This is a genomic window from Pauljensenia sp. UMB3104 (assembly GCF_030217285.1).
In the GTDB taxonomy this organism is placed as follows: Bacteria; Actinomycetota; Actinomycetes; order Actinomycetales; family Actinomycetaceae; genus Pauljensenia.
Genome location: NZ_JASONN010000006.1, coordinates 57672 through 115342, shown reverse-complemented (window position 1 = coordinate 115342; position 57671 = coordinate 57672). Strand labels below are relative to the sequence as shown.

Here is a 57671-nt window from a genome sequence, read left to right as displayed (position 1 = left end):
CGAAGGACGAGTCCGACAACGCGCGCCTCACTGTGGGGCCCTTGGATGTGTCGGCGGCGATCGGTGGGAACGGCATCGGCGAGCGGCCCGCGATCCTCACGTCGGCAACGCTTGCGCTCGGCGGGAATTTCGACTTCATGGCCGCACAGTCCGGCATGGCCGTCTCCGGCGTGCCCTGGCACGGCATCGACGTGGGATCCCCCTTCGACCACGCACGCCAGGGCATCCGCTACGTGGCGACCCACCTGCCGCTACCCGGGCGCGACGGGCCCTCCGAGGAACTGCTCGACGAGCTCGTCGAACTTGCGCAGGCCTCGGGTGGCGGGATGCTCGCCCTCTTCGCGTCGCGCCGCGGGGCGATGGCTGGAGCACAAGCCCTTCGTGAACAAACGGACTTAACCGTCTACCTGCAGGGCGAGGAAACCCTGGCGCAGCTGATCCAGCGTTTCCGCGAGGAACGCGACTCCTGCCTCGTGGGCACGATGTCCCTGTGGCAGGGGGTCGACGTCGCAGGGGAAGCCTGCCGTCTCGTCGTCATCGACAAGATTCCGTTTCCGCGCCCTGGCGATCCGGTGTCGCGCGCCCGATCCATGGATGTGGAACGCCGTGGCGGCAATGGCTTCGTCTCCGTCTCTCTCACGCACGCGGCGCTCATGATGGCCCAGGGCGTGGGGCGCCTTCTGCGCTCGACCGACGACCGGGGTGTCGTCGCGATCCTCGATCCACGCGTGGTGACGAAGCGCTATGGCAGTTTCATCATGCGCTCCCTGCCTGCCATGTGGCCGACGACGGATCCGCAGGTCGTCCGCGGAGCGTTGCGACGCCTCGCCAAGGTGAGTGACCAGTAGGGGCGAGGGGCCTCTGAGCGTGTAAAACGTCGCACAGTTAACGGGCGCGGTGAGGCTCTCATCTGAGAGAATGGACATGCCCGCAGACTCTAGGAGACACTCGTGGAAAATAAAGCCCAGACCCTGTACCCGTCAAAGTCCTCCGGACGTCCCTCTAAGATCGCCATTATCGGCGCCGGCGCGGTTGGTACCGCTGTCGCGTACGCCTGTGCGATGCGCGGCGACGCCCGCTCGATCGTCCTTCAGGACATCAACAAGGCAAAGGTGGAGGCCGAGGCCCTTGACATGGCCCACGGCATTCAGTTCACCCCCGCCGGTTCGATTGAGGGCTCCGACGACGTTGAGATCGTTCGTGGTGCTGACCTGATTATCGTGACGGCTGGTGCCAAGCAGCAGCCCGGCCAGTCGCGCTTGGAGCTCGCCGGTTCGACCGTCAACCTCATGAAGAAGATCGTTCCGAACCTGCAGAACGTGGCCCCTGATGCCCGCTTCATGTTCGTGACGAACCCCGTTGACGTCGTCACCTACGTGGCGCTCAAGCTTACGGGTCTTCCCCGCAATCAGGTCTTCGGCTCGGGCACGGTGCTCGACACGTCTCGCCTGCGCTACCTCGTGTCGCGTGAGACGGGTGTGGCCACCCAGAACATCCACGCGTACGTCGCCGGTGAGCACGGCGACTCTGAGGTCGCCCTGTGGTCCAGCGCTGAGATCGGCAACGTCCCGCTGTCGCAGTGGGGCCCGACCCTGTCCGGCGGTGTCTTCGACTCGGCTCTGCGCAACTCGATCGCGCAGGAGGTCGTCCAGAGCGCCTACAAGATCATCGAGGGTAAGGGCGCGACGAACTACGCGATTGGCCTGTCCGCCGCGAATATCGCGGGTGCTGTCCTGCGTGACGAGCAGCGAGTCCTGACCATCTCGACCCTGCTTGAGGACTGGGAAGGCATCTCGGACGTCGTCATGGCTGCCCCGACCATCGTGGGCCGCGACGGCGCCGGACGAGTCCTCAACCCGCCACTCACGCTGAACGAGCGTGACGGTCTGACCGCCTCGGCCCAGCGTCTGCGTCAGGTCGCCCGCGACCTCGGCTTCTGATCCTCATCGGCAGATAAAGAGTGGCGCCACCCTCTTGGGTGGAGCCACTCTTTCTTGTAGTGCGTCAGAGCGAACGAATGACGGTCACGACCTTGCCGAGGATGGTGGCCTCGTCGCCGGGGATGGGGGAGTAGTCCTGGTTGTGTGGGAGCAGCCAGACGTGGCCGCCCGTGATGGACAGTTCCTTGACCGTGGCCTCGCCGTCGATCATGGCAGCGACAAATTCACCGTTGCGAGCGTCGTTCTGAGAACGGATGACAACGTAGTCACCGTCGAAGATGCCAGCGTCGACCATTGACTCGCCGCTGACCTCGAGCATGAAGAGATCACCGTGCCCGGTCATGGACGTTGGCAGGTGGAACACGTCCTCTACGTGCTGCTCAGCCGTGATGGGCGCACCAGCGGCGATGCGTCCGACCAACGGAATAGCCGTTCCCTCTTCCTCCACGTGGGAGACGGGGACTTCGATGCGAACGACCTTCTCCGAGGGTTGCGATGAGGGGGCGATTCCCAGCTCGGTGCGCGCACGATCAGTGAGATCGAGCGCGCGAGGGAGCCCTGGCTCGCGAACGAGGAATCCGTCGGCCTCAAGCGCGTCGAGATGATGCTTCACCGTCGAAGGCGACGCCAATCCAACTGCGGATGCGATCTCGCGCACAGACGGGGGGAAGCCGCTCGATGCCAACTTTTCGTTGATAACACGCAGGATTGCGCGGTGGCGATCGCTGATCGGTCGCTCGGTCATGGCCTCTCCCTCTCCTGTGGGTGGACGCAAATGTGCACGGGTGGTCGTCCACTGGATGTGTCAAGGATAGGACGATCGCAGACAAAATGAAACATATGTTCGAGCGGGTCTCGACATTGTGTGGATTGCATGCTATCGTACAGGTGTTCGACGAACAGATGTTCGATTAAGGTTTCTGGAGGTTCTCATGAGTGTTCCCGTTGTGAGGAAGGGTGCCGTCTCGTTCCCTGCGCGCCGCTCCCCGCTTCGTGTCGTGGAGGAAGCGCCGCTCGCGACTGTTCGTGACATCTCTACGGCCCCCTCTGCGCGTCGTCGTGTTGAGGCTCAGCGCATTGATGATCCCTCGTATCTGCGTGCGCCTGCTGCTCCTCGTCGTCGGACTGGGTCCTCGCGTCGCGGTCTGTTCGCCGGCGTGCTCGCCACGCTTGTCCTTTCGGTTGGTGCCGGTGCCCTTGGTCTAGCGATTCAGCCGGACGCGTACGACGGTCCGACCGTCACAAAGGCGGTCGTCAGTGGTGACTCTGTCTGGTCCCTCGCTCAGAGTGTGAAGACGGATCGCCCGCTCGAGCAGGTCGTCGCCGACATTGAGCGTATGAATGATGTGCGCGGCGCCTTGCAGCCCGGCCAGAGGGTTGTTGTCCCCGTCCGCTGACGGTGGCACGTGGGACTCCTGTGACAGATGGGGGTCCGAGCGTGTACCGTTGAAGGGTGCACTGCCCTTTCTGTCATAACCCGGATTCGCGCGTCGTCGATACGCGCATCGCGGACGACGGCGCCTCGATTCGGCGTCGTCGCGAGTGCACCCACTGTAAGAAGCGTTTCACGACGCTTGAAACCTCGTCATTCCAGGTCGTCAAGCGCTCCGGGGTGGTCGAGTCCTTCTCCCGTAACAAGGTTGTATCGGGTGTGAAGAAGGCCTGCCAGGGTCGGCCTGTGTCGGATGACCAGCTCGCGATTCTTGCCCAGCAGGTGGAGGAGCAGCTGCGCTCGACGGGTGTCTCCAACGTGTCCACAGACGAGGTCGGAAAGGCGATCCTTCCGTTCCTACGCGATCTGGATGTCGTCGCATACCTGCGCTTCGCATCCGTCTATCGCCAGTTCGATAACCTCGACGATTTCGAACAGGCCATTCACGCGCTGCGGGAGCGCTCGCGCAGCACCGCTTCCGGTGCCGACGCTCCAGAGACAGCGGACGATGCCGCCCAGAGCGCGCCGACCCCTGCGAAGAAGCCTCGTAAGGCACGTTCTGCCCGCAAACGCTCCGTCGCGGCGGCGCCCACGCTGCTCGGAGATGACTGATTCTGATGTGCGAGTAGTGCCCGGCCCTCAACGAGGACCGGGCACTACTCGTCAGCATGGCGATGCCTGGTGATTAGCTCTCGGTTGTCTCCTGGTGGTCAGCCGTCGGTGCATAGTCTCCGGTAGTGGGGGTAGATCCCTGAGTACCCGCGGACAATCCACGGACCCCAGCCACGGCCTCGGACACTGACTCGCGCGCACCTGCCACCGCCTCGGCGACGGAATCGCGCGCCCCGGCCATGGCCTCGGAGGCGGTTTCACGCGCCTCTGCGACCCTTTCGGACATGGTTTCACGTGCCTCAGCCATGGCCTCGGACATTGCGCCGCGCGCTCCGGCGACGGCCACGCGAGCCTCGGAGACGGCCTCGGAAGCGGCGCCGCGTGCCTCTGCGACCTTTTCGCTCATCGCTTCGCGTGCGCCTGCGACGGCGTCGCGCGCGCCCGCAACAGCATCCGTGGCGGCCGCCTGAGCGCCCAGGATTTGCTCGCGCACCTTCTTGCGCATGACCTTGCCCAGCTGCGAGCGAGGAAGCTCGGTCATGACGACAATCTGACGAGGGAGCGCGTAGTGGGCGAGTGATTTTTCCGCCCACTTGCGCAGGTCACCCAGCGTCACGGAGGCGCCGGCTTCGAGCACGACCGCTGCGACGACGTCCTCGCCGGACTCTCCGGCAGGTACGCCAATGGCTGCGACGTCGAGGATGCCAGGCATTGATCGCACGGCTTCTTCGACCTGGGAGGGATAGACGTTAAAGCCGGAGGAGTTGATCATCTCCTTGCGTCGGTCGGCCATGTAGATAAAGCCGTTGCGCACCTGCACGAGGTCGCCCGTGCGTAGCCAGCCATCCTCGGTGAAGACTTCCGCGGTTTCCTCGTCCTGGTTCCAGTAGCCGGAAAAGACCTGTGGGCCGCGCGCGATGAGTTCTCCGACCTCGCCATCGGCCACCTCGCGGGAGGGGTTTTCCGGATCGACGATGCGGACCTGGGTGGAAGGGTAGGGGATGCCAAGGGCTCCGCGTGCGCGCGATGAGGCGAGAGGAGAACCAAGGATGATCGGGGAAGCCTCGGTCATGCCGTAGCCTTCGATCATGAGGCCGCCGGTGGCTTGTTCCCACTGATCGGCAAGTGCAGCCGAGAGAGGCATGGCGCCGGACAGCGAGAAGCGGATCGACGAGAGGTCAGCATTTGTCCCCTCGGCTGCCTTGAGGAGGCGCTCGTACATGGGTGGAACGCCCAGGAAGAACGTGCACGGCAGGCGGCGTTGGGCCGCCAGGACCAGCGCGGTGTCGAACTTGGGGAACATCGCGATTGTCGCGCCCAAGCGCAGGCCCGCCAGGAAGCCAATCGTGAAGCCGAAGGCGTGGAAAAGCGGGAGGATGCAGTAGAAGACTTCGGCCCCTTCGTGAAGGACCGGCACCCACGCGATTGATTCCTCGACGTTGGCCATGAGGTTGGCGTGCGTGAGTGCGGCGGCCTTCGGAACGCCCGTCGTTCCGCCCGTGTGGATGAGGAGAGCCACGTCATCCATGGCAGATGGGCAGCTGCCATGCCAGGGGGTGGCCGAGCGCATCGCGCGCGTCCAGGAGCGGGCCCAGTTCGGGCGCGGGCTCGCGAGCTGATCGCGCTTCTCGCGCGCTGCCTTCACAGGCAGCTTGAGCGCTAGGCGCGAGGCCGTGGGCAGGGCCGTCGTCAGGTCCATCGAGAAGGTGGTGTGGCCGCGTCCGAGGAAGGTAAGCTTCTCGAGGGTCTTGGACCATGCGATCGTCACGCGTGCGCCGTGTCGCGCGTACTCGCCTTCCAACTCGCCTGCGGGTGCCAGGGGGTTGTGCTCAACGACGACCGCGCCGAGCAGCATCGTGCCGAGAACGGCAACGGCGTGCTGCGGGCAATTCGGCATGACGAGAGCGACCCGGTCGCCAGGGCGCACACCCGCCTGGTGGAGGGCACCGGCGCATCGGCGCATCTCACGGGCAAGCTCTGCATACGTGAGCTGGCGCGCGAAAAAGTCGATGGCTGTGCGCTTCGGGTAGCGCGAGGCAACCTCCAGGACCATCTCGGGGATGGGCTGCGCGGGGGCCGCGATCTCGTAGGCAACGCCGGGCGCGTACAGAGCGCGCAGCTGCGACGTGAGGTCCATCTGTCCTCCTTTGGGAACGGTATACCTACGATACCGTAACCACGCTGCCCATTAACCAGGTGGAAACGCGATGAACGCGACAGTTTTAGAGCGGCGTCGCGATCAAGCGGATGGTCTCGGGTAGGTGGCTCAGCTCCTCAAGTGCCTCGCGTCCCAGGCCTGCCGAGATGTCGGTGAGCACGTAGCCGACCTCGTCGAGGGTGGCCAGGATCTGTGCGTCGACGTTAGCCTCGGAGGACGCGAAAATCTGGTTGACGCGCGCCATGACGCCGGGAACGTTGCGGTGGATGAGGCGCACGCGGTAGCGCGAGCGCTTGCCGACATTCATCGTCAGGTTCGGCAGGTTCACGCTCATGTCGGTTGAGCCGCTGACCTGGTATTCGCCGATTTTGGCGGCGACGAAACGACCGATGTCGTACTGGGCTTCCTCCGTCGACCCGCCGATGTGGGGGGTGAGGATGACGTTGTCGAGCGTCGCCAGGGGAGAGGTGAATGGGTCGCCGTTGGCTCGAGGCTCCTCCGGGAACACATCGATGGCGGCGCCGCCCAGGTGCCCGGAGACGAGCGCGGCATGCAGTGCGTCGACGTCGACGACGTGGCCGCGTGACAGGTTGATGAACAGGGCGCCGGGCTTCATGAGTTCGAACTCGACACGTCCGATGAGGTTCGTGTTGGACTCCTGGCCATCCACGTGCACCGAAATAATGTCGGCTTCGCGTAGGACGGCTTCCATGGTGGGCATCTGCGTCGCGTTGCCCAGGGCGAGGCGCTCGGCGGCGTCGTAGAAGATGACGTTGAGGCCCATGGCCTCAGCGAGAACGGAGAGCTGGGTGCCGATATTCCCGTAGCCGATGATGCCGAGCGTGTGGCCGCGCACCTCGTGGGCCCCGTCCGCGCTCTTGTCCCACACGCCGCGGTGCAGACGCGAGTTTTTCACGGTCACGCGGCGTGAAAGGTCAATGATCTCGCCGATGGCGAGTTCGACGACGGAGCGGGTGTTGGAATAGGGGGCATTGAAGACGGCGATGCCCATCTCGGTCGCCGTGGCCAGGTCGATTTGGTTCGTGCCGATGCAAAAGGCGCCGATGGCCTTGAGTTCGGGGCGTGCACGCAGCACGCGCTCCGTGACCTCGGTCTTGGAACGCAAACCCAGGTAGTCCACGCCCTCGAGAGCCTCGATCAGGTCATCTTCGGACAGGGCGCCCTTGACGCGCCTTACCTCAACGCCGAACTTGGCGAAAATATCGTCGGCGACGTCGTGCGGGTTTTCCAGGAGCAGTGCGCGTGTCATGCCCCCATCATGGCAGACGGGGACGCGAAACGGTACGCGGTGTCAGGGTGTGGTTGCTCCTACCATTCCTCCATGCCGGCGGGCAGAGCTGCGCTGTGGACGACGTGGACGTCGTGGGTGGCGCGCGTGAGCGCCACGAAGAGGTCTCCGACGCCGTCGCTGATGATCTCGGCGGGTTCGACGAGGACGACCGAGTCGAATTCGAGGCCCTTGGAGGCAACGGCAGACAGGAGGGAGACACGCTCGGAGAGCGCAGTCTCGCCGGCCACGTCGGCTCCCCACGCTCGGGCGCGCTCGTTGCCGACAATGATGGCGATGCGGCCACGGGAGGTACCCGCCTCGCGGTCGAGGCGTTCCTCGGCCTCGCGCTGGGCCCGGGCGACGGCCTGCCACAGGGAGCTGTCTTCCTTCGGCGAGGCCGGGACCTCCTCGGGCGCGTCCACGTGGGTGACGCGGTAGCAGCCCTCGACGTCGCGTACGGCGGTCATCGGGTACAGGACGGGAACGTCGGCGCGGGCGACGACACCTTCAGCGAGCGTCGTCAGGGTCGCAGGCGTGCGGTAGGAGACCGTGAGGGCGTACTCGGCTGTGAAGGCGCGGGCTGCTGGGCCGAGAGCTTTCTCCCACGTGGGCGGACGCTTGTTGCCACGGCGCTGGTCGAGGTCTCCGACGACCGTGAACGAACGGGAGGGACAGCGGCGCAGCAAGGCACGCCATGCCATCGGAGAGAGTTCCTGGGCTTCGTCGACCACGATATGGCCGTATGCCCACGTGCGGTCTTTCGCGGCACGCTCGGACAGGGGCGTCCACGAATCCTGTCCGGTGACCTGGTCCGCGAGCATTTGAGCTGTCACGATGCCGCCACCCAGGTTTTGGGCTTCGATCGCTTCGCGGGCGCGCTCAACCGCACCCTCATCCGTCTCCCGCGATGACGCGGAGGAGGTGGGCATGGGACCCAGAAGTTCTTCGCACTCATCCAAGATCGGCACGTCTGAGACCGTCCACGGCGCCGAGCGCGGCCGCACGAGAGCGGCGAGCTCATCGGGACGCAGGGGAGAACCAGCCTTGCGGTTCGCCGCCGCCAATACCTCGGGGCGCGCGTAGAGCCGACGCAGCAGCGTCCCCGCGCTCGTCGGCATCCACGCCGTGTTGATTGCGCGCCTGCAATCCACCGAATCGCGGATTTCGATGAGCCACGAGCGTTTCACCTCCGGATCCACGCCGCCCTCGGAATCGGCATCCCCGGCCTCGCGCGCAAGACGCAGGGCGAGGACGTCCATGAGCTCGCGCGCGAACGACTCGCGCGCCACGTTGTGCGCACGACCAGAGCGCTTCGCTCGGCGCCTGGCCGTCTCCACGTCGGAGCGCGAGAGCGTCACCTCGCGGTTCCACACGCGTAGCACCTGGTCGCCCTCGGGCAGCTTCGCGAGCGAGCGCACCGCCTCCTTGACGATTTTCGCCCACGCGGGCAGCCCCTTGATCCGAGCCACGGCCTCGTCGTCTTCGGCGCGAGCATGCACGCCCGGCACCAGGTCACCGACAGTCACAGACACGACGCCCGTCTCACCCAGGGAGGGGAGCACCTGCTCGATATAACGCAGGAACAGCCTCGACGGGCCCACGAGGAGGACCCCCGAGCGCTCGAGGCGCTCGCGGTGGGCGTACAGAAGGTAGGCGATACGGTGCAGCGCGACCGCTGTCTTGCCTGTACCCGGGCCACCCTGGACGACCATGAGGCCCTTGTCGGATGCGCGGATGATGCGGTCCTGCTCGGACTGAATGGTGGCGACGATGTCGCCCATACGACCGTCGCGAGCTTCGCTCAGCGCGTGCATGAGCGCGCCCTCGCCCTGGAGCTCCAGCCCCGATGCGTGGGACGCGTCCAACAGCTCATCCTCCAGGCCGGTTACTCGACGATCACGCGTCGAAATATGACGACGCCGAACGACGCCGTCCGGCTCAGCCGACGTGGCCTGATAGAAGGGGCGCGCAGCGGGAGCACGCCAGTCCACGAGGAGGGGAGTGCCGTCCTCGTGAGACAGAGACAGACGACCCACGTGGCGCACAGAACGATCCACCATGTCGAGGCGACCAAAGACGAGGCGTTCTTCCACACCTTCGAGGCGGGCGGCCATCTCTCCCAGGTGCGCGGACAGGGCCTCGCGCTCAGTCCATCCCTGTGCGTTACCGACGCCGTGCGTGGAGTGGACGCGCCCCTGGCGCTCGCGGTAGGAGGCCCGCAGTGCATCCAGGCGCTCGTAGGCGCGGTCGACGAAATCCTGTTCGGGCAACGGAAGGTCGGTCGACGACTCATCATGAGTGTTCGTGGCCATGGCTCCTCCTCGATTCTGTGGCCCTCTATTGTCCCCTACTTTTGCTTTCGGCGCTTCCAGTGCGTCGGGCGTGTGCGGACTTCGCCCCAAGCTCAAAAATGGTTCCCGCGTGACGAGGCGGGGGCGACGCGGGTACGTTAGACACGAGGCAGAAGCATGAGCATGAGGAGGAGACGTGAGTATGAAGGCCACCGACCTGTATGCCGACGGTCCCGCCGCGGGTGCGAAGGCGAAGATTCTCCTCATCCACTTCGATGGGGCGATTGACGCCGGTGCGGCTGGACGCATGGCGATTGGCCAGCTGCTGCGTTCCTTGCACAACGAGCGGGTCGCCACGTTCGATGCCGATACCCTCATGGACTATCGCTCCCACCGGCCCATCGTGACCGTCGACAACTGGGTGTCCTCCCCGGACATGGTGATGCCCGAAACCGTCCTCGACCTCGTCGAAGACGACATGGGGAATCCGATTCTGGTCCTGCACGGGGCTGAGCCCGACGCCCACTGGGAGTCGTTTACTGCTGCGATCCGCGAGATCTGCGAACGCGCAGGCGTGGAAATTACCTTTTCATTGCACGGCGTCCCCTCGGGGGTTCCGCACACGCGTCCCACGCCCGTCCACGTGCAGGCGACCGACGAGTCGCTGCTGCCCCCGGGGTCCGGCGCGATCTCGAATCACATGCAGTTCCCCTCGCCGCTGTCCACGTTCATGCAGATTCGCATGGGACAGCAGGGGATTGGTGGGCTCGCGCTGCTCGGAGCTGTTCCGTACTACATGGCGGACACCGGCTACCCAGCCGCGTCCTCTGCCCTGTTGACCTCATTCGCTAAGTTCGCGGACCTCTCGTTGCCGGTCGGTGACCTCGAACAGGGAGCTGCGCAGGATCAGGAGAGCATCGAGAAGCTCGTCGAAGGCAATCCGGAGATCTCGCACACTGTGTCCGCTCTTGAGGAGCACTTTGATGCGTGGACCGGTGGAACGGGCGCGATTCCGCTGCCTGGCATGGGACAGCCTCCGATGACCAGCGGCGACGAGAAAGCACCGAAGGACATTGGCGACGTGATCGAGGCCTACCTCGCGCAGGTCTCCCGTGCCCAGGACGAGGAAATCGAGTCCGTTCAGCGGGCGCCGCGTACTGAAGAAGCCGAGGACGTAGCCAAGCCCGACACCGTTGAGGATGTTCTCGCCCGCGTTGAGGCACGCCGCAGGGGGCAGGGACCCGGCCCCTCGTCGCCGCGCCACCGCGCCTGACGGATCCGTGCGTGAGGCGGCGCCGAGCCCAACTCCTGGGCGCGGTGCTCCTGCCCGCGCGCCACGGCCTCGTTAACGCGCCACGGCCTCGTTAATCGGTCTGAGGATATCCGACCTGCGCATCCCTGAGAGCGGGCGTTCCCGCCACCCATCGCTCCAGGTCCCGCGGCCGCGTAATGCGGGCGGGTAGTGCCAGCGTGCGCAGGGCGCGATCGATCTCATCGACGTCAACGACGCCATCCGCGCAGGCCAGGGCGACGACGTTACCGCGCCTCCCGCCTCGTCCCACCTTCGGATCCTGAATAGACGCCACGAAAGGGAAAACTTCGCGCAGGGCGGCCACGTCCTGACGAGCGTTTGCTGCCCCGCCGTGGGCGCAGTTCACGAGGTAGACGCCTCGGGCCGTCAGCGTCGCGCGTGCCCGTTGCGCGCACTCCACCGTACGCAGGTGATCCGGAGTGACCCCGGAGGCGAACGCGTCGCGCACGATCACGTCGAAACTCCCCCCACGCGCCGCGTCGAGGACCGCACGTCCATCGCCCACGCGGATCTTGACCTGCGGGGCCTTCGGGATCGGGAAGTGCTCACGCACCTGCTCGGCCAACAGACGGTCAACCTCAACGGCGACGTGGCGGGACTGTGGGTGCGACGCCGACCAGGCGCACGCGAGCGCGCACGCCGCACCGCCCACATGAAGCGCGCGAAAACGATCCTGAGCGCCCCACAGCGAGGACACGACAGCGTCCATGTGCTGCATGTACTCGAACTCCAAGTAGGTGGGGTCCGACGTGTCAACTGCGGACGATTCGACCTCACCGAGGAAGAGCGTCGCACGCGGCCCATCCCACCGGATATGCGCTGGGCCGAAATCCGTGTCGAAAGAGATGTCGCGTGACGAAGATGAGCGTGCCATGGTGGACACTGTAACCACGAAGACCGTCGATGGGTGCAGGAGGTGACATGTCAAACGCTCCCAGGGACGCGCGAGCGAAACGCGACTGGGGATCGGATGACTCGGGCACTCCGATCCTCCACGTCGACATGGACTCATTCTTCGCCCAGGTCGAAATGCGCGAGGACCCGAGCCTCATCGGGCGTCCCATCATCGTTGGAGGGACCTCGGGGCGCGGCGTCGTCACGTCCGCCACCTACGAGGCCCGAGCCCTCGGCGTGCGCGCCGGCATGCCGACATCGCGTGCCCGAGCGCTGTGTCCGCACGCGGCCTTCGTTCCTGGCAGTCACGGCCTGTATCGCCGCTACTCCCAGGAGGTCATGAGGATCCTCGCGACGATCACGCCCGCGCTCGAACAGGTCTCCATCGATGAAGCGTTCCTGGACGTGTCCGGGGCTCGCCGCCGCCTCGGATCACCCCTGACGATTGCGACTCTCATCCGCTCGAGAATCCGCGAGAGCGTCGGCCTGCCCGCATCCGTTGGCATCGCATCCACGAAATCGGTCGCGAAAATCGCTTCCTCGCACGCCAAACCCGATGGGCTTCTCCTCATCCCTCACCAGGCCACGGTCGACTTCCTCCACGGGCTGCCGGTGGGGGCCCTGTGGGGTGTGGGCGGTCGAACCGCAGCCGTCCTCGATCGCGAAGGTATCGACACAATCGGCGACCTCGCCCACGCGCCCATCGCCCGCCTGACGAAACTCCTCGGAGTCGCCGCGGCCCATCACCTGCACGACCTTGCGTGGGGCATCGATCCGCGGACTGTGAGCCCGGCGCGCGCCGAAAAATCGGTCGGCATGGAACGCACCTTCGAGGAGGATGTGCGCTCGCGGGTCCAGATTGAGGAATTCATCCTGGCGGCCTCTCACGATTGCGCGCGTCGACTGCGGGCGGGCGGGGTTGTCGGGTGGACTGTCGGGATTAAGATGCGCGGCGCCGATTTTCATACGATCACGCGCAGCGTGAGCCTCGTGGCGCCCACGGACACGGGGCGAGACATTGCCAGGGCCGCGCGTGAGCTTTTTTCGCGCGAGGACATGCCGATCGGCGGGGTGCGTCTCTTCGGCGTGCGCGTGGAGGGCCTGCAGTCGCGTTCCGGTGGAGTCGCCGTGACGTTGGATCGGGACGAGCGACCGGCCGCCTCGGAGCGCGCGATGGATCAGATCCGCACGAAGTTTGGTGCCGGTGCGCTCGCTCCGGCCACGCTGCTCGGTAAGAAGACGCCTGACCGGCGTTCCTTCGGGGCGGATACGGGTGAGGCTGCTCCCGCTCAGGCTCCGTCCGATCAACGAGGCCGGGGTGAGCAAGGGCTGGATGGTGGCGGCAGCGAGGCGCGCCAGGGGACCCTCCTGTAAGGCCAGTTCGTCTCTGACATACCGGACGCGCTAAGCTGTTCGTACTACCCATGTGAAAGGGGCACCCAATGGCTCTCACCGAGTATGAGAAGAAGATCCTCGAGCAGATGGAAGCATCTTTGCGCGAGGAAGACCCGGCGTTGGCCTCACAGATGTCCGCTCCCGTCTCCGAAGAGCCTGAGTCGAAGGCGGCGGAAGGTCCTCGCGCTCCTCGCCGTATTGCCCTTGGCCTGACGGGTGCTGTCCTGGGCATGATTGTGCTGGTTGCTGCTGTGTCCCTGGGGTACTCCGTCGTGTCGATCCTCCTGGGGGTCGTCGGTTTCGCCGTGACGGTCGCCGGAGTGCTCTACGCACTTTCGCGGCCCGGGGGCAAGGTGCGCAGTGCGGATGAGCCCCGCTCGGAGAAGAAGAGCAAGGGTGGCGGCTGGGATTCCTTCATTCAGGATCAGGAGCGACGCTGGGATAACCGCAAGGATGACGACTGACGTCGTCGATCCAAGACTGTTGGGAGCGGGGCGCACCGGGAAACCGGAGCGCCCCGCTTTGCTGTCCATCATGTATCGCATGCTTGGCGTGCCGTGAACGCGGGGGAGGGTGAGGCCTTCGCCCCTCGGTGGTTTAGTGGCCTTGTTTTTCTTCCCAGGTGTCGGTGTTTGAGACGATGAGGTGGTTGAGGGGGAAGGGGCCTGTTGTTTCCGTGGTGGTGACCAGGCCGTTGATGGTTTGTGTTTCGCCGGTGAAGGGGTTGGTGGCGGTGCCACTCCACGTGGTGGTCAGGGTGATGGTGCGGGTGGCGTCGGGGTAGGGGCCGTCGAAGCGTGAGCGCCACCCGTTGGGCGGGGTGTAGTAGTGGCGGATCAGCCGGGGGTCCTTGTTGGGGTCCATGCCCTTCTCGAAGACCGTCCCTTGGTAGGCGGTGATGGTGTGTGGGGTGCCGTCGCCCCAGTCCCATTCGTAATTGGTGGCCGTCAAGGTGATGGTGATGTCGTGTCCCAGCAGGTTAATCGTGTGGGTTTGGGTCGGATGGGTGGCCGCCACGAGTGTGGGGACGTACTTGTTCGTGTACGACGTCCTGGCGGGGCGCTTATGAAGGCCCGCGCCGTCGGCGTGGATTGTTGTGGCTGCATAGTACAGAATCTCGCGCGTGGTTGGTGTCCATCCTGAATCGCCAGTTTTAGGGAACATAGAGCGACATGCATATAGTGCGGTACTTCCGTCTGACTGAATGCCCTCGTGTCCTTTTCCGTCACAATTTCTATCTGCCATGGCGGTCACTGCATCAGGACTCGCAATGGCAGAATTTGATTGCCGAATTGTGTCATCAGTTGGTGACTCGTTACTAGGCTGAGTACTTCCGCTATATTGTTTGATGCCTTGCTTCAGGAGAAAATCAATGGCGTCATCGTGCGCATCTGTGTCATAGAAGGGAGGGGGAGTAACTTCCTCCGCGTATGCTGTGTGCGCAACGGCCACAGACAATAGCAGTGCGATAGTTGTCGATATGACAAATCGAAGGAATTTCTCACTCATTTGTCTTTTCCATTCCCGCTTGGGTTACAACCCATTGGTCATTATTCCATGTCATTACTAGCGCAAATATGGATTGGTATTGCTGATCGTGAACATAAATATTCTTGTTCTGGCAAATCGTTCCATCTGACGAGTTGATAGCTAGTACTACTGTCACGGCGTCAGATGTATTCTCTGCACCCGCTAATTCCGCAGGTTCAAGCTTGAGAACGTGCTCCACGGCGGAACTATTGTTAAATACCCATCCATTACCGTAGAGATCGCTGATCCTCTGCGTCACCTCATGCGCGAACTTTGAGTCACTATCGGACATATCTGCTAGTGGTTGGGTGTCTCCGGTGTTCCAGGCGTAGACGAGTAGTGCGAGGTAGTGTTCTGCGGCTGCTTCTGCTCCTCGTTCGGTGTTTTCCTTGGCCTCTTCGGGGAGTTCGGGTTTGGTGTAGGTGTCTGCGGCGTATTGGGTGGGGCGTACGAGGACGCCGTCGGGGCCGATCTGGTAGCCGCCCGACATCGCGGCCTCGCTCGACACTGTTGGTGCGGGCGTGGGCTGCGTGGCGGGGGCCGTGGCCGCGACGCTGGGTTTTTCGCCCCAGGCGTGCCACCAGCCTTCAGCGACTCCGTTGATGTAGACGGCGAAGACGGCTCCTGCGGCGAGGCACACGTAGACCACGCGCATCGTCCAATAGAAAGGCTCGACGTGCAGCCACGCCTGGGCGTGGGCCCGCATACCCGAGGGACGCGAGCGGGTGTCCCAGTGCTCAGCATCGGCCTCGCGCCCTGCCTCCCGTGACGCGGTGTCGCGCGGCAGCTGATCCTCATCCTCGCTATCGAAGTGATCGAACAATGGTGGAACCGTCATGGCGTCGTACTCCTCCACGGTGAGGTGCCCTGCGGCGTGCCCCCGTCGTTGGGAGCGCGCCCTACTGTTTCAGGGTACGCGCAGAACCAGCATGAAATACTAAGAATGCTGCGCAACTATCACGCACATCCTCCCACCAGTACCCCGGTAGTCGCACAAATGTGCGCGCGATGTTGGGCGTGTGTGTCCCTGTGCGTGGTTGATCTGTGTGAGGGGAGCGCTGCGCTGCGATCCACGCTGAACTGGGTGGCGCTTGGGTAGAGCATTCTCCGGGATCCTTGGACAGCTCCCCGCTGTCCTCCCCGGCGTCCTCCACGCTCCTCCCCACTGTCCTCCCCGGCGTCCTCCACGCTCCTCCCCACTGTCCTCCCCGGCGTCCTCCACGCTCCTCCCCACCGTGCTCCCCGGCATTCCCCACTGTCCTCCCCACGCTGCTCCACCGGGCTCGGATTGCTGACCGTTTCCTGGTCTTTGGCGTTCGGTTAGCGTTGGTACTTCAATGATTGCTGACGAGGAGGAAGGGGTGAGTGCGTGGCGTGGGCGGTGAGTGGGAGGTGTGTTTCCTCGAATGTGTGCAAGATTTCCCCCACTTTTCTCCACTCGATTTTTTCATTGAAACGAAGCCGTTTGACACCTCTGTTTTTTACGCCACGCCGGAAGTTCCTCTGTAAATATGGGGTGTGGTGGGTTAAAGTGGGGGAAAGTTCCGAACAGGGGAGGGCGGTGACATGTTCCTCGGTACGTATGAGCCCAAGCTCGACGACAAGGGCCGCATGTTTCTGCCCGCGCGCTTTCGCGAGGACATGGAGGGCGGGATCGTCCTCACTCGCGGCCAAGAGCACTGCATCTATGCATTCCCTGCCGCGGAATTCGAGAACATGACCGCGGAACTGCGTCGCGCGCCCCTGTCGTCCAAGCAGGCGCGTGACTGGATCCGCGTGATGCTCTCGGGAGCCTACAAGGAGATCCCGGATAAGCAGGGTCGCATTAGCGTTCCTGCGGACCTGCGTGCGTACGCCGGTCTGGGTCGCGAACTCGCCGTCATTGGCGCGGGGTCGCGAGCCGAGATCTGGGATGCCTCGGCTTGGCGCGAGTACCTCGCCGTCCAGGAAGAGGTCTTCTCGAATACTGCAGAAGAGATCATCCCGGGGATGTTCTGACCCGTGCTCTCAGGTCTCCGCCCGCTGTTCCGACATCACTTCCCCGGTGGCGGAGCACGGTGGGGGACCTGGAAGCACGGATCGGACACCCAGTACACGACAGTCGGCACACGAAAGGAGGCGCGACATGGTGGAAACATCGCAGGCGGTGCACGATTCGTCGCGCCCCGCGAGCGAGCGGCACGTGCCTGTGCTCCTCGCCGAGTGCCTCGACATGCTTGCCCCCGCGATTCAGCGCCCCGGCGCGGTTCTCGTGGACGGCACGCTGGGCATGGGTGGTCACACGGAGGGGGCGCTCGAGCGCTTCGAGGACCTGACGGTTATTGGTATTGACCGCGACCCTCAGGCGATCGCTCTCGCCTCCGAGCGTCTTGAGCGTTTCGGGACACGCTTCCGAGCTGTTCACACCACCTACGACCACATCGATGAGGCGGTCGCAGACCAACTTGGACAGGGGGCGCGCGTGGATGGCGTCCTCATGGACCTGGGCGTGTCCTCCCTGCAGCTGGACGAGGCTGAACGCGGATTCGCCTACTCCAAAGATTCGCCCCTCGACATGAGGATGGATTCGACCACCGGGCAGAGCGCGGCTGATCTGCTTGCCACTGCCTCGGAAGGTGAACTGATCCGAATCCTGCGCACGTACGGCGAAGAGAAATTCGCGCCGCGTATCGCCAGGCTCATCATCCGACGTCGCGACACTGCGCCGATCACGCGCACCGGGGAACTCGTCGACATCATTCGCGAGGCCATCCCGGCCCCCGCGAGACGCACCGGCGGTAACCCGGCAAAGCGGACGTTCCAGGCGTTGCGCGTGGCTGTCAATGACGAGCTCACCATCTTGGAACGCGCTCTGCCGAGGGCCCTCGCAAGTCTGAGGGTAGGCGGGCGCCTGGTCGTGGAGTCCTACCAGAGTCTCGAGGATCGGATAGTCAAAGACGTGCTGCGTCGCGGCTCGACCAGCAGCGCTCCTCCCGGACTGCCGATCATCCCTGAGGAGATGGCTCCCAGCCTGCGCCTGCTGACAAAGGGCGCGAACAGGGCCGATCAGGCCGAACAAGACCACAACCCCCGATCTGCTTCCGTGCGACTGCGCGGAGCGGAGCTCATCCGCGAATGGAAGGACCTCTCATGAGTGCAGCAACCGCGAAGGCACGTCCCGCAGCGCGCCCCGAGCTGCGCCGCGAGGAGGCCCATGAGCTGCGTATCGTTGAGGGCACTCGTCCTCGGCGCTCGGTCGCGGCGATCCTTATGCTTTTCGTCGCCGTCGCTCTGGCCTCCGTCGTCACATCGATGGTTCTCAATACGCGCATGGCTCAGACGTCGTTCGAGATCCGTGAGCAGCAGCTGGTTCTTAATGAGCTGGAGGCGCAGTCGTGGACGATGCGTGCGGAGCTGGATCGGAAGGCCTCGCCGACGGAGCTTGAGAAGGCTGCGAAGGCGAACGGCATGGTGCCCGCCGGAAAGTCGGGCTTCATCACCCTTGAAACCGGCAGCGTCGAGGCTGGGACTCCCGCGAAGTAACTCGGAAGGCGAGTACCGATGGATACCGTCATCACGCGTTCGCGATGGATCGTGGGCATCCTTGTTGGTGCCCTGTGTATCTGTGGTGTGCGTCTGGTTCAGCTGCAGATCATCGAAGGGCCGTCGCTGGCGGCGCAGGGGCAGCGTGTGCGTACCTCCTCGACGGAGGTTGCCGCTGCGCGTGGCACGATCACCGATGCCACGGGTGTCGTTCTGGCGAACTCGATCCAGACGTACGACATTGCGGTGAACCAGGTGAATATCCGATCCTTCGTGCACCGTGACGATGACGGGAACGAGGTCGGCCGTGGCCCTGCGGAGGCCGCGCGCCTCCTGGCCCCCATCCTCGGCATGAATGAGGCGGAGCTCGGCGGCATGATGCTGGGCGACTCGACCTACGTGTACATCAAGCGCAACGTGGATGCCGTGTCATACCGTGAGATCCGTAAGCTCGACATCTACGGGATCGAGTGGGAGTCCGTCTTTGAGCGTGAGTACCCCAATGGCAATGTTGCTGCGCCCGTCATCGGGACGGTCAACGCCGAAGGGCAGGGGTCTTCGGGCATGGAGGCGCAGTTCGACACGCTGCTGACGGGTACGCCCGGCGCACAGGCCTTCGAGATCGCGCCCAATGGTGCGGTGATGCCGGGCGGTAAGAAGACCACTGTTGAGCCGAAGAACGGCGGCAATGTGGAGCTGACGCTGCATGCCGACCTGCAACACCAGGTTCAGGAACTGCTCGACGCGCGAGTGACGAAACACCAGGCCGACTGGGGGGCGGTCGTCATTGAGGACGTGGCAACAGGTCATGTGCTGGTGATGGCGGACTCGAACTCCAAGGAGCCCGACAATGCGAGCCCTCAGAAGGTACATGCGGTTCAGGACGCATTCGAGCCCGGCTCCGTGGGCAAGCTCGTGACCGTGGGGGCGGCTCTCAATCAGGGGACGATCACGCCGACGAGTGTCTTCCAGGTGCCTTACGCGCTGGATCTTCCCGACGCGGGTGGTCCTATCACCGACTTCCACGAGCATGGCGGCGAAACCCTGACGGCGACAGGCATTCTGGCGGAGTCGTCAAACACTGGTACTGTCCTGATCGGCCAGACGATGAGCGACGACCAGCGATACGCGATGATGCGCGCTCTCGGGTTTGGCGAGGAGACGGGCGTCGAGCTGCCCGGCGAGTCCGCCGGTCTGCTGCGCAGTGCGGATCAGTGGCAGGGCCGTGACCGCTACGTGACGATGTTCGGTCAGGCCTACGCGATTACCGCGATGCAGGAGGCCTCGGCGCTCGCCACGATCGCGAACGGGGGAGTGCGCATCGCGCCTCACATTGTGAAGTCGTGGACGAACGCGGATGGAACAGTTGAGGTGCCACAGGGTAGTCAGCCTGTCCAGGCCATGGATGCGACGGCTGCCTCGCAGCTGGTCACGATGATGGAATCCGTCGTCGAGGACGATCTGGGTACCGCTGGTGCCGCGAAGGTGCCCGGCTACCGCGTGGGTGTGAAGACCGGTACCGCTGAGACGATCATCGATGGCGCGTCCGGCCTCGTCTCCACGACTGCCGGCATTATTCCCGCGGATGCGCCGCGCCTCGCGATCGCCGTCGTGCTGTACAACCCGAGGGTGGCGTCGGTCTCATCTGATTCCTCGGCTCCGCTGTTTGGCGACATTGCGCGTACCGCTGTCGGCAACCTGGGTATCCCCGCCTCCACGTCGTCCGCTAACCTGTATCCGACGACGCCGTGAGTCTGAAGGAGTAGAACATGCAGACGTCAGCACAATGGATTGCTGAGGCAGTGTCGGGTCGCCTGGTTGGCCCCGATGTGCTCGTGACAGGCCCGGTGGTCACCGACTCGCGCGAAGCAGCCGAGGGATCGCTCTACATTGCGCGCCGCGGCGAGGCCGCCGACGGGCACACGTTCGTTGCAGGGGCGGTGGCGCGCGGTGCCGTCGCTGTGATCGTCGAACACGAGGTCGACGAGGCCGTGGCTCAGATTGTCGTCAAGGATTCGACCGAGGCACTCGGTGCCCTGGCTCACGCGCACGTCGAGAAGCTGCGCAGCGGGGGAGGCCTCGATGTCATCGCGATGACGGGATCTGTGGGTAAGACGACGACGAAGGATCTGCTGCTGCAGATCATGAGCGAGGACGGGCCGACGGTGGCCCCCAAGCTCTCGTTCAACAATGAGGTCGGCCTGCCGTTGACGGTGCTCCTGGCCGATGAATCGACGCGCCACCTCGTCCTCGAGATGGGTGCATCGGGTCCCGGCCACATCACCTACCTGACGAATATCGTGTCCCCGGACGTTGCCATCGAGCTGTGCGTGGGGCACGCCCACGTGGGTGGCTTCGGCGGTTTCGAAGGCGTTGCCGCCGCGAAGGCTGAACTCATCAAGGGGATGCGTCCGGGTGGCCCCGTCATTCTCAACACTGATGACCCGAATGTTGAGGCCATGGCGCCTCTGGCGACGGGGCAGATTATCCGCTTCTCCGCCTCGGGTAATCCCCGCGCCGATGTGCGGGCAGTCGACGTGCGCCTCGACCGCGCCGACCGCGCTTCCTTCACGCTCGTGGCGCCTCAGGGCGAGGCGCGCATTGACCTGAAGATTGTGGGTCGCCACCACGTGGCGAACGCCTTAGCTGCCGCAGCCGGTGCCCTGACGCTCGGGGTTAACCTGGAAACAGTGGCTAGTGTCTTGTCGAATGCGCGTGCGTTGAGCCCTCATCGCATGGACGTTCATGAGCTCACGGTTCAGGGCTGTGCACTCACCCTCATCGACGATTCGTACAACGCCAACCTGGATTCGATGCGTGCCGGAATCGCAGCCCTGGCCTCGATCGGCTCGGACGCGCATACCATTGCGGTGCTCGGCGAAATGCTGGAGCTGGGCGATGACTCGCAGTCGTTGCACGAGCAGGTGGGAGCCATGATCGAGGATGCGGGCGTGGACACGCTCATTGGCCTGGGGACGGATGCCCACTACTATTTAGAGGGGGCCCCGGGTGTGGCCCATCGTGAGGTCGCGTCGGATCCCGAGCAGGCCGCGCGCCTGGCGATCGAACACGCCGAGGATGGCGCCGTCATCCTGGTCAAAGGCTCCTACGGGTCACATTCGTGGCAGGTCGCAGACATCCTGCGAGAGAAGGGAACGAACCGGTGATTGGACTTATCGCGGCGTTCATTATCGCCATGGCGCTGTCAGTGACGTGCACGCCGCTGCTCATCCGCTTCCTGGTGTTGCACCAGTACGGTCAGTTCATCCGCCAGGATGGGCCCACCCAGCACTTGACCAAGCGTGGCACGCCGACAATGGGCGGCGTTGTCATCATTCTGGCGACCGTGGTTGCCTGGCTGATTGGTTCGCTGGTCGCCGGTGCCGGACCGTCGTGGTCCGGCCTGCTCCTCGTGTTCCTGTTTGTGGGCTTGGGCGTCATCGGACTGCTTGATGACGGCATCAAGATTATGCGCCAGCGTTCTCTCGGTTTGCACCCGTCGGGCAAAATTATCGGCCAGGTTGCCGTCGCATCACTCTTTGCGCTGGGAACCCTCATCATGCCGAACGAGTTCGGCGAATATGCCGGAACACTCGAGATTTCCTTCGCGCGGCCCACGGCCTTGACGTTGGGCTTTGCGGGGCTCGGTGTGGGTGTCGTCCTGTATCTGATCTGGACGAATCTCATTGTGACGGCGTGGTCGAATGCGACGAACCTGACCGATGGCCTGGACGGTCTGGCGGCGGGTGTCTCCATCTTCGTGTTCGGCGCGTATACCTTCATCACGTACTTCCAGCGCATTCAGGCGTGCACGCAGCTCGGGGCGAATCAATCGAACTGCTACTCGACGCGTGACCCCCTTGACCTTGCGATTTTCTGTGCCGCTCTCATTGGCGCGCTGGCGGGCTTCCTGTGGTGGAACGCGTCGCCCGCTCAGATCTTCATGGGCGACACGGGTGCTCTCGCGCTTGGTGGCGCTGTCGCCGGCCTGTCGATGCTCACGCAGACCGAGCTGCTCGCCGTCATCGTGGGAGGCCTGTTCGTCGCGGTTGTTCTCTCGGATGTCATCCAGATCGGCGTCTTTAAAGCCACCGGTAAACGTGTCTTCCGGATGGCACCGCTCCACCATCACTTCGAGCTACTCGGCTGGAAGGAAGTCACGATCGTGATCCGTTTCTGGCTGATTGCCGCGATTGTTGCGGTTGCCGGTGCGGGTATCTTCTATGCGGAGTGGGTGTCGCGTCGATGAGTCGTCTCGCTGCTGTCGTCGGCTGGGGTAAGTCCGGTCAGGGTGCGGCGGGCGCGCTGCTCGCCCGCGACTGGCAGGTGCGCGCGTTTGACGCGCGCGGCGGACAGTCGCTGTTCTTCGATGATGTCGCTGACGTTGAGGTCTGTGTTCAGGAGGATCCGAACGCCCTCGTCGACGCGATCGTCGAGGCGGGCCCCGACCTCGTCGTCGTGTCTCCGGGCGTGCCCGCGCACCACCCGGTGTTCCGCGCCTGTGAGGATGCCGGTATCGACCTGTGGGGAGAGGTGGAACTCGCCTGGCGTCTCCAGGAGGAGGGGCCGCACGCGGGTCGCCCGTGGTTGACGGTGACCGGCACGAACGGCAAGACCACCACCGTGGGGATGCTCGGAGCGATTCTGCGCTGTGCGGGTGTGAAGGTGGAAGAGGTCGGTAATATCGGTACTCCGATCACGCGCGCGATCGACTCCGATGCCGAGGTGTTTGCTGTCGAGCTGTCCAGCTTCCAGCTGCACACGGCGCGGACAGTCTCGCCTCTGGCGTCGATGTGTCTGAATGTGGACGCGGATCACCTGGACTGGCATGGCAGCGTTGAGGCCTACGCGGCGGATAAGGCTCGCGTGTACGAGAACACGGTGAAGGCGTGCGTGTACCCGGCATCCGATCGTACCGTCGAGGCCATGGTGGAGAACGCCGACGTCGTCGAGGGTGCGCGTGCCATCGGCGTGACGCTCGGTGCCCCGTCGGTGTCGCAGTTCGGCATTGTTGAGGGACTCCTCGTCGACCGCGCTTTCGTCGAGAACCGCGCTCGGCAGGCGGTCGCCCTCGCACACGTGTCGGATCTGTCGGGCGCCTACGGGCCTCACCCGTCGGCTGCTGCTTTGAGTGATGCGCTTGCCGCTGCCGCTCTCGCACGTGCGTACGGCGTCGAGCCCGAGGCCGTGGAAGCGGGGCTTCGCTCTTTCCGTCCCGCCGGGCATCGCCGAGCGGTCATCGCCCATGTGGCGGATCTGACCTGGGTGGACGACTCGAAGGCGACGAACGCGCATGCGGCGCGGGCCTCGCTCGCCGGACTACCTCCGCGCAGCGCGATCTGGATCGTCGGTGGCGACGCAAAGGGGCAGGATTTCACGGAGCTCATCAAGCAGGTCGAGCCGACCCTGCGGGGCGTCGTTGTGATCGGCGAGGACCGTCATGCCCTGGTCGCCGCGCTGTCGGACGGGGCTCCGAAGGTGCCTTTCGTCGAGGTCGATGGACACGAGGATTGGATGTTTTCGGTCGTGAATGAGGCCGTGGCGCTCTCCATGCCGGGCGACACTGTTGTGCTCGCACCCGCGTGTGCGTCCTGGGATCAGTTCGACAATTACGGTCAGCGTGGCGACGCGTTCGCGGACGCAGTCTCGCGTCTGGCCGCCCAGTGGGGGAGCGCCGGTGGCGACGAATAAGCGCGGGTGGCATATCCCGACGGTGACGCTGCCTCGGATCCGTTTCGGGTCTGGCCAGGAGCGTCACGAGGACCCGGTGATGACGTACTATCTCGTCGTCCTTCCGGCCATCGTGCTGTCGGTTTTCGGCCTCGTCATGGGCTTTTCCGCGCAGACGGTCACGTCGATCGCGCAGGGGGAGAACCCGTACACGGCGTATGCCCGTCCACTTCTCATTATCGTTGTCTCGCTGCTGATCGCGATGGTCGTTCAGCTGGTGCCGCAGCGCTGGTTCGTCTTCATTGCGCCGGTGATGTTCGTGGGCGCCCTCGGCTTCCAGACACTGGTGCTCAGCCCGCTCGGCCGGTCCGAGGGCGGCAACGCGAACTGGGTGAAGCTCGGGCCGATCATGGCCCAGCCGTCGGAGTTTCTGAAACTCGCGCTTATTGTGTTCCTGGCGCTGATGGTCTCGAAGTCAGCGTCGAAGCGCTCTGACCTGCGCACGATGGCTGTTGCTGTTGGCCTGCCGATTCTTATTGCGCTGGGTGCGGTGATGCTCGGTCGAGACATGGGTACCGCGATGGTCGTCGCGGTGGGTGCTCTGGGAGCCATGTGGGTCGCGGGCTTGCCCAAGCGCTGGTTCGGTGGTCTCGTCATGGTCGCGGTCCCCACGTTGGTGCTCTTGGTTCTGTCGAACCCGACCCGTATTCGTCGTATTCTTGCGATCCTGCCGGGCACGTCGAAGGGCCCGGACGAGTCTGCTCCCGAGCAGATTGACCATTCGCTGTGGGCGCTGGGGTCGGGAGGCCTGACTGGCCTCGGCCCCGGGGCGTCGCGTGAGAAGTGGAATTACCTGCAGGCGGCGCACACGGACTTTATTTTCGCGATCGTCGGTGAGGAATTCGGCCTGTTCGGTACGCTCGCTGTCCTCGTGTGTCTGGGTCTGCTGGTGTGGGGCATGATCCGAGTGGCGCGGGGGACCTCGGACCTGTTCGTCGTCGCCGTGTCCTCGGGTGTTGCCTCCTGGATTGGGGTGCAGACGATCATTAACGTTCTATCGGTGACGGGCCTTGGCCCGGTCATTGGTGTTCCACTGCCGCTCGTGTCCTACGGCGGATCGTCCTTCCTGTTTACTATCACCGCGGTTGCGGTCGTGGCGTCGTTCGCGCGCGCCCGCGCCGGTATGCGGATGATCGGTCGACCGGACGAGGCATCGGCGGGGCGCGACCCCCGCGTGGCGCCCCGCAGGCGCGCGGCTCGCTAAACTGGGGCTACGCACGCGTAAAGGAGACGCTTATGGTCAAGGTTGTGATGGCTGGCGGCGGGACCGCCGGTCACGTGAATCCTCTGCTGGCGACGGCGGCACAGCTGCGTGAGAGCGGCGCCGAGGTCGTGGTTCTGGGGACAGCGGCTGGTTTGGAATCGGATTTGGTTCCGCCTGCCGGTTTCCCGCTGGTGGAGATTCCCCGCGTGCCGTTGCCGCGTCGTCCTTCTCTCGCGTTCTTCACGCTGCCGTCGCGCTTTGTCGATGCAGTGAAGCGGTGTGCGCAGGCCTTGGAGGGCGCTGATGTCCTCGTGGGCTTTGGTGGCTACGTGTCGACGCCCGCGTACATTGCGGCTCAGCGCGCGGGTGTTCCGATCGTTATTCACGAGCAGAATGCGCGCCCTGGCCTCGCGAATAAGGTGGGTGCACGCAATGCTGCAGTTGTGGCCCTGACGTTCCCGTCGACGCCTCTGAGCGCGCGGCGCGGCAGCACTGTCGTGACGGGTCTTCCCCTGCGTGCGGCGATCGCGTCGTTGGCGAGCAGTCGAAAGGATGCGGCTGGTGCCGCGCAGGCACGCCGTGAGGCCGCTGAGCGCCTGGGTGTGAACCCCGAAGCTCCGACGCTCCTCGTCACGGGTGGCTCGCTGGGTGCGCTGCACGTGAACGAGTCGATGACCGGTGCCGCGGATGCTCTGCCCGAGGGGGCGCAGGTCGTGCACCTGACGGGCCGTGGGAAGGATGAGCCTGTACGCGCCGCTGTTGAGGCTGCCGGGTGCTCCGATCGCTGGCATGTGATCGATTACCTGACGACGATGGAGGACGCGCTGGCCGTCGCGGACCTCGTCGTGTGTCGGTCGGGTGCGGGAACCGTGGCTGAGATGGAGGCCCTGGGCCTTCCCTGCATCTACGTGCCGCTGCCGATCGGAAATGGCGAGCAGCGCCTCAATGCCGCAGACCACGTCGCTGCGGGTGGCGCGCAGCTGATCGACGATAAGGACTTCACGGCTGACTTCGTGCGTTCCAACGTGTTCCCCCTGCTGGGTTCGGCCCGCTTGGCGGACATGGCGGCTGCTTCGCAGTCTCTGGGGCGTGCGGGTGCTGCTCGTGCACTGGCCGATCTGGCCCTGGAACAGGTGAAGGAGAGCGGCCATGAGTGAGCCGACGCTGCAGGATCGTTTTCATCTGCTTGGCATCGGAGGCGCCGGCATGAGCGTCGTCGCCGAGCTGCTCGCGTCGCGTGGTGCGACCGTGGTGGGCTCGGACCGCGAGGATTCGGCGGTTCTTGACCACTTGCGCTCGGTGGGGGTCCGTGTCTTCGTTGGGCATGAGGCTTCGCACGTGGACCCGAATGCGGTGGTCGTCGTGTCGACTGCGATCCGGGAGGAGAACCCGGAGCTTGCGGTTGCTCGCGAGCGCGGTCAGCTGGTGATTCACCGGTCGCAGGCTCTCGCGCTGGCGGCTTCGGGTATGCGTTTCATCGGCGTCGCCGGTGCGCACGGAAAGACGACGACGTCCGGCATGCTGGCGATCGGGCTGTCGGCGTGCGGGCTGGATCCGTCGGTGGCCGTGGGTGGCGTTTTGCCCCAGCTGGGTACCGGTGCGCACCTGGGCGGCGGGGATGTGTTCGTCGCCGAGGCCGACGAGTCGGATGGTTCGTTCCTGAACTACACCCCTGCGATCGAGATCGTGACGAACGTTGAGCCTGATCACCTGGATCGGTACCACTCGCGTCAGGAGTTCGAGGAGATTTTCGTTGAGTTTGCGCGGAGACTGGTCCCCGACGGCCTGCTGGTGACCTGCGCGGAGGACGAGGGGGCGGTTCGTCTCGCGGACGCCGCCCGCGCCGAGGGGCTGCGCGTCGTGACGTACGGGCGTGCGGATCGGTCGCTGCGTGATCCCGATGTCGTGATCTCCGACGTGCACGTGGAAGCTCACGGGGCTGGCGCGACGCTGACGTGGGGAGAGCGTCGCGCGTCGCTGGCGCTGAGTGTGCCTGGCGAGCATAACGTCCTGAATGCGGCCGCTGCGTGGGTAGCCGGCATCGAGTGTGGGCTGGAGCCTCAGGCCATCGCTGACGGCCTGGGTGAGTTCACGGGCGCGGCCCGTCGCTTTGAGGCCCGCGGTCAGGTCGGTACGCGCCGTCTGTTCGACGACTACGCTCATCACCCGACCGAGGTGGAGGCTGCGATTCGTGAGGCGCACGTCGTCGCTGGCGACGGCGAGGTGACCGTGGTCTTCCAGCCGCACCTGTACTCGCGCACGCGCATTTTCGCTGAGCGCTTCGCGCAGGCACTGTCGGGCGCGGATCATGTCGTCCTGGCGGGCATCTATGGGGCCCGTGAGGATCCCGAGCCCGGTGTTGACTCCTCGTTGATCTCTTCGCGCATTGAGGGCGCGTCCTACGTCGAGGACATGCACGAGGCTGCCCGCCTGGCTGCCTCACTGACCCCCGAGGGTGGCGTGTGCGTCACGATGGGCGCCGGTTCAATCACTCGCTGCGCGTCCGACGTGCTGGATGAGTGGAAGCGAATGGAGGCATGAGGCCGCCTTCGCCGAGACGTCCGGGAGGGCATCGACCTCGTGAGGAGCGCCCGCCGCGCGCGGAGGGGGGTGCCTCGTCGACCGCCCGCTCTTTCGATGAGATTATCGCTGCGGTGCCCGAGGACGAGGTGACAAGCGACACCGAGGAATCGAAGCGACGTCCCGTGTCGCTGGTGGAGCGCCGTCGCGCTCGCTCGGCGGTTGATCGGCCACAGCCCGTCGCCGATGCCGCGTCCCTGCTCGGAGGCGAGGAAACCACGGATCTGGGAGACCGGCTCCGCGAGCGTCACCGCGCGCGTCGCATGCTCCTCGTGCGTCGTATTGCGCTGGTGGTTGTGACGCTTGCCGTGGCTGGCGGTGCCGCCTGGGTAGCGTTCTTCTCCCCGGTGTTTGCGTTCTCTTCGTCCTCGGTCGTGGTCTCGGGTGAAGACGGAACACTCGTGACGGCTGACTCTGTGCGCTCATCGATTGCGTCTTTTGAAGGAGTGCCACTGACGCGCCTGAGCACGTCCGCGGTCGCACGGGCCGTCGAATCAAACGTGGCAGTACGTTCGGCGACCGTCTCGAGGCGTTGGCCGACGAGCCTGCGCATCTCGGTGACCATGCGTACCCCGATGGCCGCGGAGGCTGTTCCCGGCGGCTACCAGCTGGTGGATGACCAGGGCGTGGCGTTCCAACAGGTCGCGAGCGCGGGCTCCTACCCGTTGGTGACTTTGCCGGAAGACCGCAGCGTGGGAGCGGCCGACGTCGCGTCGGCGCTTGGTGCTTTGGACGACGAGACACGCTCTCAGGTAGCCACTGTCACGTCGACGGGTGCACAGGTGAGTTTCACGCTGAGCGGCGGGCAGAGTGTCAAGTGGGGAACGAATGCTGATGCCCCTCAGAAGGCGCGTGTGCTCGCGACATTACTGGCGAATGTCAAGGCGACGACCTACGACGTGTCATCGCCGAATCACCCTGTGACCAGTTAAGCCTTCTTTGTTGTCCGCGTGTTGGCTTGAAGGATTGCTCGCGGACCCCTAATTTCTTTCCGACACGAAGCACATTAAACATCAACCTTCAACTAAAGGTTGAGGGTCTGATGCAAGGGAGACATCCATGGCGACACCGCAAAACCACCTGGCAGTGATCAAGGTCGTCGGCGTCGGCGGCGGCGGAGTCAACGCCGTGAACCGAATGATCGAGGTCGGCCTCAAGGGCGTTGAGTTCATCGCGGTCAACACTGACGCGCAGGCTCTGCTCATGTCTGACGCTGAGACGAAGCTCGACATTGGCCGCGAACTGACGCACGGCCTTGGCGCCGGAGCGGACCCCGCGGTCGGCCGTAAGGCTGCCGAGGATCATATCGAGGAGATCACTGCTGCGCTTGAGGGTGCGGACATGGTCTTCGTGACCGCCGGTGAGGGTGGTGGCACCGGTACGGGTGCGGCCCCTGTTGTCGCCAAGATCGCTCGCGATGCGGGTGCGCTCACCGTCGGCGTTGTGACTCGCCCCTTCTCCTTCGAGGGTAACCGCCGTGCCGCTCAGGCCGAGGGTGGCGTGACGACCCTGCGCGAAGAGGTCGACACTCTGATCGTCATCCCGAACGACCGTCTTCTGGAAATCTCTGACGCGAACATCTCTGTGCTCGACGCCTTCCGCGCGGCCGACCAGGTCCTCCTGTCGGGCGTCCAGGGCATCACCGAACTGATCACGACCCCGGGTCTGATCAACGTGGACTTCAACGACGTCAAGTCGGTCATGAAGGATGCGGGCTCGGCGCTCATGGGTATCGGCGCTGCGACCGGCGAAGATCGTGCCCTGCGCGCTGTTGAGAGCGCGATTTCCTCGCCGCTGCTTGAGGCGTCGATCGACGGTGCGCACGGCGTCCTTATGTTCTTCCAGGGTGGCTCGGACCTCAGCCTGCAGGAGGTCTTCGCCTCCTCGCAGCTTGTGCGTGAAGCCGCCCACCCCGAGGCGAACATCATCTTCGGTAATGTCATCGATGATGCTCTCGGTGATGAGATTCGTGTCACGGTTATCGCCGCTGGCTTCGACGATGTGGCCGACACCCAGATGTCGCGTCCTTCTGCTGCGCGCGTTGCAGCTCCCGTCGCTCAGCAGCGTCCCGCTGCCCCCGAGGCAAAGGCTCCCGCCGCTGAGACGACCCGCATTAGCCAGGTGTCGACCCGTCGCCCTCAGCATCGTGCGGACGTCGCCGCTCCGGTGCGCGAGGTTGCCCCGGCTCCCGTCGAGGCGCCTGCCGCAGTGGAGTACGAGGAGTCCGAGTCCGAGCACTCCTTCGAGGTGCCTCGCGTCTACCCTGAGGCCCCCGAGAAGGAAGAGCTGGACATTCCGCCCTTCCTGCGCTGATGGCTGACAAAATCTGGGCCGGTGCCCGGGTTCACCTCACCGAGGTGGACCCGGGCACCGGTGCGCTATGCGGCAATGTTGGATTGCATGTGGGTGATGATCCCTCCCTCGTGCGCGAACGTCGGCGCGCGCTTGCGGCCGCGTTGGGGCGCGATGTTGTCTGGATGGATCAAACGCACTCGACTCGTGTCGAGCTCCTGCAGGTACGCGGCGGTGTGCCCTGGAGCGTGGATAGCGAGCATGCGCTTGATCGGCCAGCTGCGGGGGAGTGGGGTCCCGTCGACGCGGACGGCATTGTCATCGATGCCCGCGGCTGCTCGGATGCGCCTGCTCTCGCCGTGCAGACCGCTGACTGTCTGCCCGTTGTCTTCTCTGCCGCGTCCGGGCAGGTCGTCGCCGCTGTTCACGCGGGCAGGCGTGGGCTCCTCGGAGGGATACTCGCGCGCGCCGCTCAGCGCATACGTGCCCTCGTTGATGGTCCTCTTGACGCGCTCATTGGTCCGGCTATCTGTGGGCGCTGCTACGAGGTCCCCGCAGACATGGCCGCGGCGAGTGAGGGACTGATGCCTGGGATTCGTGGGCGCACGTCGTGGGGAACCCCGGCCCTCGATCTTCCGCACGCTGCCGCCACATCTCTGACGGACTTGGGTGTTCGGGTCGATATCGATGAACGGTGCACGCTCGAAGACTCTGGCCTGTTCTCCTATCGCGCCGACCCCTCATGCGGTCGTCAGGCGCTCGTTATCATTCCCGCGTGACGTTCACGCATGCCTCGTCGGGGTGTCATCGCCGTGCCGTGGCGAGCTCCGGCCTCGTCGGTAGATGGCTCGTGATGAGTCTCGCCGGCTGCCTCCTCGCGACGCGCCGAGCTGGGTGCGGGTTGATGCCCTCGGGGAACTGTAGCTTGTGGCTATGCATCGGCTGAAGGAGGAACAATGAGCGAGTCGTTCGGTGCACGCGCACGTAAGTTCATGGGCTGGTACTCACCCGAGGAGCCCATCGATGAATTCGAAGTATTCGATGAGGTGGAAGAGGTGGCACCCGTGGCCGACATTACTCCTGTGTCCCGTCCGACCCTGACGAGCATTCGTCGCGAAGAGCCCGTCGAGGATCTCACGCGTATCGTGACGATCCACCCGACTGCTTACTCTGATGCCGTCACGATCGGCGAGGCGTTTCGCGATGGCACGCCCGTCATCATCAACCTCACCGACATGGGTGAGGAAGAGGCCCGTCGTCTCGTCGACTTTGCTGCCGGTCTGACCTTCGGCCTGCATGGTGTGATCGAGCGCGTGACGAACCGTGTCTTCCTCCTGTCCCCGGCCTCGGTCGAGGTGCAGGGCGATAACACGTCGGGACGCCGCGGTTCCCTCTACAACCAGGGCTGAGAATCTTCGTGATCGTCCTCGGCTGGTTTGGGTGGGGACTGAGTGTCCTCATCAACCTGTACATGATGGTGCTGTTTGCGCGCGTCATTCTGGACTGGGTTCAGTTTTTCGCGCGCGGATGGCGTCCCAGCGGAATTTTGCTTGTCGCTGCGAATGCGCTGTACGCGTTGACCGACCCTCCGATCCGTTGGATTGGCCGCTTTATTCCACCCCTGCGCATCGGCGGCGGGATGGCGATTGATGTCGGTTTCATGGTGTTATTCCTGGTCCTTATCGTTGCGCAGCGCTTGGCGAATGTTCTCTACTTCATGAGCCTGTAGCCATCAAATCTCGAGATGAGAGGCCCCACAAAATTGGACCTCTTCTCGTGATGGATGTTGCTAGTGTGACAATTTCAGTTATTATTTTCGTGACGTGATAGCGGGCGGCCTTCCCGGTCGTCCAGGCGTGCGGGTTCCGCGCGTCCAATCGAAACGACCGAGAGGCGAAGAAATGGCCCTGCTCACTACCGAGGATGTCCTCAACAAGAAGTTCCAGTACGTCAAGTTCCGCGAGGGTTACGACCAGGACGAGGTTGATGAGTTCCTCGATGAGGTTGTCTCCACCATCTACTCCCTGCAGATGGAGAACCAGGATCTGAAGGAGAAGCTCGAGGCTGCGGAGCGTCGCGTTGCCGAGCTGTCCAACTCCGACTTCACCCCCGCCGAGACCCCCGCCCCCGTTGCGGCTCCGGCCGTCGAGACCCCGGCTCCTGCCGCTGCCCTCACCGGCCCGCAGGATGCGGAGTCTGCCACCTCGATGCTGGCTCTCGCTCAGCGCGTCCACGACGAGTACGTGCGCGACGGCGAAGAGCAGAGCGCGAAGATCATCGCCGAGGCCAACGCCGAGCGCGAGAAGATCATCGCCGACGCTCAGAAGCAGAAGGACTCGCTGCTCTCCCAGCTCGACCAGGAGCGCGAGCTGCTCGAGAACAAGATCAACGGTCTGCGTACCTTCGAGGCCGAATACCGCACGAACCTGCGCAGCCACCTCGAGACCCTCCTCAACGAGGTCGGCAACGGCGAGAACTGATCGCAATCGCTTTTCGGCGGCGGTGCACTTCGTGGTGCGCCGCCGCCGCTCGTTTAAGATAGGGAACCATGGCTGACTCCTCCCACCCGATCCGCACTCGTTCGACGTGGATCTACGCGGGCCTCGTGTTCGCGGCCGCGATTATCACTGACCAGGCGTCGAAGCTGTGGGCGCGCACCGCCCTTGACGGCTCGGATACGATTCCCGTGATCGGGCAGTGGCTTTCGCTCAGGCTCGTTCATAACTCGGGTGCCGCGTTCTCGTTCGCGGCTGGGAAGACCTGGATTCTCACGATTTTCACCGTCGTCATCATCGGTGTGCTCGCGGTGCTCGCTCGCCGTGTGCACCGCGCTTCGACGCTGCTGGCGATCGCGCTGCTGGCGGGTGGAGCCGTCGGAAACCTCATTGACAGGCTGACGGCTGAGCCCGGCTTCGGCATCGGCCACGTCACCGACTTCATCGCCTACGGCACCTGGTTCGTCGGCAACGTCGCCGATATCTGGATCGTCCTGGGAGCGCCGCTGCTCGCGCTCGCGCTCTCGCGAGAACCCTCGAAGGAGGAGTCGCAGTGAGCTCACGCATGCTGCCCGTGCCCGATGCGCTGGTGGGTGAGCGGGTCGACGCCGCGCTGGCCCGCATGCTCGGGCTGTCGCGCTCGCGCTGCGCGGAGTTGGCGGGGGAGGGGCACGTTCTCATTAATGGCGTTGCTGCGGGGAAATCGGATCGCCTCGGAGCCCTCGACATCATCGAGGTGACGATCCCGGAACCCGAGAATAAGCCGACCCCGGTCACCGACATGACGATTCTGTACGACGACGAGGACATCGTCGTCGTCGATAAGCCGGTCGGTGTCGCCGCGCATACCGGACCGGGGTGGGAAGGCCCCACGGTCCTGGGCAACCTGGAGGCCGCGGGATACCGCATCACGAGCTACGGCCCTCCCGAGCGCCAGGGGATCGTTCACCGCCTCGACGTGGGCACGTCGGGTGCGATGATGGTCGCCAAGTCCGAGCTCGCTTACACGGTCATGAAGCGGGCCTTCAAGGAACGCACGATCGAGAAGGTGTACCACGCGGTCGTGGCCGGGCATCTTGACCCAGCCTCGGGCACGATCGATGCCCCGATTGGGCGTCATCCGTCGCGCGAATGGCGCATGGCTGTGATCGACGGCGGTAAGCGCGCGGTCACTCACTACGACACGCTTGAGCTCATGGCGGGCGCGCAGCTCACCGAGGTGCACCTCGAGACGGGACGTACCCACCAGATCCGCGTGCACATGGCGGCTGTCGGGCATCCGTGCGTGGGTGACACGTTCTACGGTGCCGACCCCACGCAGGCAGAGCGCTTGGGACTCACCCGTCAGTGGTTGCACGCGGTGCGCCTTGGTTTCGCGCACCCGCGCACCGGGATGCCGATGAGCGTGTCCAGCCCGTACCCGGCCGATCTCGAGGCCGCGCTTGAGGAACTGCGGCACCCCCACGACTGACCCGTCGGGGCTGGGGGAGTGCTCGGCAGCCCGGCCCCGTCGCGGCCGAGTCACGCCGTGAGATGAACGACCGCGTGACGCGGGGCGTCCGTCGGCCTCGCGCGCGCCTCGGACAGTAGAATCGACGCATGGCTGATTCCTTCGTGCACCTTCACAATCACTCCGAGTACTCGATGCTCGACGGAGCTGCGAAGACGAAAGCGATGGCGGAGGAGGCCGCGCGCCTCGGGCAGCCGGCGATCGGCCTGACGGATCACGGTTACCTGTTCGGTGCCTTCGATTTCTACACGAACTGCAAGAACGCTGGCGTGAAGCCGATCATCGGCCTGGAGGCCTACGTGACGCCGGGAACCTCGCGTTTCGATCGTCAGAAGGTGCTGTGGGGCGAGCCGTGGCAGCGCGCCGACGACGTGAGCGCGGGCGGCTCTTACAATCACCTGACCCTCGTTGCCTACAACACGACGGGCATGCATAACCTGTTCCGTCTGGGTTCCTACGCCTCGACGGACGGCCAGTTCGGTAAGTGGCCGCGCGCGGATAAGGAGCTGCTCAATCAGTTCCACGAGGGCCTCATCGTGTTCACGGGCTGCCCCTCGGGTGCCGTGCAGACGCGCCTGCGCCTGGGGCAGTGGGACGAGGCCGTGGCTGAGGCGGCGGAGCTGCGCGATATTTTCGGGGCGGAGAACTTCTATGTCGAGGTCATGGACCACGGCATCGATATCGAGCGACGAACCCACCAGCAGGTCCTCGAGATCGCCAAGCTTATGAACGCGCCCCTGGTGGCCACCAACGACGCGCACTACGTCAAGCGCGATGATCGCAAGATCCAGGACGCGCTCCTGTGCATCAACTCCGGCTCGCGCATCAATGACCCTGATCGCTTCAAGTTCGATGGCGACGGCTACTACATCCGTTCTTCGGATGAGATGCGTTCCCTGTGGAGTGAGCTGCCCGGTGCCTGCGACTCCACCCTCGAGATCGCCGAGCGCTGCGACGTGCATTTCACGACCACGAAGGAGGGTGCGAACTACATGCCCGACTTCCCGGTCCCCGAGGGGGAGGATAAGACCTCGTGGTTCATCAAGGAGGTCGAACGAGGCCTGCGTGATCGCTTCCCGAACGGCATTCCTGACGCCGTGCGCAAGCAGGCCCAGTACGAGGAAGACGTCATCATTTCGATGGGTTTCCCCGGATACTTCCTGACCGTCGCCGACTACATCAACTGGGCGAAGTCGCAGGGTATCCGCGTGGGGCCGGGGCGTGGTTCGGGTGCTGGATCGATGGTCGCCTACGCCATGAAGATCACCGAGCTGAACCCGCTCGATCACGGCCTGATTTTCGAGCGATTCCTCAACCCTGAGCGAATCTCGATGCCTGACTTCGACGTCGACTTCGACGAACGTAGACGCGATGAGGTCATCGCCTACGTCAAGCGCAAGTACGGCGAGGACCGCATCAGCCAGGTCGTCACCTACGGCACGATTAAGACTAAGCAGGCCCTGAAGGACTCCGCGCGCATTCTGGGCAAGGACTTCAAAGTCGGCGAGCAGCTCACCAAGGCGCTGCCCCCGGCGATCATGGGCAAGGACATCACGGTCCACGGCATCTTCGATGAGAAGGACAAGCGCTACGCGGAGGCCTCGGAGTTCCGTAAGTTCTACGAGGAGAACCCCGATACGCACGAGGTCGTCCAGTACGCGCTCGGCCTGGAGGGGCTGACGCGACAGTGGGGCGTGCACGCGTGTGCGGTCATCATGAGCTCCCACACGCTCACCGACATCATCCCGATCATGAAGCGCCCGCAGGACGGTGCGATCATCACGCAGTTCGACTACCCGACGTGCGAGACGCTGGGCCTGCTCAAGATGGACTTCCTGGGCCTGCGTAACCTCACGGTTGTGTCGGATGCGCTGGAGAACATCGCGCTCAACGGCAAGCCGGACCCGGACCTCGATCACCTGGCCTTCGACGACAAGAAGACGTATGAGCTTCTGGGACGAGGCGAGACCCTCGGCGTCTTCCAGCTTGATGGTGGTGGCATGCGCGACCTCCTCAAGCTCATGAAGCCCGACAACTTCGAAGACATCTCCGCCGTCGGCGCCCTGTATCGCCCCGGCCCGATGGGCGCGAACTCGCACACGAACTACGCGCTGCGTAAGAACGGGCGTCAGGAGATTACTCCTATCCACCCGGAGCTGGAAGAACCGCTCAAGGACATCCTGGGCACGACCTTCGGTCTGATCGTGTACCAGGAGCAGGTCATGCAGATCGCCCAGAAGCTGGCAGGGTACTCGCTGGGCCAGGCAGACATTCTGCGTAAGGCGATGGGTAAGAAGAAGAAGGAGGTCCTGGACCAGCAGTTCAAGGGCTTCCGCCAGGGCATGATCGATAACGGCTACTCCGAGGAGTCGATTAAGGCCCTGTGGGACGTTGTCGTTCCCTTCTCCGCGTACGCCTTCAACAAGGCGCACTCGGCGGCCTATGGCCTCGTCTCCTACTGGACGGCGTTCCTGAAGGCGAACTACCCGACGGAGTACATGGCGGCCCTGTTGACCTCGACGAAGGACAACAAGGATCGTCGTGCGCTCTACCTGGCGGAGTGCCGCCACATGGATATCACGGTTCTGCCCCCCGACGTGAATGCGTCGATGGGTAACTTCGCGCCTGACGGTGAGGCGATCCGCTTCGGCCTGAATGCCATCCAGAATGTTGGTGGCCCGGTCGTCGATGCGATTGTGGAGACCCGCGCCGAGAAGGGGCGTTTCTCCTCGTTCCAGGATTTCCTGGACAAGGTGCCCCAGGTGGTGTGCAACAAGCGCACGATCCAGTCCCTCATCCGCGCCGGCGCGTTCGACTCGATGGGTCACACGCGTCGGGCTCTCCTCGCGCGCTGTGACGAGGCCGTGGACGCGATCATCGACGTGAAGCGCAACGAGGCGATCGGACAGTTCGACCTGTTCGGTGCGCTCGGGGAGGACGAAGACTCAGGCTCGGGCCTGACGATCGACATTCCGGACCTGCCCGAGTTCGACCGGAAGACGAAGCTGGCGGCCGAGCGCGAGATGCTGGGCCTGTACGTCTCGGACCACCCGCTGCGCGGCGTGGAGGCGGCGCTGGCTCGCCACCAGGACTACGAGATCGCGCAGGTCGTCGGCTCCGATGGGGCGATGGCGGATCGTATCGTGAAGATCGCGGGCCTCGTGTCGGGTGTGACGACGAAGGTGACGAAGCAGGGCAACGCGTGGGCGATTGCGACGATCGAGGACCTGTCGGGTTCGGTGGACGTGCTCTTCTTCCCGCGTTCCTACGAGTCGATCCAGACCTACCTCGCGCAGGACATCATCGTCCAGATCGAGGGCAAGGTGAACGTGCGTGAGGAGGGCATGACCATCTATGGCCAGTCGATGACCCTTCTGGATCTGTCGGGTGGGGCTGACCTGCCGCTCGATCTGCGTCTGCCGGCCGCGCGGTGTACGCCCGAGCTCCTCACCGACCTGCGTGGCGTCCTCGAGTCCTACCCGGGTGGTTCCCCGGTGCGCCTGCACCTGACGGAACCGGGACGCACGACGATTGTCGAGCTGGATCCGAAGCTGCGCGTCGAGCAGACGAGTGCCTTCTTCAGCCATATCAAGGCTGTCGTCGGTGCGGGTGGGGTCGTGACCTCGTCTTGAGATGATGCGAGCCGGGCCCCGGTGGGACTCGGCTCGCGTTGCTCGCTGTGGCTGTTAGGAGGCGGAACCGACGATTGCGGCGGCCCGGCCCCAGGGGGCGTCGACCTCGACGAGGTCACCGACGCTGAGGTGGTGGCCGCGGCGAGTCTCCACCTCGCCGTTGACGGTCACGTCGCCGGCTTGGATGAGTTCGCGGGCCTGGGCGCCGTCCTCGGCGAGGGAAGCGAGCTTGACGAATTGGCCGAGTTTGATCTCCCCGCGAACGGGGATCGTCGGGGTACTCATGGCGGGGTCCTTTCGCTGAGGGGAGAGCGCATCACGCGCGCGCTCGTGGATCAACAGTATCCTTGGAGAGAGACACACAGTATAAGGAGGAGCGGTGAGCGCTCACAACGACGATATCGATGCGGAGTTCCAGTCGCTGGTTGCATCGCTGGGTGCATCGCCCACCGCTGGCGATTCCCTGCCGCCCCTCGACCCGGACGATACGCCCGTCGACGAGTCCTTGCACTTGAATGGCGGCCGCCTGTCGGTTGCCCTCGTGCTCGCCCCGATTTCCTATCCGGAGGCGCTGCATTCGCTGCTCGCGTTGTCGGGTGTGCGCGAGCCGATCGTCCGTCTCAAGCCCTGGACTGCCGTCTGGCTGCGTGTTGAGACGACTCCGACCGACGAGGAAGAGCTCGATGCTCTGCTCACCGGCCAGCGCCCGATGCCCGACGCCGTGGACCGAGTCGCCCGCGCGGTGTCGAACCTGTCGAAGTACGGGGCCGTGGCCCTCATGAGTTGGCTCGTGGAGGGTGACGGCGTGGAACCGGGCGTCTCGGGTCGCATTTCCGCTCAGCGTTACGTCAGTGGCGAGCCCGAGGAAACGATTCCCGCTGGCCTTCTGCTCGGTGCGATGCCCGCGGCGACGGAGGACCTGCTGCTGGGTCGTACGACGCCGGCTGACTACAAGGATTCCGTGGCCGCCGACGGCAGCTGTCAGGGTGGCGGCCCCTTCGGCTGGTTCCGACGCAAGCAATCATGACGGTTCTTCAGCTGCTGCCCGCGATCGACGTGACGGGCGGGCAGGCCGTGCGTCTGTCCTCGGGGTCAGTCGATGCAGGGTCCTGGGGGAGTCCGCTCGATGTTGCCCGCTCGTTTCACGAGGCCGGGGCCCGTTGGGTGCATCTCGTGGACCTCGATCTGGCGTTTGGTCGCGGTGAGAACTCTGAGCTCCTCGCGCGAGTCATCCATGAGGTTCCTGTGCGCGTCGAACTGTCGGGAGGCATCACGAACCGCGGTGCCATCGAGGCTGGATTAGCGATGGGACCCGAGCGCGTCAATATCGCGACGCAGGCTCTTGGCGACATCGATACCGTGTGCGAAGCGATTGATACCTACGGCGAGCGCGTCGCTGTCTGCCTGGACGTGCGCGGCGATCGCCTGGCCGCGCGCGGAGGTAGCGGCGAGGGCGGAAACGTCTGGGAGGCACTGCACACCTTGAACGAGGCGGGGGTAGCCCGACTGGTCGTCACCGACGTGACGCGAGATGGCCAGATGAATGGCTCGAACAGGGACCTGCTGGCCCGGGTCGCGGACCGCACTCCCGCCCGCATCATCGCCTCCGGTGGCGTGAACTCCCTGGACGATATCGAGGCGCTGCGCGTTCTTGGCATCGAGGGTGCGATTGTCGGAAAGGCCCTGTACCAGGGCGCATTTACTCTGGCCGACGCGTTGGATGTTGCCGGATACGAGGAGCAGTCATGACCCCCACGCAGCCTTCCCTCACGGAGGAACAGAAGAATCGACTGGCGCAGCGCCTGTCGATGATGAGCCACGACCGCACGGACGTCGGTCAGGGGCTTCCTCGTACCACCCGCGCGCTCGCGCTGGGGCTGGGGAGCGACGTGGGGGCGGCGAGGCTTGAGGAGCTCGTTGACGCGCTCGTTTTCGAACGCGTCATCGTTCCTATCGATGTCGAACCCGACCCGCGCGTGACGGGTGTTCACGCCGGAGAAAACGGGCACAACCCGATCGACTTCGTGCGCGCGCAAACCCCCGCGGGGGAGGCGCTCGCCATCTATTCGTCGGCCGAGGCCCTGTCTGCCCACCGCCCCGGTGACCGCCCGATGGCCCTGGACTTCCGCACGATCGGGCTCACGGCCCTCGTTGAGACGGGTGGGCGCATTGTCGTCAACCCGGGCACTGATGCCGTGCTGCTGCCGCGCCCCGCCGTCGCCGCCCTCGCGCAGGGGGATGAGTGGCTACCGGCCTGGCGTGATGAGGCCCTGCGTGAGCTTCTGCTTGCCGAGGCCAGCGCTGCGTGCCCCGCCATCGTCGATGTTGAGATCGCCTACGCGGGCGACGGACTCACGCGCGTGCTCGTGTCCGTGGACCGCGCGTCTTACGCCCAGGGGGCCGATGCCTCGGCAATGAAAGAAAGCCTGTCGGCCGCCCTGAACGCCCTGGGATCGAACCCTCGCCTCATCGCCTCGGCGGACCGAGTCGAGATCGCGCCCGTCCTGCGCTGAGACTGCTCAGCGAGCGCCCACCGGAGCGTGAGGCGCGCAATGATCGCTGATCTGGCGTTCTCGCGCTATTTCTGGTAGAGTAACTACGACCGTCTGGGCGAGAGCCCGGAACGCAAGCGGAGAAATCCCACCTGGATACCCGCCTCTCGCACGAGAGGATGCCGCCCTCAGAGGAGCCGCGCAGGGGATCGGGTTCGGCGGTCAGCACCCGTGCGTGTTGACCCTATGGAAGCCTCCGTGCGCGTCGCGTAACGGAGGCTTTTCGTTTCGCGCATAAGGATTCTGTGGAAGGAGCCGCTCATCAGCGAGACTCGCATCAATGAGCGTATTCGAGTCCCCGAGGTTCGCCTCGTGGGACCCGGAGGTGAACAGGTCGGCGTTGTCCGAGTTGAGGACGCGCTGCGTCTGGCCGAGGAGGCCGGACTTGACCTGGTTGAGGTTGCGCCGAACGCTAAGCCGCCCGTCGCAAAGCTCATGGATTACGGCAAGTACAAGTACGAAGCCGCCCAGAAGGCCCGCGATGCTCGCCGCAACCAGGCGAACACGCAACTGAAGGAAATCCGCTTCCGACTGAAGATCGACGATCATGACTTCGGCGTCAAGAAGGGCCACGTGGAGCGCTTCCTGTCCGCTGGCGACAAGGTCAAGGTCATGATCATGTTCCGCGGTCGAGAGCAGTCTCGCCCCGAGGCTGGCGTTCGCCTCCTGCAGCGCCTCGCCGAGGAAATCGGTGAGCTTGCCACCGTCGAGTCGATGCCCCGTCAGGACGGGCGCAACATGACGATGGTGCTGGCACCCACCAAGCGCAAGGCTGACGCCCTGACCGAGCAGCGCAAGCGCCGCGAGGCCGAGCGCGCTGAGCGCCGGGGCAAGCGCGCGGAGCGCGCCAGCAAGGACCAGGCCCGAGTGGCAGCCGACAAGGCTGACGAACAGGACTGACGGCGATACCCATCGCCTGACAACGAAGGAATAGAAATGCCGAAGAACAAGACTCATTCCGGTGCTAAGAAGCGCTTCCGCACGACCGGCTCGGGCAAGATCATGCGCGAGCAGGCCGGCGCCCGCCACCTGCTGGAGCACAAGTCCAGCCGCAAGACCCGTCGTCTGGCGACCGACCAGGTCCTGGAGACCGCTGACGTCAAGCGCGTCAAGCGTCTGCTGGGCAAGTGAGCTCGAGTTAGAGGAGAACAGTAGAAAATGGCACGTGTTAAGCGTTCTGTCAACGCCAAGAAGAAGCGTCGTACCGTACTCGAGCAGGCCTCCGGTTACCGCGGCCAGCGCTCGCGCATGTACCGCAAGGCCAAGGAGCAGGTCACTCACTCCTTCGTCTACTCCTACCGCGACCGCAAGGCCAAGAAGGGCGACTTCCGTCGTCTGTGGATCCAGCGCATCAACGCTGCGTCCCGCGCCCAGGGCCTGACCTACAACCGCCTGATCCAGGGCCTGAACCTGGCCGGCGTCGAGGTCGACCGTCGCATGCTGGCTGAGCTGGCTGTCAATGACATCAACGCGTTCAACGCCCTCGTGAAGGTCGCCAAGGACGCGCTGCCCGCCGACATCAACGCCCCCAAGGCCTGATAGGTGAGCTCTTCCGCCGAGCGCCTGACCGTTCTCGATAATCCCCGCGCCGATCGCGTGCGCAGGGTGTCGGGTCTGGTCGGGCGCTCGGCGCGTTCGCGTTCGGGTTTGATGCTCGTCGAGGGGCCGCAGGCCGTGCGCGAACTTGTCACGCACCGCGGTGAGTGCGTGCGTGACGTGTATGTGCGGCAGGACGTGTGGGAAACCCACGCGGATGTCGTGGAAGCGGCGCGGCGCGTGACGCGCTGGGTGCATCCCGTGACCGCCGAGGTCTCAGCGGCTCTTTCGGGTGACTCCCAGGGAATCTGCGCGGTTGCCTCGCTCGATGCGATTTTGTGCGAGCTGCCCGAGCCGAGCGTGGGTGAGACGATCGTCGTGCTCGCCCAGGGGCGCGATCCCGGCAACGTCGGCACGATCATCCGCACCGCCGATGCGTTCGGCGCGGTTGGCGTCGTCGCCGTTGCGGGCACGGTGGATGCCGCGAGCCCGAAGGTCGTCCGTTCGAGCGCCGGATCCGTTTTCCACATTCCGGTGTGCCAGGTCGCGTCCTTCGCGGATGCTCGCGCGCTCATTCACGGTCGCAGCGCGGCCCTGTTGGGCACCAGTGGCGGCGCGGGTTCGCTGAGCCTGTCCGACCTCCTCGTGCAGGGTATTTCCGCTCGTTCTCGCCTGTCGCAGTCCCACGCATGGGTGTTCGGCAACGAGGCGCGGGGCCTGTCGGGGGACGAGATGCGCCTGTGCGACGCGCTTGTGTCGATACCGATGAGCGGCGACGCGGAGTCCCTGAACGTGGCCAGCGCGGCCGCGACCTGCCTGTTCGCCTCCCAGACGGTGCGAGGCCGCCAGAGCTGACCGGCCCTTGCAGCGCAGTGACGCGCACGCGACTAGGCTGGGTCTCATGAAGTTAGGTGACCTGTCCGAGGCCCAGTTGGTGTCTCATTTCCGCGAGTCTTTTCCGCGCGGCGATCGCACGATCATTGGTATCGGCGACGATTGTGCCCAGGTGGCAGCTCCCGAAGGATCCTTCATTGTGACGACGGACGTCATGGTGGAGGACCAGCATTTCCACCTTTCGTGGTCGACCGGGTACGAGGTTGGTGCGCGCGTCGCCGCCCAGAATCTCGCGGATATTGACGCAATGGGTGGACGTCCCTCGGCGCTCGTCGCATCGGTGGTCGCGCCTCGTGACATGGACGCCGACGTGTTCCTTGACGTTGTCCGAGGCCTGGGGGACCGCGCACGGGAGGCTGGAGCGGGCGTCGTCGGCGGGGACCTGAGCGCGGGGGAGAAGCTCGTCATTTCGATCACGGCCTTCGGCTATTGCCCGGGGCCGGTGGTACGACGTGACGGCGCGCGCCCCGGTGACGTCATCGCGGTGAGTGGTACTCTCGGCTACTCCTACGCCGGGCTCGATCTGCTCGAAGGGGGACACGTTGATCCGTCCGCCCGAGGCGTCGAGCAGCTGGGTGAGCTCGCTCCCTTCGTCGACACGTACCGCGCACCGTCGCCCCCTCTTGGGTCGGGCGTCGCGGCCGCGGCTGTGGGTGCGCAGGCCATGATGGACCTGTCGGATGGGCCCGCCACGGACGCCGCGCGCATCGCCAAGGCCTCGGGAGTCGTTATTGAGTTCGATCGGCCAGCGATCGAGCAAGAGGCCTGGCGTCTGCAAACTCCGGCTCGCATCTGCCAAGCAGATCCCGTGTGGTGGGTGCTCCAGGGGGGAGAGGAACACGGCATGATCGCTGCGTTCCCGCCAGACGTCGCGCTGCCGGAAGGATTCCGAGCGATCGGTCGAGCTCGCTCATGCGAGTCGGGCGAGGATCCCTGCGCGATGTTCGATGGCGAGGTCCTGCGCGGGGCGTGGGACCATTTCCAGGCTGATTCCGTAGACTAGTGTGATGTGGACCGCTGAGTAACTGGGGCGCGGAATGCTTGCATGCTCAGCACAGGAAAGCAAGAGGAAGAGCGTGAGGATGAACCGAACGACCGAAGGGTACGAGGCCTCGTCTCAACCGATGTCGCGCGTGGCGCGCAAGCTCGCGGAGTCGTCGGAGGAGATACCGGCGACCGCCGGCCTATCCCTCCCGGCGCTGGCGGGCGACGCATGCGTGCCGCCGACGAAGGCACTGCCCGTCGTCGAGGCTGACGCCGACGCCTGACAGCCTGCTTGATGCGCCGTGTCCGTCCGCTGTGGGTGGGCACGGCGCATCCGTCATGTGATCGCTCTTTGACTATGGGCATTTGTGGCGTGATACTGAGCACGCCTGAATGGCCGATTGTCCGGGCATACGAGGTGTGCTGCTGGCTCGGTCATGGATTGTCAATGGGTGTGAGGAGCACATGATGGGCACTGAGAATAATGAACCGATGGATGCGCCGATTCCGGTTCCACAGGCGGGGCATGCGGGGGTGAATCCTTCGGTCTCTGGCGGCGGTGGCGTTGCTTTCACGCCGATGTCTCCGGCGAGTAAGAAACGCGTCAAACTAATCGGGATCCTCGTCGGTGTTCTCGCTGTGCTGGTGATCGCTGGCGTGATTGGGGTCAAGGTGGCCAATAGTTCGCGCACCCCCGAGGCACAGGTGCGTCAGTATCTGGATCTGCTGGCGGCGGGCAATGCCAGCGCCGCAACTGCGATGGTCGACCCGGGCGTAGCCAACGACGAGCGCGTATTTTTGACGGACTCGGTGATGTCGTCGGCTCAGTCGCTGCTGGTTGTTGAGGACATCAGCGCTGGCGTGGACGAGAACGACGGAAAGAGGGGCGAGTCTGATACGCGTACGGTGACCGCGACCATGCAGGTCAACGGTGAGCGTTTCGTTCACGAGTTCACGGTGACGAAAGCGAAGCCCACGATGGGCGTTCTGGACAACTGGCAGGTCAAGGATGCTCTGGTATCCAAGGTGAGCGTCGACGCTCGCGGGTACAACCAATTCACCGTCGGCGACGTGAGTGCCGACGCCCATCGGACGGGCCAGGACGGCGACGATGCGACCTTCCTCTTCTACCCGGGCGTCTACACGTTCACACCGGTCGCACCGAGCGAGTATGCCGAATCCAACCCGGAAACCGTGTCGATCCTCGGTGATACGTGGAGCGGAGACGGTACCTCTGTCTCGATGACAGCCACCTACAACACTAAGCTCACGGCGGCAGCGCTCGATGCTGGCAAGGAGGCCGTCGACTCGTGCGCGTCCATCCCGGGCAACCAGAACTCGGTGTGTCCCTTCGCAATTCAGAGCGATGCGGTCACCGCGGTCTCCGGTGCCATGCCGAAGGCCCTCGGGCCGGTATCTCCGGATCAGCCGACATTCTTCCGGGCTGCTGTCACCTTCACGGCAACGTACTCGAACAAGTACTACATGGAGGGTACTCGCGACGTTGAAGCCAAGATAGAGATCGTCGCGCAGCTGGATGACAACGATGTGCTCATTCTGGATAAGGATGGGAAGCCAGACTTCACGGTAGGTTTTACGCGCTAACACGCACACCTCGTGAGCTTCCTGCGCCGTGTCCGTCCGTTGTGGGTGGGCACGGCGCATCCGTCATGTGATCGCTCTTTGACTATGGGCATTTGTGGCGTGATACTGAGCACGCCTGAATGGCCGATTGTCCGGGCATACGAGGTGTGCTGCTGGCTCGGTCATGGATTGTCAATGGGTGTGAGGAGCACATGATGGGCACTGAGAAAAATGAACCGATGGGCGCTCCGATTGCGGTTTCGCCTGCAATCCCGGCGGAGTGTGACCAGTCGATGCGCAATGAGACAGCCGCTGCTTCAGCTCCCACGCCTGGCCGGGGCAAGAAGCGCGCGATGGCGATAGGGATTGTGATCGGTGTCCTCCTCGTCCTGGTGGTCGCTGGCGTGGTTGCGATCAAGGTGGCCAATAGTTCGCGCACCCCCGAGGCGCAGGTGCGTCAGTATCTGGATCTGCTGGCGGCAGGCAATGCCAGCGCCGCAACTGCGATGGTCGACCCGGGCGTTGCGAACGATCAGCGAACCTTCCTCACTGACGGTGTCATGGCCTCGGCTCAGTCTCGCTTGGTCATTGAAGATGTCGTTGCCGATAGGAATGATGAGTCGAGTACGCGTTCGGTGACCGCGACCATGCAGGTCAACGGTGAGCGTTTCACGCACCAGTTCACCGTGACGAAAGCGAAGCCCACGATGGGCGTTCTGGACAACTGGCAGGTCAAGGATGCTCTGGTCACCCAGGTGAGCGTCGATGCTCAGGGATACGCCCAATTCACCGTCGGTGACGAAAGTGCCGATGCTCCGAAGAAGCAGGTCACCGGGGAGGGCGCGACCTTTTTCTTCTACCCGGGCGTGTACACGTTCACGCCGGTCGCGCCGAGTGAGTACGTCGATTCAACTCCTGTGACCGTTGCCGTGCTCGATGTCGTCCATCGTACGAATACCGACGGCGATGCGAGCGATGTATCCCTGCTGGCCACCTACAACAATAATCTGAAGGACGCGGCGCTCGAGGCCGGCACGAAGATCGTTGACTCGTGCGCATCTATCCCGGGCAATCAGAACTCCGTGTGTCCCTTTGCGATTCAGAGCGATGCGCTCACCGCGATCTCGGTGAAAACGATGCCCACATCCATGGAGCCGCTGAAGACAGACCCGGGAGCTTTCCAGGGGCACGTCACCTTCACAGCGACGTACTCGAATAAGTACTACATGGAGGGGACTCGCGACGTGGATACCGTGCTGATTCTCGATGTGCAGTTCGACAGTGACGGGCTCCTGAAGCTCGATCAGGACGGCAAGCCTGACTTTAGGGTGTCCTTCGCCCGCTAGTGAGAGGCCTTGAGGTGCCGCGACGCTCATGGGACAATTGCAGAGTTTGCATCCGTTGAGTCTTGCGCTCTCTGAGAGGCGTAAATCGGCGACAATGGCACAGTGAGGAGAACCGATGGAATCGTACGGCGCCAACGTCGGCCACAGGATGAGTGCCCCGCCTCCCGCCTTGTCGGAGACGCAACGGAGGCGCGATAACAAGGTGTGGGTGATCGCTATGGTTGTGGTCGGCCTGCTCGTCCTCGGCGTTGTTCACCTGATGGATATGCCTCGCACAAACCCCGAGGATACCGTGCGGCAGTACTTGACCTACCTCGCCGATGGGGACGCAGAATCAGCGCTTGGGATGCTCACGAGGCCGATGACAGATCGCGAGAAGCGTTTCCTGACGAATGATGTCTTGTCGGCCTCGGACTCTCGTATCGCCATTGAATCGGTCGAAAGCCTGACCAGTAAATGGAGCGTGGTCTCCCGCGCGACGGTACGGGCGACGATGAGCGTGAACGGCGAGCGTATCACCCATGATTTCACCGTCTATCACCATAAGCCGACGAAGGACCGTCCGGAGGAGTGGTACTTGTTCGACGATCTGTTGGTGCACGTGGCCGTGACGGGTGATGGAGTCCCCGGATTTAGCGTGACCGGTGATTCCGCGGGCGTCGAGCCGCTGTCGACAGGTTGGCAGGAATACTACTTCTTCCCCGGTGTCTACACCCTGACGCCCGAAGGTCGACGTGATGGAGGCACTGTCGACCCCCAGACGGTCGTCGCCATTGATGGGACAGGCACCTCCGCCACCGAAAACACGACGGTGCGCTTCAACTAACTGACTGTCGGAGGCTATCGAGGTCGTCTCCGCTTTGGAAGGACACACAGCCCACAGCGTTTCTTTGTGCGAGAGACGGTGATGACGTACGCTAACCCTACGAAGTAGTTACCGAGCATGTAGGGGCGTTCTCAATGCAGAGAAAAAAGGCCGTGCCGCAGTTTGGCGTGCCGGGTGCCGTACCCGGCGGTGGACCCAACCGCGGGACCGCCGGAGAGTTGTTTGCTGCATACCGGGCGATGGAACCCAAACGACGCAAGAAGGTGAAGATATTTCTCGGAATTGTTGCGCTCTTCGCCCTCAGTTTCGCTCTCACTCCCTTCGTATGGGTGATCGAGCGCGTCGAAGGGACCCCCGATGGTGAGGTGCGTCGATATCTCAGCTACCTAGCCGAGGGGGATGCAGCGGGCGCGCTCGCGATGGTCGACCCTGGCATTCCGAACGAACAGCGTCTCTTTCTCACGAATGAGGTGTTGACGGCAGCCTCATCTCGGATTGTCGTTGAATCGGTCAGCAAACCGACCTATTCCACTGGTGGTATCAACACGAAGGAAGTAACGGCAACGCTACGCCTGAACGGTGATCGTTTTACCCATACCTTTTCGGTGGAGCGACGGAGTAAGGAAGAGGGAGACTCGTCCGTGTGGAAGATACGCGATGGCCTCTTCGTCAAGGTTCCCGTCTCAGGAGTGCGCGTGCCGTCCTTTAGCGTTGGGAGTGTTTCAGCGAGAGTCGGATCGCCTGACGCTGCCCCAGTTGAATATCTATTCTTTCCGGGTGTCTACACTTTTCAGCCGGAAGGTCTTGGGCCGTACGTGAATGCCCCGGCTACTCAGGTAGTTGTGGAGAATGGGGCGCATGCCTCGACCTATGAAACGACATCGGTGTCCCTGGATGGCCAGCTGACGAGCGCGCTCAGGAACGATGTCTTGAGTGCTGTGCAGAAAAAGGTCGAGGATTGTGCGACGCTGGGCAAGAACATGCACCCCTCGTGCCCATCTGAGTTACGTACCTCGGCGGTGACCGCCATTGAGCTGCTGAATGTACCGCAGGTGCTGACCAGCGCTACCGAGGACGGGATATATGAGGCCGAAGATGCTGTCTTCCGTTACCAGGATGGCTCCTCCCACGACCTGACGGTCCGAGTGGAGGCGACGGTTGCTATGAGCGCGGATGGTGTTCCCGAGGTTGACATCGATGGGAAACCGAACGTCACAGTGACCATGCGGAAGCGGTGAATCGGCCGCCGAGGTTGCGATGATTCGAAGAGCCCCATGCCCGAGCTTGCGGGCGTGAATGGGACGTCTATCTCTCGCACATCCCCCTCCGCGGAGGGGGAATGATGCGTGTCCACCACGTGCCCGCACGCTGATTATTCGGTTGATGAAATAAATACCGTGTGAGAAAATTTAACGCCTTTGGTGCGGCTTCCGGCGTGAGCATGACCGTCTCAGGGGTATTCCATCAGCGCGGACAAGAGTGAGGAGCAAGCGATGGCTCAGGAGCAGTACGACGCGAATCAGGGAATGGTGCCCCCACCCCCGGCCCCCTCGGACAACCTGACCCCTCCTCCTGCCCCTGCCAACCCCCAGTACGCCACCGCTCAGGCGCCCGTCGTGCCCCAGACGGGCGTGACCTTCACCCCGATGTCCGCCAAGAGCCGCCGACGTATCAAGCGCATCGCGATCAGCGTTGTGGCCCTCGTCGTCCTCGTGGTTGTCGGAACCGTCGCCCTGACGATCGCGAACTGGACACGTACACCCGAAGCACAGGTCCGCCAGTATCTCGGTCTCCTCGCGGAAGGGAAGGCGAGCGCAGCAACTGCCATGGTTGATCCTGGTCTGCCCAATGACCAGCGCGGATTCCTCTCTGACCAGGTCATGGCCTCGGCGAGCGCCCGCATCGAAATTGAGGATGTGACTGTCGACGATGCGGAGCACGCGAAGGAACGCGTCGTGACGGCGACGATGCGCCTCGATGGCGAACGCTTCACCCGTTCCTTCCGTGTGAGCCAGGCGAAGAAGACGTTTGGCCTGCTGAAGAACTGGAAGATCCAGGATGCGATGGTTGCCCGCGTCGATGTGGAGGCGGACAATGTTACGGCATTCTCGATCGGCGGAGAAAAGCTCTCGATTGCGACGCTCAAGGAGGGATCCAGCAGCTCTCTCGTGCTCTACCCCGGCGTCTACACGTTCACCCCGGAGGAGACAGGGGATTACATTGATGCGGCACCCAAGACTCTGTCCGTCAAGGCTGCGACCGGGTACGACAGCTCGACATACGGTGGCACGGTTGAGCTGACGGGCACGTATAACGACAAGATGGCCGCCGCCGCGCTCGAGGCTGCGGCTGCGCTCACGAACTCGTGTGCGACCGTTCCGGGCAATATCGATACTGCCTGTCCGATGGCGGTTCAGTCTCGGACGCTGGCTCTCTTGCAGGTCAAGACGATGCCCACAGCGATGAAGGCGACGACGGACGAGGGTGGCGAGTACACCGGCGAAGCGACGTTTACGATCCAGGGCATGGAGAGCTGGGATAAGCAGCATGATGTCACGTCTCGGGTGACGGCCACGGTGAAGACCGACAAGAATGGCAAGCTTGAATTGGACGCGTCGGGTAAGCCGCAGTTCGAGGTGCGATTCGGCTACTGAGGCCCGTATTCACGCCATGTGTGCACCGGGTATGCGGACTCGGCGAAAGAAGTTCGCATACCCGGTGTCGTAGCGGCGGTTGCGCGCTATGATGGGTTTTTGGTAACCCTGTCACACCGAATCTGGAGCAGCCGCATGAGCAACGAGGCCCAGGCAATGAAGACGCGCAAGCCCGGTCGACCGAAGGCCGGCAGTGAGGATAAAAAGGCGCGTATCCTCGCGGAGGCGTTGATCCTTTTCTCCACGCGTGGTTTTGTTGCGACGTCGCTGGCGGATATCGCGCGCGCAGCCGATATTTCCAAGGCTGGCTTGTTGCATCACTACGCGTCGAAGGATCAGCTCCTCGCGGCTGTCCTTGATGAGCGTGATCGTCGGATTGTTAGTCGTCTTCCGCGCGCTGAGGAGGGAGCGGAGGCCGCGCTTGATGCGTGGGTGGATATGGTTGCGCATAACCAACGTCATCCCGATGGTGTCGCCCTGTACACAGCGATGTCGGCTGCCGTGATCGATGCGCAGCATCAGGCTCATCCGTGGTTCCGTCACCATCTGCTCGATGCTATTCGCTACCTGATTGATGCGATCGAGCACGGCAAGGCGCGTGGCGAGGTTCGCGCCGATGCGCCCAGTGAGCAGATCGCACGTAAACTTGTTGCGCTCTCCGATGGTCTTCAGGTGCAGTGGTTGTGTTCGCGCGCGGATGGTGGGCGCGAATTCAATATGCACGAGGTGATGGCCGGTGTGGTTGACGACGTGAAGGTGTGCTGGCTTATTCGTTCGTGAACGAGGCCGGGGTGCCTCCCCACAGGAGGCGTCGTGTTGTGAAAAGCGGCACAGATGATGAGGGTTTGCGGCTGTTTTTTGCGAGTTGGGGCTTAGGTCCCTTGTTGCGCGTATTATGGTCATGCGCTGGTGACACGGAGAACCCTGAGAAGGGTTAGCATGGACAAACCAGCATACTTCACGATGTCGGGAGTTTTGCCGAACGTGTCCAGCGAAGCCGCTGCACGTGACGCGGAGAATCCGTCGCTCATCCACGCCTGGAGGTCTACGCATGACGAACACCGCCGTTCCCACCCCGCCCCACCCCAATTCCAACGCTCGACGCTGCCCCGATGATCTGTGGGCGCTGGGGGAGAGAGCGATCGTTCGAGCCCGCCGCTGGGCTGATGAGTCGGCCCACGAGCCGACGCCGCAATCGGCCAAGCTTCTGTCCCGAATCCTGTCCGATCCGGACGGTCTGACGTTCACCACTCGATTCGTTGACGACGTCGTGCGTCCCGCGGATCTGGACGTGGCCAGCGCGGCGTTGAAGCGTCTGTCGGCTGGGCGCAAGGACTTTCTTCCGCCCGCATTGGCCGCGGCGATGGGCCTCGGGTCAACCGCCTCGCGCCTCGCGCCCCGCACTGTCACGACGGTGGCGCGACGCGTGTTCCGCGAGATCGTCGGTGATCTCGTCGTCGATGCGACCGACAAGGGCCTCGGCCCTGCGCTCGCGCGCCTGCGCGCAGGCGGTCATCGTCTGAACGTGAACCTCCTCGGCGAGGCGGTTCTTGGTGAGAAGGAAGCGGCCCATCGCCTGGCCGAGGTCTCACGCCTCGTGACCCGCGAGGACGTCGATTACGTCTCCATCAAGGTATCTGCCGTGACAGGACCCCACAACCCCTGGGGCTTCGAGGAAGTCGTCGACCACGGCGTGAGTGCTCTCCTGCCCCTCTACCGCCTTGCCCGCGACAACGGGACCTTCCTCAACCTCGACATGGAGGACTACAAGGATCTCGACGTGACGATTGCTGTCTTCACCGCGATTCTCGACCAGCCGGATATGCGCGGTTACGAGGCGGGCATTGTCCTCCAGGCATACCTGCCCGATTCTCTCGGTGCCCTCCAACGCCTCCAGGAGTGGGCGCGTGCGCGCGTGGACGCGGGCGGCTCGCGCATCAAGGTCCGTATCGTCAAGGGCGCGAACCTGTCCATGGAGAAGGTGGACGCGGAAATTCACGGCTGGGAGCTGACAACCTGGCCCTCCAAGCAGGCCACAGATACGAATTACAAGCGCATGCTCAGCTGGGCGATGACTCCGGAACGGACGCGAGCGATCCGACTGGGAGTGGCCGGACAAAACATCTTCGACATTGCTTTCGCCTACGAGCTGCGCGCTGCGCGCGGCGTCGAGGACAGCGTCGAGTTTGAGATGCTCTCGGGCATGGCAACCGGCATCCAGGAGGTCGTGCGCCGCGACGTCGGTTCTCTCCTCCTGTACGTCCCGGTCGTCAACCCCCGTGAGTTCGACGTCGCCATCTCCTACCTGGTGCGCCGCCTTGAGGAAAACGCGGCGCCCGAGAACTTTATGTCCGGGGTCTTCGATATTGCCGCAAACGAGGATATCTTCGCCCGCGAACGCGACCGCTTCCTCGCCGCACTGTCCAACGTCGATCCGGATGCGCCCGTTCCCGCTGCGAACCGCCGCCAGAACCGTCTGTCTGAGCGCGAGGCCGGGGTGGCGCCAGAGCAGGGGAGCCTGGCTGAGCGCGCGCATCGCCCGTTCGTATCCGAGGCAGATTCTGATCCCGCTCTGGCAGCAAACCGCCAGTGGGCGCGCGACATCGCCGCGGCGATTCCGGCCTCGACGCGGGGTGTGGAGGCTGTGCGTGCCGGAGTGCAGTCGCTGGCCACGAACGAGGCCATCGATGCGCTTGTCGAGTCCGCCAGCCGCGCTGCTCACTCCTGGCAGTCGCGCACCCCTGAGGAGAGGGCTGCCACGCTGCATCGCGTCGGCGACGTCCTCGCAGCGCGCAGGGGCGAGCTGATCGAGGTCGCTGGATCCGAGGCAGGAAAAACCATCGATCAGGCCGACCCCGAGGTGAGCGAAGCGGTCGACTTCTGTCACCACTATGCGAATGCTTCGTTGCAGCTCACCGATGAGGCCTACATGGCGGGGGCGCGATTCGTGCCCGTCGATGTCACTGTCGTTGCCTCCCCGTGGAATTTCCCCGTGGCCATTCCCGTTGGTGGTGTCGCCGCGGCGCTCGCGGCTGGTAGCGCGGTCATTCTGAAGCCCGCCCCGCCAGCTAAGCGTTGCGCGGCTGAGCTCGTCGCGGCCTTTCACGAGGCCGGGGTCCCTCGAGACCTGGTGGTACTCGCCCCGCTCGACGATGGGGACGTGTCGCGCTATCTCGTGACCCACGAGGGTGTCGACCGCGTCGTGCTGACCGGATCGTACGACACGGCTCGTCTTTTCCGTTCTTGGAAGCCCGACATGCACCTGCTGGGGGAGACGAGTGGCAAGAATGCCATTATCGTGACCCCGTCGGCGGATCCCGATCTGGCGGTGCGCGACATCGTGCACTCGGCTTTCGCGCACGCGGGGCAAAAGTGCTCTGCTTCGTCTCTGCTGATCCTCGTGGGTTCGGCGGGACGCTCCTCACGTATCGCGCGTCAGCTCGTCGATGCGGCCGCGTCGCTGCGTGTGGGACTGCCGGCGTCCCTCGATTCGCAGGTCGGTCCCGTCGTCGTGCCTGACGATGAGAAGGCCGTGCGAGGCCTGACCACCCTGGGAGAGGGCGAGCACTGGGTGCTCAAGCCGCGCTACCTGGGTGATGGGCTCTGGACCCCGGGTATCCGTGCGGGTGTGGTTCCCGGCAGCGAGTTCCATCTGACGGAATACTTCGCGCCCGTCCTCGGCGTCATGCGTGTCGATACACTTGAGGAAGCCATCGCGGCCGTCAACGACGTCGACTACGGCCTGACCTCCGGCCTGCACACCCTCGACACCGAGGAACTAGCGATGTGGCTGGAAGGCATTGAGGCCGGAAACCTCTACGTCAACCGTGGCATCACCGGCGCGATCGTTCGCCGTCAGCCTTTTGGCGGATGGAAACGCTCCGCCATCGGATCGACCACGAAAGCAGGCGGTCCCTCGTACCTGCTGGGCCTCGGGGAGGTTGAAGCAGCCCGCGAGGCGGCCGTGGGGGAGAGCACCACGGACACCGCACAGCTTGCCCCGAGTGTTCGTGCGCTGTGCCATGCGGTGAGTTCACACCTGAGCGCCGATGAGGCGGCAGAGCTCAGGAGCGCCGTCGCAAACGACGCAGCTGCGTGGGCATGCGCTTACGGAGTTGGCCGTGACGTCACCTCCCTGGCGTGCGAGCGCAATATCCTGCGTTACCGCCCCACTCCGGTCCTCGTGCGAGCGGGCAGTGGAACCACCCTCGTAGACACGGTCCGTGTGTTGGCGGCGGGTGTTCTGGCGGGCGGGCCGATCGGCCTGTCCCTTGCCGACGCACTTCCTCCCTCCGTGGCGGACCTTCTCGAGTCCCTGGATATGGAGGTGACGGTTGAGGATGAGGCCTCGTGGGATTCTCGCCTGACACTCGTGGCGAACTCGGGTGGTTTGGGGATGCGCGTACGTGTTCTCGGCCCGCGCGAGGAGTCCTCGCAGGATCGTTGGGAACGCGCAAGTCGCGTAAGCGTGGGAAGCCCCGACGTCGCGCTGTACACGGGAGCGGTGACGCCGTGCCCGCATACGGAACTGCTGCCCTTCCTGCGTGAACAGGCCGTGTCGATCACGAATCATCGTTTCGGGACGCCGCTGGACTTGGCTGCGGGACTCCTGTAGCGGCCGCGATGGGTATTCGGTAGAGCCTCTGTGCCCCATGGAGGACAATGAACGCCCGCGACTAAGCGTCGCGGGCGTTCATCCACGTTCATTCAGGGGGATGCGCGCAGCTGAGGCAGTAAGCGAATAAACGCTGGAGGGGCGAGCCGCTTGGCTCGCCCCTCCAGCGTTACGTCAGCGTCGTCGACTCAGATCGCGCGGGCGACCTTGTCGGACTTCAGGCACTTGGTGCAGACGTTCAGGCGCTTGGGCGTCCCATTGACCAGGGCGCGAACGCGCTGAATGTTCGGATTCCACCGGCGGTTGGTGCGAACGTGCGAGTGCGACACGCTCTTGCCGAAGCCGGGTCCCTTACCGCACACGTCACAAACGGCAGCCACGATGTTCTCCTCGGTATGTCTTCCAGTTCAGTCTTTGGCTCCCCACGGTCGCGGGGAACGCATCCTCCGGTGCTTGAACCGAAGGCAACCATGACAGAATAGCGGATGATGCGCGCTTTCAACAAGTCGCACGCGTGATCGGTCGTGTCAGGTCGCACACAGCAACCCTCGCGGGGAGAATAGGACGGGGAGGAAAGGGGAGTCATGGAGCTCAATGCAGCGGTCATCATCGAGGCCTGTCGTGCCGGTGCCGAGGAGGCAGCGAGACTCGCGCCTTTCCTCGATGACCTGGATGGATGGGACGGGGCGGACTGCGATACGGGGACGAACGCGGCGGCGACGATGGCTGCGCTCGCTGCAGCGATGGACTCCCTGGAGCCGCGCGCCCACCTGCGCGTGGCTCTCGAAGCTGGCGTGGAGACGATTATCCGCCGGGGTATCGGGCACAGTGGTCTCGCGCTGGGCGCGTTGTTTGAGGCGTGGGCCGGGGCCCTAGCGGATGAGCACCAGGTGACCTCGCTCGCGGCCCGCCGCATGCTGGCGGCCTCCTTGACACCTGTGGCCTCGTCGATCGAATGGTCGGATGCGCTCGTTGAGATGCTCAGTGGTGCCGTGCGCGAGCTCGTGGACATGGGCGATACGCTCCCCGAGGTGGAAGACGTCTTCTCCCGCTTTTCGAGCCAGGCACAGATTGGCTTGGTCGAAGCGACGAATGAATCGACGGGTCGTATCGATCCGGGCGGTGCGTTCATCGCTCTGGTGCTCGCGTGCATCGATGCCGCCATGCGTGACGACGCCGGCATCTTGCAGTCCTTCACCGCGATGCTCGCTGACCTCGCGGAGCGCCACTCGCGCGCACCGGAGGCCGCCTCACCCCCGCCCGGCCGTGATTTCACGGTCGACATCATCCTGGAGGGTACCGAAGACGACCTGCGTGGGCTGCTTGTGCGCCTGGGGGGACTCGGTGCGCGCCTCTCCTACGTGGGCCGTGTGGATCTGTTTGGAATGGGGGAGTGGCGTCTCCACGTGGATACTTCCGCACCGCTGGCTGCGCACCCCACGTCCGGGCAGGTCATTCGCTTTCAGGTGTCTGATGCTCGCCCCGATGCCCAGATCGGCATCGACGAGCTGGCGGACGAGGGGCTGAGCCACCGCGGCGTGCGTCTCCTGCAGCGTCGCCCGATGCGCCGAGTCGAGCGCGCACGAGTCATCGCATGCACCCGTGCCCCCGGCCTCGTCGAAGAACTCGCACGCGCAGGAGCCGTCGTTTTCCTCAACCTGAACTCGGGTGATGCTGCCGGTATCGTCTCGGCGGCCAGTTCGCGTACCGGCGTGACGCTCGTTGCGCCCTGCGACGAGGCCAGCGCGGCACTAGTCGGTACCGTTGCCTCTGTCCTTCCCGCTCCGGCGCCCGGAGTGCCCGCGATCCTGCGGGCAGCCAGCAGTGATGATCTCGGAGTCCTCGCGGTCGCCCGCGCGTGTGCCCCGCTTTTTGTCCCGCAGCCAGGGGGCCTCGCGGCGGCTCCGACGCTCGCGCGGATGCTGCGCGACGGTGCCCACGACGCGCTGTCGACGTGGACGACCGCCCAGCTACCGCTGGACGGGGATCCCGAAGGAATCGCCGAGGCCCTGGCTGAGGCCGCGCGTGGGGGAGGGCAGTCGTGGCGACTGCTCGTCTCTCGCGATGATGACGGCCCCTACACGGTCGCGACGGTGCGCCAGCTGCTCTCCACGCGTGACGCCTCCTCATCGATCGACCTGGAGACCTGGGATGGTGGACAGAGCGGACCGAGCCTCGTCGCCGGGTGTCCGCTGTGAGTGCACTCGATATCCCTCTGTCCCTGCGCCTGCCGAAGAAGACGGCGAAGGCACTCGCAGGTGCCGGTGTTGCCACGGTGGGCGACTTGCTCATGGTGGCGCCTCGCAGGTACTACCACTGGGGCCGCCTCACCCCGCTGTCTTCCCTGCGAGAGGGGGAGGACGCCACGATCCTCGCAGAGGTCGCGTCGGCGCATCTGATCGCTAACCGCTCCGGATCGGGCGTCCGCCTGGAGGTCACCCTCACGGACGGCATTCAGTTCCTGTCCGCCACCTTTTTCGCGAAAAACCAGTACAAGCTCGCACCGATCGAGCGGATTCTCACCCCCGGACAATCCTTCCTGTTTGCCGGGAAAGTGGGAGCATACCGCGGCAAACTTCAACTCACGCACCCATCCTTCGAAGGCGTCGACGGGGAAGATATCGAGCGAATCGCCTCCCGGCCCATCCCGATCTATCCGGCAACGGGATCACTCGCCTCGTGGGCGATTGCCCGTGCCGTCGGCATGGTCCTGGATCACCTCGACGATGCGGACGTGCCCGACGTGGTTCCCGACGCGGTGCGCGATCGCGTCGACATTCCCGCCTATGCGCGCAGCCTTCGTCGCCTGCATCAGCCGCAGACGGACGAGGACTACCAGCAGGCTCGCCGCGCACTGGCC

The 57671-nt window shown here is 64.3% G+C and carries 53 protein-coding genes (2 of these 53 cut by a window edge); 44 read left to right on the top strand and 9 right to left on the bottom strand.

The window, feature by feature from the left end; all coding sequences use genetic code 11:
- Both QP415_RS05010 and QP415_RS05005 read left to right on the top strand, forming a co-directional pair.
- On the top strand, positions 1-848 hold the final stretch of the coding sequence (locus QP415_RS05010; RefSeq protein WP_285099128.1) for an ATP-dependent DNA helicase. It extends 1093 nt beyond the left edge of the window; the window shows 848 of its 1941 coding nt (coding positions 1094-1941); the start codon falls outside the window, past its left edge; its stop codon occupies positions 846-848.
- Positions 849-950: 102 nt separating this feature from the next.
- Positions 951-1940 (top strand): L-lactate dehydrogenase, encoded by a 990-nt coding sequence (locus QP415_RS05005; protein ID WP_007587840.1) that lies wholly within the window; start codon positions 951-953, stop codon positions 1938-1940.
- A gap of 64 nt (positions 1941-2004) precedes the next feature.
- Here the strand turns inward: QP415_RS05005 and lexA are convergent, their stop codons facing one another.
- Entirely contained in the window at positions 2005-2685 is a 681-nt protein-coding gene (gene lexA, locus QP415_RS05000; protein WP_016461913.1) for a transcriptional repressor LexA, read from the bottom strand.
- A gap of 187 nt (positions 2686-2872) precedes the next feature.
- Here lexA and QP415_RS04995 point away from each other — a divergent pair, with 187 nt between their 5' ends.
- Both QP415_RS04995 and nrdR read left to right on the top strand, forming a co-directional pair.
- Positions 2873-3337 (top strand): LysM peptidoglycan-binding domain-containing protein, encoded by a 465-nt coding sequence (locus tag QP415_RS04995; protein ID WP_016461912.1) that lies wholly within the window; start codon positions 2873-2875, stop codon positions 3335-3337.
- A gap of 56 nt (positions 3338-3393) precedes the next feature.
- Positions 3394-3984 (top strand): transcriptional regulator NrdR, encoded by a 591-nt coding sequence (nrdR, locus tag QP415_RS04990; protein ID WP_016461911.1) that lies wholly within the window; start codon positions 3394-3396, stop codon positions 3982-3984.
- Between the two features lie 73 nt (positions 3985-4057).
- Here the strand turns inward: nrdR and QP415_RS04985 are convergent, their stop codons facing one another.
- The 3 genes from QP415_RS04985 to QP415_RS04975 form a co-directional block, all read right to left on the bottom strand.
- A complete protein-coding gene (locus QP415_RS04985; protein WP_285099127.1) occupies positions 4058-6121 on the bottom strand; it encodes an AMP-binding protein in 2064 nt (687 codons plus the stop codon).
- Positions 6122-6206: 85 nt separating this feature from the next.
- Positions 6207-7412 (bottom strand): phosphoglycerate dehydrogenase, encoded by a 1206-nt coding sequence (gene serA, locus QP415_RS04980; protein WP_285099126.1) that lies wholly within the window; start codon positions 7410-7412, stop codon positions 6207-6209.
- 59 nt (positions 7413-7471) lie between these two features.
- Positions 7472-9745: a HelD family protein gene (locus QP415_RS04975; RefSeq protein WP_285099124.1), complete on the bottom strand. Its 2274-nt coding sequence runs from the start codon at positions 9743-9745 to the stop codon at positions 7472-7474.
- A 175-nt stretch (positions 9746-9920) separates the two neighbouring features.
- On the opposite strand from QP415_RS04975, the gene QP415_RS04970 reads away from it, so the two are divergent.
- Positions 9921-10997: a PAC2 family protein gene (locus QP415_RS04970; RefSeq protein WP_285099123.1), complete on the top strand. Its 1077-nt coding sequence runs from the start codon at positions 9921-9923 to the stop codon at positions 10995-10997.
- 91 nt (positions 10998-11088) lie between these two features.
- Here QP415_RS04970 and QP415_RS04965 read toward each other — a convergent pair whose 3' ends face one another.
- Positions 11089-11910, bottom strand: a complete 822-nt coding sequence (locus QP415_RS04965; RefSeq protein ID WP_285099122.1) for a spermidine synthase — start codon at positions 11908-11910, stop codon at positions 11089-11091.
- 47 nt (positions 11911-11957) lie between these two features.
- Here QP415_RS04965 and dinB point away from each other — a divergent pair, with 47 nt between their 5' ends.
- Together dinB and QP415_RS04955 are read left to right on the top strand one after the other, a co-directional pair.
- Positions 11958-13304, top strand: a complete 1347-nt coding sequence (dinB, locus tag QP415_RS04960) for a DNA polymerase IV (RefSeq protein WP_285099121.1) — start codon at positions 11958-11960, stop codon at positions 13302-13304.
- A gap of 68 nt (positions 13305-13372) precedes the next feature.
- Entirely contained in the window at positions 13373-13789 is a 417-nt protein-coding gene (locus QP415_RS04955) for a DUF3040 domain-containing protein (protein WP_285099120.1), read from the top strand.
- 133 nt (positions 13790-13922) lie between these two features.
- Here QP415_RS04955 and QP415_RS04950 read toward each other — a convergent pair whose 3' ends face one another.
- Together QP415_RS04950 and QP415_RS04945 are read right to left on the bottom strand one after the other, a co-directional pair.
- A complete protein-coding gene (locus tag QP415_RS04950) occupies positions 13923-14489 on the bottom strand; it encodes a hypothetical protein (RefSeq protein WP_306559512.1) in 567 nt (188 codons plus the stop codon).
- A gap of 337 nt (positions 14490-14826) precedes the next feature.
- Positions 14827-15693, bottom strand: coding sequence for a DUF6318 family protein (locus QP415_RS04945; protein ID WP_285099119.1), 867 nt, complete (start codon positions 15691-15693; stop codon positions 14827-14829).
- 728 nt (positions 15694-16421) lie between these two features.
- Between QP415_RS04945 and mraZ the strand changes: the two genes are divergently transcribed.
- The 19 genes from mraZ to dnaE all read left to right on the top strand — a co-directional run bounded on the left by mraZ (position 16422) and on the right by dnaE (position 37820).
- Complete coding sequence (gene mraZ, locus QP415_RS04940) at positions 16422-16853, top strand: division/cell wall cluster transcriptional repressor MraZ (RefSeq protein WP_016461900.1); 432 nt, start codon at positions 16422-16424, stop codon at positions 16851-16853.
- A gap of 127 nt (positions 16854-16980) precedes the next feature.
- Positions 16981-17988 carry a 16S rRNA (cytosine(1402)-N(4))-methyltransferase RsmH gene (gene rsmH / locus QP415_RS04935; protein WP_285099118.1) on the top strand — a complete coding sequence of 336 codons (1008 nt, stop codon included), beginning with the start codon at positions 16981-16983 and terminating at the stop codon, positions 17986-17988.
- Complete coding sequence (locus tag QP415_RS04930; RefSeq protein ID WP_016461898.1) at positions 17985-18377, top strand: hypothetical protein; 393 nt, start codon at positions 17985-17987, stop codon at positions 18375-18377. Before rsmH ends, QP415_RS04930 begins: the two co-directional genes overlap by 4 nt.
- Positions 18378-18395: 18 nt before the next feature.
- A complete protein-coding gene (locus QP415_RS04925; RefSeq protein WP_285099116.1) occupies positions 18396-20129 on the top strand; it encodes a peptidoglycan D,D-transpeptidase FtsI family protein in 1734 nt (577 codons plus the stop codon).
- A gap of 17 nt (positions 20130-20146) precedes the next feature.
- On the top strand, positions 20147-21544 hold the full coding sequence (locus QP415_RS04920) for a UDP-N-acetylmuramoyl-tripeptide--D-alanyl-D-alanine ligase (protein ID WP_285099115.1): 1398 nt from the start codon (positions 20147-20149) through the stop codon (positions 21542-21544).
- Positions 21541-22626, top strand: a complete 1086-nt coding sequence (gene mraY / locus QP415_RS04915; RefSeq protein WP_016461895.1) for a phospho-N-acetylmuramoyl-pentapeptide-transferase — start codon at positions 21541-21543, stop codon at positions 22624-22626. Before QP415_RS04920 ends, mraY begins: the two co-directional genes overlap by 4 nt.
- Positions 22623-24068, top strand: a complete 1446-nt coding sequence (gene murD / locus QP415_RS04910) for a UDP-N-acetylmuramoyl-L-alanine--D-glutamate ligase (RefSeq protein ID WP_285099113.1) — start codon at positions 22623-22625, stop codon at positions 24066-24068. The genes mraY and murD overlap by 4 nt, the downstream gene beginning before the upstream one ends.
- Positions 24055-25311, top strand: a complete 1257-nt coding sequence (locus tag QP415_RS04905; RefSeq protein ID WP_016461893.1) for an FtsW/RodA/SpoVE family cell cycle protein — start codon at positions 24055-24057, stop codon at positions 25309-25311. Before murD ends, QP415_RS04905 begins: the two co-directional genes overlap by 14 nt.
- 32 nt (positions 25312-25343) lie before the next feature.
- Positions 25344-26468, top strand: a complete 1125-nt coding sequence (murG, locus tag QP415_RS04900; RefSeq protein ID WP_285099111.1) for an undecaprenyldiphospho-muramoylpentapeptide beta-N-acetylglucosaminyltransferase — start codon at positions 25344-25346, stop codon at positions 26466-26468.
- On the top strand, positions 26461-27852 hold the full coding sequence (gene murC, locus QP415_RS04895) for a UDP-N-acetylmuramate--L-alanine ligase (RefSeq protein ID WP_285099109.1): 1392 nt from the start codon (positions 26461-26463) through the stop codon (positions 27850-27852). Before murG ends, murC begins: the two co-directional genes overlap by 8 nt.
- On the top strand, positions 27849-28823 hold the full coding sequence (locus QP415_RS04890; RefSeq protein WP_285099107.1) for a cell division protein FtsQ/DivIB: 975 nt from the start codon (positions 27849-27851) through the stop codon (positions 28821-28823). Before murC ends, QP415_RS04890 begins: the two co-directional genes overlap by 4 nt.
- 127 nt (positions 28824-28950) lie before the next feature.
- A complete protein-coding gene (gene ftsZ / locus QP415_RS04885; RefSeq protein ID WP_016461889.1) occupies positions 28951-30204 on the top strand; it encodes a cell division protein FtsZ in 1254 nt (417 codons plus the stop codon).
- On the top strand, positions 30204-30962 hold the full coding sequence (locus tag QP415_RS04880) for a polyphenol oxidase family protein (RefSeq protein WP_285099103.1): 759 nt from the start codon (positions 30204-30206) through the stop codon (positions 30960-30962). Before ftsZ ends, QP415_RS04880 begins: the two co-directional genes overlap by 1 nt.
- Before the next feature lie 177 nt (positions 30963-31139).
- Complete coding sequence (locus QP415_RS04875) at positions 31140-31592, top strand: cell division protein SepF (RefSeq protein WP_285099101.1); 453 nt, start codon at positions 31140-31142, stop codon at positions 31590-31592.
- An 8-nt stretch (positions 31593-31600) separates the two neighbouring features.
- Positions 31601-31912, top strand: a complete 312-nt coding sequence (locus QP415_RS04870) for a YggT family protein (protein ID WP_016461886.1) — start codon at positions 31601-31603, stop codon at positions 31910-31912.
- Positions 31913-32084: 172 nt separating this feature from the next.
- Positions 32085-32663 carry a DivIVA domain-containing protein gene (locus QP415_RS04865; RefSeq protein WP_016461885.1) on the top strand — a complete coding sequence of 193 codons (579 nt, stop codon included), beginning with the start codon at positions 32085-32087 and terminating at the stop codon, positions 32661-32663.
- Between the two features lie 68 nt (positions 32664-32731).
- Positions 32732-33235: a signal peptidase II gene (lspA, locus tag QP415_RS04860; protein WP_285099098.1), complete on the top strand. Its 504-nt coding sequence runs from the start codon at positions 32732-32734 to the stop codon at positions 33233-33235.
- 8 nt (positions 33236-33243) lie between these two features.
- Positions 33244-34149, top strand: a complete 906-nt coding sequence (locus QP415_RS04855) for an RluA family pseudouridine synthase (protein ID WP_034475686.1) — start codon at positions 33244-33246, stop codon at positions 34147-34149.
- A 128-nt stretch (positions 34150-34277) separates the two neighbouring features.
- Complete coding sequence (gene dnaE, locus QP415_RS04850) at positions 34278-37820, top strand: DNA polymerase III subunit alpha (protein WP_016461882.1); 3543 nt, start codon at positions 34278-34280, stop codon at positions 37818-37820.
- A 54-nt stretch (positions 37821-37874) separates the two neighbouring features.
- Here the strand turns inward: dnaE and QP415_RS04845 are convergent, their stop codons facing one another.
- Complete coding sequence (locus tag QP415_RS04845) at positions 37875-38105, bottom strand: RNA-binding S4 domain-containing protein (RefSeq protein ID WP_016461881.1); 231 nt, start codon at positions 38103-38105, stop codon at positions 37875-37877.
- A gap of 94 nt (positions 38106-38199) precedes the next feature.
- On the opposite strand from QP415_RS04845, the gene QP415_RS04840 reads away from it, so the two are divergent.
- The 16 genes from QP415_RS04840 (at position 38200) to QP415_RS04765 (ending at position 54811) form a co-directional block, all read left to right on the top strand.
- Positions 38200-38847 (top strand): hypothetical protein, encoded by a 648-nt coding sequence (locus QP415_RS04840; RefSeq protein ID WP_285099095.1) that lies wholly within the window; start codon positions 38200-38202, stop codon positions 38845-38847.
- Positions 38844-39569 carry a HisA/HisF-related TIM barrel protein gene (locus QP415_RS04835; protein ID WP_016461879.1) on the top strand — a complete coding sequence of 242 codons (726 nt, stop codon included), beginning with the start codon at positions 38844-38846 and terminating at the stop codon, positions 39567-39569. The genes QP415_RS04840 and QP415_RS04835 overlap by 4 nt, the downstream gene beginning before the upstream one ends.
- Positions 39566-40333, top strand: a complete 768-nt coding sequence (locus tag QP415_RS04830; protein ID WP_285099093.1) for an SseB family protein — start codon at positions 39566-39568, stop codon at positions 40331-40333. Before QP415_RS04835 ends, QP415_RS04830 begins: the two co-directional genes overlap by 4 nt.
- A gap of 273 nt (positions 40334-40606) precedes the next feature.
- Positions 40607-41272 carry a translation initiation factor IF-3 gene (gene infC / locus QP415_RS04825; protein ID WP_082157705.1) on the top strand — a complete coding sequence of 222 codons (666 nt, stop codon included), beginning with the start codon at positions 40607-40609 and terminating at the stop codon, positions 41270-41272.
- A gap of 36 nt (positions 41273-41308) precedes the next feature.
- Positions 41309-41503 (top strand): 50S ribosomal protein L35, encoded by a 195-nt coding sequence (gene rpmI, locus QP415_RS04820; protein ID WP_005871559.1) that lies wholly within the window; start codon positions 41309-41311, stop codon positions 41501-41503.
- Between the two features lie 27 nt (positions 41504-41530).
- Entirely contained in the window at positions 41531-41911 is a 381-nt protein-coding gene (gene rplT, locus QP415_RS04815; RefSeq protein ID WP_007587751.1) for a 50S ribosomal protein L20, read from the top strand.
- A gap of 3 nt (positions 41912-41914) precedes the next feature.
- Positions 41915-42763 carry a TrmH family RNA methyltransferase gene (locus QP415_RS04810; RefSeq protein WP_048675992.1) on the top strand — a complete coding sequence of 283 codons (849 nt, stop codon included), beginning with the start codon at positions 41915-41917 and terminating at the stop codon, positions 42761-42763.
- 46 nt (positions 42764-42809) lie between these two features.
- A complete protein-coding gene (gene thiL, locus QP415_RS04805) occupies positions 42810-43805 on the top strand; it encodes a thiamine-phosphate kinase (RefSeq protein WP_016461876.1) in 996 nt (331 codons plus the stop codon).
- Positions 43806-43884: 79 nt separating this feature from the next.
- Positions 43885-44070 (top strand): hypothetical protein, encoded by a 186-nt coding sequence (locus tag QP415_RS04800; RefSeq protein WP_016461875.1) that lies wholly within the window; start codon positions 43885-43887, stop codon positions 44068-44070.
- 184 nt (positions 44071-44254) lie between these two features.
- Positions 44255-45391, top strand: coding sequence for a hypothetical protein (locus QP415_RS04795; RefSeq protein ID WP_285099086.1), 1137 nt, complete (start codon positions 44255-44257; stop codon positions 45389-45391).
- A 332-nt stretch (positions 45392-45723) separates the two neighbouring features.
- Complete coding sequence (locus QP415_RS04790) at positions 45724-46716, top strand: hypothetical protein (RefSeq protein ID WP_306559511.1); 993 nt, start codon at positions 45724-45726, stop codon at positions 46714-46716.
- Between the two features lie 115 nt (positions 46717-46831).
- Complete coding sequence (locus tag QP415_RS04785) at positions 46832-47542, top strand: hypothetical protein (protein ID WP_048676118.1); 711 nt, start codon at positions 46832-46834, stop codon at positions 47540-47542.
- Positions 47543-47676: 134 nt separating this feature from the next.
- Positions 47677-48780, top strand: coding sequence for a hypothetical protein (locus tag QP415_RS04780; protein WP_285099081.1), 1104 nt, complete (start codon positions 47677-47679; stop codon positions 48778-48780).
- Between the two features lie 255 nt (positions 48781-49035).
- On the top strand, positions 49036-50196 hold the full coding sequence (locus QP415_RS04775) for a hypothetical protein (RefSeq protein WP_285099079.1): 1161 nt from the start codon (positions 49036-49038) through the stop codon (positions 50194-50196).
- 135 nt (positions 50197-50331) lie between these two features.
- On the top strand, positions 50332-50976 hold the full coding sequence (locus QP415_RS04770) for a TetR/AcrR family transcriptional regulator (protein ID WP_048676124.1): 645 nt from the start codon (positions 50332-50334) through the stop codon (positions 50974-50976).
- A 271-nt stretch (positions 50977-51247) separates the two neighbouring features.
- Positions 51248-54811 carry a bifunctional proline dehydrogenase/L-glutamate gamma-semialdehyde dehydrogenase gene (locus tag QP415_RS04765; protein WP_285099078.1) on the top strand — a complete coding sequence of 1188 codons (3564 nt, stop codon included), beginning with the start codon at positions 51248-51250 and terminating at the stop codon, positions 54809-54811.
- Positions 54812-54999: 188 nt separating this feature from the next.
- Here the strand turns inward: QP415_RS04765 and rpmB are convergent, their stop codons facing one another.
- Positions 55000-55191, bottom strand: coding sequence for a 50S ribosomal protein L28 (rpmB, locus tag QP415_RS04760; RefSeq protein WP_003792657.1), 192 nt, complete (start codon positions 55189-55191; stop codon positions 55000-55002).
- Positions 55192-55395: 204 nt separating this feature from the next.
- Here rpmB and QP415_RS04755 point away from each other — a divergent pair, with 204 nt between their 5' ends.
- Both QP415_RS04755 and QP415_RS04750 read left to right on the top strand, forming a co-directional pair.
- Positions 55396-57009, top strand: coding sequence for a DAK2 domain-containing protein (locus QP415_RS04755; RefSeq protein WP_048676131.1), 1614 nt, complete (start codon positions 55396-55398; stop codon positions 57007-57009).
- Positions 56997-57671 carry the 5' portion of an ATP-dependent DNA helicase RecG gene (locus QP415_RS04750; protein ID WP_285099071.1) on the top strand. Its footprint extends 1473 nt past the window's final position, so 675 of the gene's 2148 nt are visible here — the first part of the coding sequence; the start codon lies at positions 56997-56999; the stop codon falls past the right edge of the window. Before QP415_RS04755 ends, QP415_RS04750 begins: the two co-directional genes overlap by 13 nt.

Coding starts and splice junctions, on each gene's coding strand:
- QP415_RS04790 (WP_306559511.1), top strand. CDS start 45,724: ATGGCGATAGGGATTGTGATCGGTGTCCTCCTCGTCCTGGTGGTCGCT.
- QP415_RS04975 (WP_285099124.1), bottom strand. CDS start 9,745: ATGGCCACGAACACTCATGATGAGTCGTCGACCGACCTTCCGTTGCCC.
- QP415_RS04875 (WP_285099101.1), top strand. CDS start 31,140: ATGAGCGAGTCGTTCGGTGCACGCGCACGTAAGTTCATGGGCTGGTAC.
- QP415_RS04800 (WP_016461875.1), top strand. CDS start 43,885: ATGAACCGAACGACCGAAGGGTACGAGGCCTCGTCTCAACCGATGTCG.
- QP415_RS04950 (WP_306559512.1), bottom strand. CDS start 14,489: ATGTTCCCTAAAACTGGCGATTCAGGATGGACACCAACCACGCGCGAG.
- QP415_RS04865 (WP_016461885.1), top strand. CDS start 32,085: ATGGCCCTGCTCACTACCGAGGATGTCCTCAACAAGAAGTTCCAGTAC.
- murD (WP_285099113.1), top strand. CDS start 22,623: ATGAGTCGTCTCGCTGCTGTCGTCGGCTGGGGTAAGTCCGGTCAGGGT.
- rpmI (WP_005871559.1), top strand. CDS start 41,309: ATGCCGAAGAACAAGACTCATTCCGGTGCTAAGAAGCGCTTCCGCACG.
- serA (WP_285099126.1), bottom strand. CDS start 7,412: ATGACACGCGCACTGCTCCTGGAAAACCCGCACGACGTCGCCGACGAT.
- QP415_RS04925 (WP_285099116.1), top strand. CDS start 18,396: ATGGATACCGTCATCACGCGTTCGCGATGGATCGTGGGCATCCTTGTT.
- QP415_RS04955 (WP_285099120.1), top strand. CDS start 13,373: ATGGCTCTCACCGAGTATGAGAAGAAGATCCTCGAGCAGATGGAAGCA.
- QP415_RS04755 (WP_048676131.1), top strand. CDS start 55,396: ATGGAGCTCAATGCAGCGGTCATCATCGAGGCCTGTCGTGCCGGTGCC.
- QP415_RS04845 (WP_016461881.1), bottom strand. CDS start 38,105: ATGAGTACCCCGACGATCCCCGTTCGCGGGGAGATCAAACTCGGCCAA.
- murC (WP_285099109.1), top strand. CDS start 26,461: ATGAGTGAGCCGACGCTGCAGGATCGTTTTCATCTGCTTGGCATCGGA.
- QP415_RS04985 (WP_285099127.1), bottom strand. CDS start 6,121: ATGGACCTCACGTCGCAGCTGCGCGCTCTGTACGCGCCCGGCGTTGCC.
- QP415_RS04775 (WP_285099079.1), top strand. CDS start 49,036: ATGGCTCAGGAGCAGTACGACGCGAATCAGGGAATGGTGCCCCCACCC.
- QP415_RS04835 (WP_016461879.1), top strand. CDS start 38,844: ATGACGGTTCTTCAGCTGCTGCCCGCGATCGACGTGACGGGCGGGCAG.
- QP415_RS04930 (WP_016461898.1), top strand. CDS start 17,985: ATGAGTGCAGCAACCGCGAAGGCACGTCCCGCAGCGCGCCCCGAGCTG.
- QP415_RS04770 (WP_048676124.1), top strand. CDS start 50,332: ATGAGCAACGAGGCCCAGGCAATGAAGACGCGCAAGCCCGGTCGACCG.
- QP415_RS04890 (WP_285099107.1), top strand. CDS start 27,849: ATGAGGCCGCCTTCGCCGAGACGTCCGGGAGGGCATCGACCTCGTGAG.
- QP415_RS04765 (WP_285099078.1), top strand. CDS start 51,248: ATGACGAACACCGCCGTTCCCACCCCGCCCCACCCCAATTCCAACGCT.
- QP415_RS04995 (WP_016461912.1), top strand. CDS start 2,873: ATGAGTGTTCCCGTTGTGAGGAAGGGTGCCGTCTCGTTCCCTGCGCGC.
- QP415_RS04880 (WP_285099103.1), top strand. CDS start 30,204: ATGGCTGACAAAATCTGGGCCGGTGCCCGGGTTCACCTCACCGAGGTG.
- rsmH (WP_285099118.1), top strand. CDS start 16,981: ATGGTGGAAACATCGCAGGCGGTGCACGATTCGTCGCGCCCCGCGAGC.
- mraZ (WP_016461900.1), top strand. CDS start 16,422: ATGTTCCTCGGTACGTATGAGCCCAAGCTCGACGACAAGGGCCGCATG.
- rplT (WP_007587751.1), top strand. CDS start 41,531: ATGGCACGTGTTAAGCGTTCTGTCAACGCCAAGAAGAAGCGTCGTACC.
- QP415_RS04785 (WP_048676118.1), top strand. CDS start 46,832: ATGGAATCGTACGGCGCCAACGTCGGCCACAGGATGAGTGCCCCGCCT.
- dnaE (WP_016461882.1), top strand. CDS start 34,278: ATGGCTGATTCCTTCGTGCACCTTCACAATCACTCCGAGTACTCGATG.
- QP415_RS04965 (WP_285099122.1), bottom strand. CDS start 11,910: ATGGCACGCTCATCTTCGTCACGCGACATCTCTTTCGACACGGATTTC.
- dinB (WP_285099121.1), top strand. CDS start 11,958: ATGTCAAACGCTCCCAGGGACGCGCGAGCGAAACGCGACTGGGGATCG.
- thiL (WP_016461876.1), top strand. CDS start 42,810: ATGAAGTTAGGTGACCTGTCCGAGGCCCAGTTGGTGTCTCATTTCCGC.
- lexA (WP_016461913.1), bottom strand. CDS start 2,685: ATGACCGAGCGACCGATCAGCGATCGCCACCGCGCAATCCTGCGTGTT.
- QP415_RS04795 (WP_285099086.1), top strand. CDS start 44,255: ATGGGCACTGAGAATAATGAACCGATGGATGCGCCGATTCCGGTTCCA.
- QP415_RS04855 (WP_034475686.1), top strand. CDS start 33,244: ATGCTGCCCGTGCCCGATGCGCTGGTGGGTGAGCGGGTCGACGCCGCG.
- murG (WP_285099111.1), top strand. CDS start 25,344: ATGGTCAAGGTTGTGATGGCTGGCGGCGGGACCGCCGGTCACGTGAAT.
- QP415_RS04780 (WP_285099081.1), top strand. CDS start 47,677: ATGCAGAGAAAAAAGGCCGTGCCGCAGTTTGGCGTGCCGGGTGCCGTA.
- QP415_RS04920 (WP_285099115.1), top strand. CDS start 20,147: ATGCAGACGTCAGCACAATGGATTGCTGAGGCAGTGTCGGGTCGCCTG.
- ftsZ (WP_016461889.1), top strand. CDS start 28,951: ATGGCGACACCGCAAAACCACCTGGCAGTGATCAAGGTCGTCGGCGTC.
- lspA (WP_285099098.1), top strand. CDS start 32,732: ATGGCTGACTCCTCCCACCCGATCCGCACTCGTTCGACGTGGATCTAC.
- QP415_RS04945 (WP_285099119.1), bottom strand. CDS start 15,693: ATGACGGTTCCACCATTGTTCGATCACTTCGATAGCGAGGATGAGGAT.
- QP415_RS04830 (WP_285099093.1), top strand. CDS start 39,566: ATGACCCCCACGCAGCCTTCCCTCACGGAGGAACAGAAGAATCGACTG.